This window comes from Pseudomonas sp. Sample_14, assembly GCF_004307515.1.
Taxonomy (GTDB): Bacteria; Pseudomonadota; Gammaproteobacteria; order Pseudomonadales; family Pseudomonadaceae; genus Aquipseudomonas; species Aquipseudomonas atacamensis.
This window is the reverse complement of the sequence record NZ_RCOC01000056.1, coordinates 1-56,853: the sequence shown is the minus strand read 5'-3', so window position 1 is coordinate 56,853 and position 56,853 is coordinate 1. Positions and strand designations below refer to the sequence as shown.

Below are 56,853 nucleotides of genomic sequence, written 5' to 3'. Positions count from 1 at the left end.
ATGATCGCGTTGACCCGGCTACCATCGGGCAGGCGCGCATCGACCATCGGCGAGGACTCATCGAGGCGGCGCCCGAGCGGCGCAAGGATGCGCTGCATGACCCGCTCGACGTGATGCGCATCGATAAAACGCAGATCGCTCTGATGCAAAACGCCGTCGCGCTCGATGAACACCCGGTGCGGGCCGTTGACCAGAATTTCCGTCACCGACGGGTCACGCAGCAGGACTTCCAGTGGGCCGAAACCGGTGAGCTCGTCGACGATTTCCTCGCCGAGGCGCTCCATTTCGTAGCGCGAGATCGCCAGATGCAAACGCGCGATGTATTCGGCGACCTTGTCGGTGACGAACTGCGCCAGTTGCTGGCGCGAACCTTCCAGCAGGTTTTTCCCCGACTCCTCAATGGCGTCGATGATGTAGCGGTGCAGGACCAGTTTCAGGCCTTCGTGATCGCTGTTACCGATCGCTCCGCGTGGCGTCGCGCCAAAGAGTTTTTCTGCGCTCATGAGTGACCTCGCAGACGATCAAACCAGGTGACTTTCGGTTTGCTCAGGCCTTCGGAACGCTTGGCCAGACGTTCGCCGAGGGCGCGCAGGCTCTGGGTGAGTTTCTCTCGCGGCGCCAGTTCGAACAGACTCACGCCCTGGTTTTTCGCGTTCAGGCGCACATCGGGACTGAACGCCAGCACGGCGATGACTTCCAGATTGAAGGTCTTGCCCAGGGTATCGGCATCCGGCGCAACGTTGCTCAGGTAGCGATCGATCAGCAAGCGCCCGTGCTCGAGTTTCATGCCTTTCTCGCGCCACTGGTTGAGCACGGCGAGGTTGCGTCGGCAGTTGAGTACGTTCTGGTCGGTGTACCACAGCAGTTTGTCGCAATGGCTGACGAAGGTGCGCAATGCCTCACTGTCGGCCTGCCCGGTGAGGTTCACGACAATGTGCTGAAAGTGCTGGCGCAGGGCGCTGAGGAGCATGTACAGCTCGGCGGCACTGGTGGTTTCCAGCGGCTCGTCAGTGTTGGCGTAGGCAAGAATGCGCAGGCCGTGGTCGGCGCTGGTGAAAGCGCTGTCGATCAGCGTAGCGTCGAGCCGGCGCAGATGGCGCAGGGCGTCGCCGAAGTGAAACGAGCTCTCCAGCCCCAACAGCGCGAGGCTGTCGCCACGGGGCAGGCCAAGGTCGAGCAGCAAGGTTTGCTGGCCGCTCTTCTGCACCACCATGGCCATGTGATTGGCGAGCAAGGCACCGTCGGAACTGCTCTGCACGCCGTACATCACGGTAAGCCCGCCCAGCTGCGTGTTGGGAGTGACGGCGGGCAGGCGTTTGCCCAGGCGCCGCACCAGCCCGGCGACTTCGCTTGAACGTGAGCCATAGGCGACGAAATCCCGCGCGCCGGCGCGCATCGCATTGAGCACCAGTTGATTGTCCATGCCGTCGCCGAGGGCGACGATTGCCAGCATCGGCTTGGCTTCCAGCGCACCTTCGATCAGCGCACTTTGCGCCACGACATGCTCGCGATCGAGACCGACGAAGACCAGATTGGCGAACGTCACATCGACCAGTGCGAGCAGTTCGTCGAGGCTGCCGGCACCGGCGCTGACCACCTGGCCCAGTGGCGCGAGTGCGCTTTGCAGCCATTCCAGATCGGTGCTGTTGCGGGTGATGGCGAGGAAGGTCTGACTGAGATTCTGGCTCATTGCGATAACCCGCTGCGCTTGTCGAAGTTACCGTTCTCGAGGAAGAACATGCGATAGAAATTCGGGTCGTAATTGCGCAGCTTCTCTCCCGGCAACGACGGCAAACGCGCGTCCGCCGCCAATGGCTGGACCAGGTGCGGGGTGACGATCATCAGCAGTTCGCGCTCTTCGCGTTTGATTTGCGAACCCTTGAAAAACGCGCCGAGGATGGGAATGTCGCCCAGGCCTGGAAACTTGTTCACTTGCGAGCTGTTGGTGGTGCTGATCAAACCGCTGATGACGAAACTTTCGCCATCACCCAGCGACACGCTGGTGTCGGTGCGGCGGATGGTCAGCGCCGGAACGGTGGTGCCGGCGATGTTCACCGCGTTGGCGAAATCCAGTTCGCTGACCTCCGGGGCGACTTTCAAGGCGATGCGGTCGCGGCCGATGATGGTTGGCGTCAGGGTCAGGCGGATGCCGAATTCCTTGTACTCGATCGACACGCTGTCGCTGCCGGAACTGGGCACCGGAATCGGGATTTCCCCGCCGGCCAGGAAGCTCGCACTCTGCCCGTTCAACGCCACCAGACTCGGCCGCGCCAGGGTGTAGGCGAAGCCGCTGGTTTCCAGGGCGTTGATGATCGCCATGGTCTTGCCGCCGACCCAGGAGAAATTGAACAGCGAGTTATCCACTGGCAGGCGCGGCTGCGGCACGCCGTCGATCGGTGGCAGCGTGCCGGGCGAACCGAACAGGAAATTGCCGCGCGTGCCGATCAGCGACGCCGTGGCTTCCTTGAGTTTGGTGCGGCTGACTTCGACGAAGCGGATGTCGGTCTGCACTTGCGATGGCAGGGTCGGATCGTCCGACGGCACGCTGTTGGTCAGCGCCGTGGTCGCCGCGCCCTGGACAAAGACCATGGCTTGTTGCGGCTGCGCCGAGCAGGCCGTCCAGACCATCAGGCTGGTCGCGCCGGGGCCGACGCCCGTGAGCAAAAAGGACGAACCGCCATTGGCATGCACGTCGGCAATTTTTGGGTCGCCCACTGCCAGCCGAGTGATTGCCACCGGTGACTGCATGTCCTGCTGGAAGCCTTCACCGATTTCGATCACCGAGGGCAGGCGCGGCAGTGCCGAGCAGTTGCCCACCGCCGCGAAGGCGCTGTCCATCGTCAATCCCAACAACAGCAAGGCCCGGAGCGCCGGTTTCAATGTCGGTCTGAGTCGACTCTGCATGCACGTGAATCCTTGCGCAGTCATGGGGTTTGTTGGCTGATCTGGTTGCCGCGAATGATTTCCACCGCAGGCCTGGGCGCCGCGCTGGCACTGGCGGTGGCAGGTGTTTTTTGGGCGCTGCCCAGGGCGAGTTGAGTGAACTGGAAGAGCTGGCTGTTGGCGCGATCCAGATGCGCGGGCGATTGCGCTTCGCCGGCCCAGTATTTGGCCAGCCGCTGTTCTTCGCTGCTGCGCACCGCGAGGCGCAAGGTGCCGACTTGAGTGGCGAGCATCAGGCGGCTGAGCAGTTGTTCCGGCACCGCCAGCACCGCAGTCCGCGCGGCGATGCGGCGCTGGTCCTGTTTGAGTTTTTCTTCGGCGCTGAGGCTCGGCGATGCCGGTTGGCCGTCGTTGGTCAGGCCGTACTGATCACCGATCCCGAGCACGCGCAGGGCCGGAACGGCGATCTGCGCCGACTGCTGCAGATTGCTCGCGTCCTCGCGCAGATACAGCAGCACATCAACGTAATCGCCCGGCAGCAACTGCCCGGCGGCACCGATCACTTCATCGACGGCCACGGTCAGTGCGCGCTCGTCGCGGCGAATCATCCGCGCCAGCGCACCGCCAGCCTGGAAGCTTTCGTCATTGAGCCAGGTGCCGGCGCTGAGGTGGCGCCAAGGTGTGCGGCCGACTGCTTGTTCAATGCTGGTCAGGCTGCCGGCCGGCGCGCTGCGCAGTTTTTCCACGGTCACATCGGCGGCGGTCAACGGCGTGAACGGCGCTACATCGTGGAGCAGCACTACTACCGGTTGGCGGGTCTGGTCTTCGGCAATCGCGACAGTCTGTTCAATGCTGACCGCTGGGGCGACGGGCGCCTCGGCGACCGGGGCCGGCTGACGACTGAGCACCAGCCCCCAGTAACCGACAAAAACCGCGCCGAGCAACAGCAACGCGGCTAGGCCCATGGTGACGCGACTGTTCATGACGGCTCTCCCTTTCCTGCTGCACAACCGATTGCATTTGCTTGCGAAAGGCGGACTGCTTCGGCAGCTATGAACATGCAACTATTTCGCTATTTCCAAGCTAGCTGATCCAAGCAAAAGCGCCATTAATGACAGGCGAAATAACCGTACCAAAGTATGACTCTGGCCAGTTAACAGCCGGAAACGGCGGAAAAACGATGGGATTAATGCTTTGTGATTAATGCGTTCTTACAGTTGTTGGGCGGGGGTTTGTTGACAATGCTCAGGTGGCACGGTGGAACCTTGCCGCGGTGGTGATGTCGGCGCCAGAGGCGCGAAGGAGTGGACCTATGTTTCGTATGACTTTTGATTATGTGATCGCCAAGGCTCGCGCGTTTGCCCGCAGTGAAGAGGGTGCTTCGGCGATCGAGTATGCGATTGTGGTGGCGATGGTGGCGGTGGTGGTTGTGGCGTTCATTACGCCGATTGGAGATCGGATCCTGGCGATATTCAACAGCATTTTGAATGCACTTCCGGCGGCACCGGCTCCTTAAGCACCCTTCTATTTTTATGAACTCTGCACCTGGCTGATATCGCACTACACTGGATTTACCTTTCAGTATTCAGGTATTGCCTATGAACGCGTCTTCGTCGTCCCGCCAACAACTGCTTCTGGTTGATGATGAAGAAGACGCGTTGCTGGAGTTGGCGGAGTTGCTGGAGGGGGAGGGGTTTGTCTGTCACACCGCGACGTCGGTGAAGCTCGCGCTGCATCATCTGACCCGGCATCCGGATATTGCTCTGGTGATTACTGATCTGCGTATGCCGGAGGAGTCCGGCATGTCGTTGATCAGGCGGTTGCGTGAGCATACGTCGCGGGCGCATTTGCCGGTGATTGTGATGTCGGGGCATGCGGATATGGAGGATGTCAGCGATATGTTGCGGTTGCAGGTGCTGGATCTGTTTCGCAAGCCGATTTATCACGTTAGGTTGTTGGAGACTCTCGATAATTTGTTTCCCAAGCCTCGGGTTGGGGCTGGGTGAACTCGGCGGCCTTTGGGCCGACCGTGTTCTTGGGGGGTGGGGGAATACCCGTTGCTGCGGGTGTTGCGGCTGGCGGTTTCGCCCTTACGGCGACTTACTTTTTTACAAGCGCCTAAAAAAGTAAGCAAAAAACGCTTGCTCCTACGTTCGGCCCTCGCAGGCTCGGGTTCCTTCGCTCCGGGATCGATCCGGGCGCAGCGGCTACGGTTTGCTTCGCTGCACCTCCTTCCGCTGTGTCTGGCTGCGCCAGACGGTCGCTGCGCTCCCACGCCCGGATCAATCCCTCCACTCAGCCTTCCGACGTCGCCGGTGGATCAAAAGCACTCGAGCTAACGCTCATTGTTGAATGGGGCGGCTTCGCCGCGGGCAGCTGCGCTGCTTTGCTTTTGCTTTTGTGGGAGCGAGCCTGCTCGCGAAGGCGGCCCGACAGCCGACCTGGTCTTGAGGTAACACTCGATCCAACTGTAGGAGCCGCCGAAGGCTGCGATCTTTTGATCTGGCTCTTGATCTGGCTTTTGCTTTGCTTCGGCTTTTGATCTTTTGCCCCTTCGGCAGGCTTCGTTACGGGATCGATCCGGGTGTGGGAGCGCAGCGACCGTACGACGCAGTCGTACACAGCGGAAGGAGGTGCAGCGAAGCAAACCGTAGCCGCTGCGCCCGGATCGGTCCCGTAACGAAGGTACCCCGAGCTTTAGCGAGCGGGCCGTACGCCGGGGCAAAGCCTTTTGGGTTACCTTTTTGGCGTCTGAAAAAGGTGACTCGCTGTAAGAGCGAAACCGCCAGCGGCAACACCCGCAGCAACGGATATACACCCAAAACCTCAAGAGCCCGGTCGGCCCAAAGGCCGCCAAGGCCGCCAAAAAACAAAACCCCCAACAAACCAGAAGTCTGTCGGGGGTTTTGTTTGCCACGAGATTCCAGGCGTCTCGCAACGCCTGAAATCAGCTCAGCTTATTGGCAAGCTTCGCAATCCGGCTCGTCAATCGCGCAGGCCTTTGGCACTGGCGCCGGACCTGCCGGAGCGGCCAGAACCGAATCGTCGCCGTGGTTGCCGCCGCTGGAAACAGCGTTCAGCTTACCGGTGTTGATGGTCGACTTCTCGGTGCTGGTCGCGGCCAGGGCACGGAGGTAGTAGGTGGTTTTCAGACCACGGTACCAGGCCATGCGGTAGGTCACGTCGAGCTTCTTGCCCGATGCGCCGGCGATGTACAGGTTCAGCGACTGGGCCTGGTCGATCCACTTCTGACGACGGCTGGCGGCGTCAACGATCCACTTGGTGTCCACTTCGAACGCGGTCGCGTAGAGCTCTTTGAGTTCTTGCGGGATGCGCTCGATCTGCTGCACCGAACCGTCGTAGTACTTCAGGTCGTTGATCATGACCGAGTCCCACAGACCGCGAGCCTTCAGGTCGCGAACCAGGTACGGGTTGATCACGGTGAATTCGCCCGACAGGTTCGATTTCACGTACAGGTTCTGGTAGGTCGGTTCGATCGACTGCGAAACGCCAGTGATGTTGGCGATGGTCGCGGTCGGTGCGATGGCCATGATGTTCGAGTTACGGATGCCTTTCTGCACACGGGCGCGAACCGGTGCCCAGTCGAGGGTTTCCTTCAGGTCGACGTCGATGTACTTCTCGCCACGCTGTTCGATCAGGATCTGTTGCGAATCCAGCGGCAGGATGCCCTTGGACCACAGCGAACCGTTGAACGTCTCGTAGGCGCCGCGCTCGTCGGCCAGGTCGCAGGAAGCCTGGATCGCGTAGTAGCTGACCGCTTCCATCGACTTGTCGGCGAACTCGACGGCAGCGTCGGAGCCGTAGGCGATGTGCTGCAGGTAAAGAGCGTCCTGGAAGCCCATGATGCCCAGACCGACCGGACGGTGGCGGAAGTTGGAGTTCTTCGCTTGCGGCACCGAGTAGTAGTTGATGTCGATCACGTTATCGAGCATGCGCACGGCGGTGTTCACGGTGCGTTGCAGCTTGGCGGTATCGAGCTTGCCGTCGACGATGTGGTTCGGCAGGTTGATCGAGCCCAGGTTGCAAACGGCGATTTCGTCCTTGTTGGTGTTCAAGGTGATCTCGGTGCACAGGTTCGAGCTGTGGACCACGCCGACGTGCTGCTGCGGGCTGCGCAGGTTGCACGGGTCTTTGAAAGTCAGCCATGGGTGGCCGGTTTCGAAGAGCATGGACAGCATCTTGCGCCACAGGTCTTTGGCCTGGATGGTCTTGAACAGCTTGACCTTGCCCGGGTACTCGGTCAGCGCTTCGTAGTACTCGTAGCGCTCTTCGAAGGCTTTACCGGTCAGGTCGTGCAGGTCCGGTACTTCGGATGGCGAGAACAGGGTCCACTTGCCGTCATCGAAGACGCGCTTCATGAACAGGTCAGGGATCCAGTTGGCGGTGTTCATGTCGTGGGTACGACGACGATCGTCACCGGTGTTCTTGCGCAGCTCGATGAACTCTTCGATGTCCATGTGCCAGGTTTCCAGGTAGGCACACACAGCGCCTTTGCGCTTGCCACCCTGGTTCACGGCCACAGCGGTGTCGTTCACCACTTTGAGGAACGGCACAACGCCTTGCGACTTGCCGTTGGTGCCCTTGATGTAAGAACCCAGCGCACGAACAGGCGTCCAGTCGTTGCCCAGGCCGCCAGCAAATTTCGACAGCATGGCGTTGTCGTGGATCGCGTGATAGATGCCCGACAGGTCATCCGGCACGGTAGTCAGGTAGCAGCTCGACAGCTGTGGACGCAGGGTACCGGCGTTGAACAGGGTCGGGGTCGAAGCCATGTAGTCGAACGAGGACAGCAGGTTGTAGAACTCGATCGCACGGTCTTCTTTCTGCTTCTCTTCGATCGCCAGGCCCATGGCCACGCGCATGAAGAAGATCTGCGGCAGTTCGAAACGCACGCCATCCTTGTGGATGAAGTAGCGGTCGTACAGGGTCTGCAGGCCCAGGTAGGTGAATTGCTGATCGCGCTCGTGGTTGATCGCCTTGCCCAGTTTTTCCAGGTCGAAGGTAGCCAGCACAGGGTTCAGCAGTTCGAACTCGATACCTTTGGCGATGTACGCCGGCAGGGCCTTGGCGTACAGGTCGGCCATTTCGTGATGGGTGGCGCTTTCGGCGACTTCGAGGAAGTTCAGGCCTTCGGCACGCAGGGTGTCCATCAGCAGGCGGGCGGTAACGAACGAGTAGTTCGGCTCGCGCTCAACCAGGGTACGGGCGGTCATCACCAGCGCGGTGTTGACGTCGGTCAGGGCCACGCCGTCGTACAGGTTTTTCAGGGTTTCGCGCTGGATCAGGTCGCCGTCGACTTCTTCCAGGCCTTCGCAGGCTTCGGTAACGATGGTGTTCAGGCGGCCCATATCCAGCGGCGCGAGGCTGCCGTCGGCGCGGGTGATGCGGATCGACGGGTGCGCGTTGACTGCTGCTTCGGCAGGAGCGTGAGCTGCGCGCTCTTTCGAACGGCCGTCACGGTAGATCACGTAGTCGCGTGCAACTTTCTGCTCACCGGCACGCATCAGGGCCAGTTCGACCTGGTCCTGGATTTCTTCGATGTGGATGGTGCCGCCCGATGGCATGCGACGCTTGAAGGTCGCGGTGACCTGTTCGGTCAGGCGCGCAACGGTGTCGTGGATTCGCGACGAGGCGGCAGCGGTGCCGCCTTCAACTGCGAGGAACGCTTTGGTGATAGCGACGGTGATCTTGTCATCGGTGTAAGGAACGACAGTGCCATTACGCTTGATCACGCGCAGCTGGCCAGGCGCGGTGGCTGCCAGATCCGAAGTCGAATCGGCGGCCTGCGGCAAGGTGCCCTGCGGGTTCTCGCGAGTTGTGTCGGTTTGCATGGGGGGTGGTCTCCACATTCTCTATGTTTGTTTGGCACCGTCATGGTGCTCACCGTTCTGTACCGAAGCACTGCAACCGACGGGCGTCGGCATTACAAACTTCGGAACAGTAGGAAAAAGGCTGCAACGCCGCATCCTTGCCGAAGTTTTGGTTACGAGCCGAAGCTCGCCACCGGATTCCTTCGCGGGTGGCAGTCATGACTGCAACACCCATACCGTTTTGTCCGTTTCGGACCAAATAAAACGGTGCCATCCGCCAGTGCGGTTTGGGCTTGAAAAAACTCGCTTGTTCTACCGGAAACTGGCCATAAAGCACTTGAGTTTCAGGTCTGAAATGTGGTTGGGCGTTTTAGGTGAAAACCCTATATGTAGGGTCTCTGTTTTCGCCGTGCTACAAGATAATGCGTTTCAGGGGGGGATTGCAACGTACTACCTGTGGATAAGCCTGTGCGTAATTTGTGTAAGAAACAGCGAAAACGCGTGTAGGCCGCGAACCTGCTGAGCCAGACCGTTTGTCACTGTTTTTTTGCCTGGAAAAACGCTTCAGCGGTTTTTTAAGGGCGCGAACCCTATCACAGAATTCCGCCTTGTCCGAACGCATTTACCGACTTGTTTTCCGGGTGACCGGCGTTTATACAATCGCTGGGTGCATGGGCATTTTTATCCTCCTGAAACATGACAGATGATCGGGAGGTATACGCAGGATTGTGGGAGCGAGCCTGCTCGCGAATCGGTTGACCACTGAGCATTCAGGTTGGAGCAACAGACGCTTTCGCGAGCAGGCTCGCTCCCACAGGTTTTGTCCGTGTCAGGCGATTGTCTTTCTTCTTTTAATAAAAACAGCAAGCAGAGGTCACCGGTGGAGCAACAAACCTGGCAGGTATTGATCGTCGAGGATGACCAGCGACTGGCCGAGCTCACCCGCGATTACCTGCAAGCCAATGGCCTGCGCGTGGAGATCGAAGGCAACGGTGCGCTGGCGGCGGCGCGGATCATCAAGGAGCAGCCGGATCTGGTGATCCTCGATCTGATGCTGCCCGGCGAGGACGGCCTGAGCATCTGCCGCAAGGTGCGCAGCCAGTATGACGGGCCGATCCTGATGCTCACCGCGCGCACCGATGACGCTGATCAGATCCACGGCCTCGACCTCGGTGCCGACGACTACGTATGCAAACCGGTGCGTCCGCGCTTGTTGCTGGCGCGGATCCAGGCGTTGCTGCGCCGCAGTGACACACCGGAACCGGTCGCGGAAAAATCCCGACGTTTGCAATTCGGTCCACTGGTGGTCGACAACGCGTTACGTGAAGCCTGGCTGAGCGACAACGGCATCGAGCTGACCAGCGCCGAGTTCGACCTGCTGTGGCTGCTGGTGTCCAACGCCGGGCGGATACTTTCCCGGGAAGAAATCTTCACTGCCCTGCGCGGCATCGGCTACGACGGCCAGGACCGCTCGATCGACGTGCGCATCTCGCGTATCCGCCCGAAAATCGGCGACGACCCCGACCATCCGCGCCTGATCAAGACCATCCGCAGCAAAGGCTACCTGTTCGTTCCGGAAGCCTGCGCAGACCTGGCGCTGTGAATTCGATCTTCCTGCGCATCTACGGCGGCATGTGCGCCGCGCTGATTCTGGTGGCGGTGCTCGGCGTGCTGGCGCTGAACCTGCTCAATCAGGTGCGCAGCGAGCAATACCGCGAGCGCCTGGCCCACGGCACCTTCTCGCTGATGGCCGACAACCTGCAACCGATGAATCAGACCGAACGCCATCGCGCGTTGCTGGTGTGGGAGCGGCTGCTTGGTATACCGCTGACACTGAAGAAATTCGCCGAAACCGACCTTGATCTGGCCCAGCGCACCCGTGTGCTGCGCGGTCAGGCGCTGGTCGAGCAGACCGGGCCTCACGCGGCCAAGGTCTATCGGCTGATCAGCGAAAAAGAGCAAATGATGCTGGTGGGCGAGGTGCAGCAGATCAGCGAGCAACTGGCCCGGGCGACCATTTACCTGCTGGCCGATGAACTGGTGCGGGTACCGGTCGGCGAACAGCCCAAGCGTCTGGCGCAGATAAAACAGGAAAAGGGCTTTGGCTTCGATCTGCGTCTGGTCACGGTAAATGACGCCGACATGGACGAAGACCAGAGCCGCCGCGTGGCCGAGGGCGATACGGTGATGGCGCTGGGCAAGGGCGGCGATTCGATCCGCGTCTTCGCCGGTATGGTCGGCACGCCGTGGGTGCTGGAAATCGGCCCGCTGTATCAGATGAATCCGTACCCGCCGGAATGGCTGGTATTGATTGCCGCGCTCGGTCTGACCCTGATCGGTCTTATCGTTTATCTGTTGGTGCGTCAGCTCGAGCGACGTTTGCGCGGCCTCGAAGCAGCGGCCACGCGCATCGCCAAGGGCAGCCTGGAAACCCGTGTGCCGGCGCGCGGTGCCGACTCGGTCGGGCGGCTGGCATCGGCGTTCAACGGCATGGCCGAGCACTTGCAACAGTTGCTGGCGATCCAGCGTGAACTGGTGCGCGCGGTTTCTCATGAACTGCGTACTCCAGTGGCGCGGCTGCGTTTCGGGCTGGAAATGATCGGCACGGCGACCACTCCGCAAGCGCTGGAAAAATACCGCGAAGGCATGGATCACGACATCGAAGACCTCGATAAACTGGTCGACGAGATGCTCACTTACGCACGGCTGGAGCAGGGCTCGCCGGCGCTGACCTTCCAGCGCATCGATCTGGATGCGCTGGTCAATCAGGTGATCGAAGAATTGGCGCCGCTGCGCGCCGAGGTCACGGTGCAGCGCGGTTTGTGTCTGTCATCGGCCGACAACGACGGCGCGTGGGTAGAGGCCGAGCCGCGCTATTTGCATCGGGCGCTGCAGAATCTGGTGGGCAACGCGATGCGCCATGCGCATTCACAAGTGACGGTAAGTTATCAGGTCGGCCAGTTGCGTTGCCGGATCGACGTCGAGGACGACGGACCGGGCGTGCCGGAAGTGGCGTGGGAGCGGATCTTCACGCCGTTTCTGCGCTTGGACGATAGCCGCACGCGGGCCTCGGGCGGGCATGGTCTGGGCTTGTCGATTGTGCGGCGGATCATTCACTGGCACGACGGGCGCGCGATCATTGGCAAGAGCAAGAGTCTGGGTGGGGCCTGTTTCAGTCTGAGCTGGCCGAGGAATCAGGAGCGCCGCTGAGATTCGGGATACCGCCTTCGCGAGCAGGCTCGCTCCCACATTTGAAATGCAATCCCCTGTGGGAGCGAGCCTGCTCGCGAAGGCGCCACAACAGGCAATGCAAAACTTCAGGCAGGAATGCTGACCAGACTCAACAACTGCCCATCCTGCACTGCAAACTGCGCCTCCAGCTCCGATCCGTTGCGCCATTCGCTCGACAAATCAGTCAGCAACCGCAGCCTGACCTGACCCGCCGCAGTCCATTCCAGCACTTCGGCATGCTCGAAATAAAAGCGCTGCTGCACGATCGGGTACAGCGCTTTGAATAAACTCTCTTTCACCGAAAACGTCAGGGTCACCCGCAGCGCCAGTTGCTCCTGAGAACCCGCCGCCATGCGCTGCAGTTCCGCTGGCGTGAGAATTTCCCCGGCCAGGCGTTCAGCGCGCTCGTGGCTCAACAGGTTTTCCAGATCCATGCCCAAGCCGCGCCAGTGCTGTTTGTTGGCGACAATCGCCGCCGCGCGGCCAGTGCTGTGGGTGATTGAGCCGCAGATGTGCGCCGGCCACACCGGCGCGCGGTCTTCGCCAATCGGCGGGACGATATTCAGGCCTTCGAGTTGTTGCAGCGCGGCCCGCGCGCAGATGCGTCCAGCGAGAAACTCGGCCTGGCGCTTGGCCACCGAGCGCTGAATGCTCGGCGGCGCCAGCACAGCGCTGCGCTGGAAGTCATCGCCAAGCAGGCGTGCCGGGTCGAAGTGGGTACTGAGCAGCACGGTATCGGCCAGGACCGTCGGCAACGGCCAATGGCTGTCGAGCGCAGTGCAGCAGGCGGGCAGGGTGGGGGTGGTATGCATGGCGGGCATTTTGCCGGTTAGTCGGGGCGAGGTCGAGATCGGCGGTGAAGCCTTCGCGAGCAGGCTCGCTCCCACAAGGGATCTTCTGGGCGACAGATATCCGGTGTGGGAGCGAGCCTGCTCGCGAAAGCCGCGCCTCGGTCGTTACTGACTCAACCGAAAATCTTCTTGAAGAACGCCTGCATATCCGCCCACGACTTCTCGTCCGCCGCCTTGTTGTAACCAATGTCCGGCCCGCCATGCTCGCCATGGCTCAGGCGATCGGCATCCGGATTGCTGAAACCATGCTTGGCGCCATCCAGACTGACGAACTGGTAGTCCGCCCCGGCCTTGTCCATCTCCGACTTGAACGCGGTGACGTGGTCCTGAGTGACCATGCTGTCCAGCGCACCGTGCTCGACGAGGATTTTCGCCTTCACACTGCCCGGAGTCGCCGGGGTCTTGGTTGCCAGCGCGCCATGGAAACTCACCACGCCGGCCAGCGGCACACCCTGACGCGCCGCATTCAGCACCACGGCGCCACCGAAGCAATAGCCGATGGCGGCGATCCTGTTCGGGTCGGTCTGCTTTTGCTTCTTCAACAGATCGAGCCCGGCGGCGAAGCGCTTGCTCGCCGCATCGGCGTCCTTGGTCGCTGCCTGCATGAAGGCCATGGCGTCTTTCGGGTGCTCGGTGTTCTTGCCTTCGCCGTACATATCGATGGCCAGCGCGCTGTAGCCAAGTCCGGCAAGATCCCGCGCGCGGCGCTTGGCGTAATCGTTCAGCCCCCACCATTCGTGGACCACGACAACGCCGGGGCGTGGGCCTTTGATCGCGTCGTCGTAGGCGTAGTAGCCGATCAGTTGGCTGCCGTCGGCGCTTTGGTAGGGGATTTCTTCAGTCTTGATCGCAGCCTGGGTGAAGCTGCTGACTGCCAGCAAAGTGAGGGCGAGGAACAGGCGCATGGTCGGGTCTCCTTATTGAAAGTGGTCAGAACAGCCTAGTCGATCCGGTTCAGGTCAGGTTCAGAGACGGTTCAGGGGCCGTACAGGGGCGGCTCAGTAACCTTGCGCCATACCCAAACAGCACTGTGAAAGAGGAAATACCCATGACTCGTTTAAACAAATTGCTGCTGGCTTTTACCCTGTTAGGCTCCAGCATCGCGGCCAACGCCGACGACACCAGCAACTTCGCCGGCCTGACGTTCGGCCAGACCAGCGACAAGATCGACAAGTCCCACGCGCTCAACAACAATCTCGGCAACCCCAACGTCACCGGGGCCATCGACGGCAACAACACCTACGGCATGCGCCTCGGTCAGCAAAACAGCCAGGGCCGCTACTACGCCACCTACGACAACGTTTCCGGCTCGCACAATGGCGTTAAACTGCGCCAGGAAAATCTGCTCGGCAGCTATGACCTGTTCTATCCGGTGGGCGGCAGCACCAAGTTGTTCGGTGGCGCCACGGCCGGTCTGACCAAGCTGACGCAGGATTCGCCAGGTTTCAGCCGTGACAGCGATATCGGTTACGCCATCGGTGGCCAGGTCGGTGTGTTGCAGCAAGTTTCGCAGAACACCTCGGTGGAACTCGGTTACCGTTACCTGCGCAGCAACGCCAGCACCGAAATGAAAGAGAGCGGCGGCAGCAAACAGGGCTCGCTGGACTTGACCAGCAGCGCGCAGACCTACCTGTCGGCCAACTACTATTTCTAAGCGGTTGTCGCAGTTTGACGTGTGGGAGCGAGCCTGCTCGAAAGGGGTGTATCAGCCGACACTTGCTTGGCTGATCCACCGGATTCGCGAGCAGGCTCGCTCCCACAGGTAGTTGCCTGGAGAGTTCAAGTGATAGGGAGAAAGGCATGAAACTGTTGGTCGTCGAAGACGAGGCGCTGTTGCGTCATCACCTGCAAACCCGCCTGACGGAAAGCGGTCATGTGGTCGAGTCCGTGGCCAATGCCGAGGAGGCGCTGTACCAGACCGGTCAGTACAACTTCGATCTGGCGGTGATCGATCTCGGCCTGCCGGGCATGGGCGGGCTCGACCTGATCCGCCAGTTGCGCTCGGGCGGCAAGACCTTCCCGATCCTGATCCTCACCGCGCGCGGCAACTGGCAGGACAAGGTTGAAGGACTCGCCGCCGGTGCCGACGATTACGTGGTCAAGCCGTTCCAGTTCGAAGAACTCGACGCACGCCTGAACGCATTGCTGCGCCGCTCCAGCGGTTTCACCCAGTCGACCATCGTTGCCGGGCCGTTGCTGCTCGACCTCAATCGCAAACAGGCCAGCCTCGATGAGCAACCGCTGGCGCTGACTGCTTACGAATACCGCATCCTCGAATACCTCATGCGCCATCACCAGCAAGTGGTGCCCAAGGATCGCTTGATGGAGCAGCTGTATCCGGATGACGACGAGCGCGATCCGAATGTCATCGAAGTGCTGGTCGGCCGTCTGCGCCGCAAACTCGAAGGCCCGGCCGGGTTCAAACCGATCGACACCGTGCGCGGCCTCGGTTACCTGTTCAATGAGCGCTGCACTTGATCCGTTCCCTTCGCGTTCGCTTGATGCTCGCCGCCACCACGCTGGCGGTGCTGTTCATGCTCGCATTGTTGCCGGCGATGCAGGGCGCCTTCAGCCTTGCCTTGCAGGACTCGATCGAACAACGCCTGGCCTCCGACGTCACCACATTGATCTCCGCCGCGCGGGTGGAAAACGGTCGGCTGGTGATGCCGTCGCAATTGCCCGACGAGCGTTTCAACCTTACCGATTTCCGCTTGCTCGGCTATATCTACGACCGCGACGGCAAACTGGTGTGGCGCTCGAAAGCCACCCAGGAAGAACAGATCAACTACAAACCGCGTTACGACGGCCTCGGCAACGAGTTCGCGCGGATTCGTGAAGCCAGCGGTCAGGAGTTCTTCGTCTACGACGTCGAAGTCAAACTGCTCGGCGGCAAAAGCGCAGCGTTCAGCATCGTCGCACTGCAACCGGTGCGTGAATACGAAACCACCCTCGAAGGCCTGCGCGAAAATCTCTATCTGGGCTTCGGCGCGGCATTGCTGGTGTTGCTGGCGCTGCTCTGGATCGGCCTGACCTGGGGCCTCAAGGCCTTACGCCGCTTGAGCCAGGAACTCGACGAAATCGAAGGCGGTACCCGCGAAAGCCTGACGGAAAAACACCCGCGTGAACTGCTGCGCCTGACCGGCTCGCTCAACCGCTTGCTGCTCAGCGAACGCCAGCAACGCAGCCGCTACCGCGACTCCCTCGACGACCTCGCCCACAGCCTGAAAACCCCGTTGGCGGTGCTGCAAGGCGTCAGCGAAGACATGGCCCAGCGTCCCGCAGACCGCGACCAGGCCTGGGTCCTGCAAAGCCAGATCGAACGCATGAGCCAGCAGATCAGCTACCAACTGCAACGGGCCAGCCTGCGCAAAAGCGGCCTGGTGCGTCATCAGGTGCGCCTGCAACCGGTGCTCAAAAGCCTCTGCGATACGCTGGACAAGGTCTACCGCGACAAACATGTGCGCGTGACCTTTGATCTGCCGGAGCATTGCTACGTGCCGATCGAGCAGGGCGCCCTGCTGGAAATGCTCGGCAACCTGCTGGAAAACGCCTATCGCCTGTGCCTCGGCGAAGTGCGGGTCAGCGTGCGCGAGTCCTTGGCCGGGATCGAATTGTGCGTCGAGGATGATGGCCCGGGCGTGCCACTCGATCAGCGTGCGCGGATTCTTGAGCGCGGCGAACGCCTGGATGCCCAGCATCCCGGGCAGGGCATCGGGCTGGCGGTGGTCAAGGACATCATCGAAAGCTACAACGCGCGTTTGGCTTTGGGTGATTCACCGATGGGCGGGGCGGCGTTCAGGATTCATTTTCCTGCGGTGTGAATGAAGCGGCCCTCACCCTAACCCTCTCCCAGTGGGAGAGGGAACTGACCTAAGTGTCTTGAGAAATTTATCGACCTGAGCAACTTGCAGTGGATATGGATTCACTGAATAACTGTCAGGCCGGTCCAGATCTTCAGCATCCCCAATCAATCCCCTCTCCCTCTGGGAGAGGGTTAGGGTGAGGGGCTTTTGATCTTTCACAATTCCTGCGCCCGATAAGCCCCCGGTGTCAGCCCCGTCCATTTCTTGAACGCCCGATGAAACGCCGAAGGCTCAGAGAACCCGAGCTGCTCGGCAATCTGTTGCAAAGACAGATCCGCCCGGCCCAGATGGTAGATGGCGATATCCCGCCGCAGCTGATCCTTGAGCTCCTGAAAACTGGTGCCTTCCTCGCGCAAGTGCCGGCGCAAGGTCTGCGGGCTGATATGCAGATGCGCCGCAACCGCTTCCAGATCCGGCCAACTCGCAGCGTCGCGGCTGAGCAAGCGGCGCAGGCGGCTGCTCAGGCTGTCGCCGTCGTCGGGGCGTGAGAGCAGGTCGGCGGGGGAGCGTTCGAGAAAATGCTTGAGCGTGCGTTCGTCCTGCAACAGCGGCATGGCCAGGTAGCGACTGTGAAACAGCAGGCTGCTTTGCTCGGCATCAAAGGTCAGCGGGCAGGGGAACAGCAGATCGTATTCGCCGCCGTGCTCGGGGCGCGGATAGCTGAAAGTCGCCTGCTCGAGGCGAATGCGCTGGCCGATCAGCCAACTGCCGAGGCGGTGCCAGATCACCAACAAACTCTCGCTGAGAAAATGATCCGGGTCCCACCACTGCGCGTCGTCCAGGCTCAAACGCACCCATTCGTCTTCGCGACGCAGGGTCAGGCGTGGGGCGTCGGGGAACAGGCTGTAGAACAACAAACCACGTTGCAGAGCCTTCTCCAGGTTGCGGCAGTGAATCGAGGCGTGGCACATCATGGCGAAGCTGCCGGGCTTGCTCGGCGCGCTGCCGAAACCCAGGTATTCGTCGTCCAGCGCCAGCCACAAACCCTGAATCAGCCGGGTGAACTGCTCCGGGGCAATGCGCGCGCGGGGCTCGTCGAGCAATTCCGCGCTGATCCCCAGTTGCTGCAACAGGCCTGAATAATCCAGGCCGCGCCGGCGCGCACCGCCAAGGGCGGCACGGGCGAAATGGCTGGCGATGGTGCGTTCGCGCATAAGCGGCAATCCTTGTTCAGGCACCGATCGTAACGGCGGGCCGGCAACGCAACAAGGCGGATTTCCGCCAAATTGCAGGACACTGAACGCTCAGTTGGCGGAAATCCGCCATGCCTCAAGTCACTGATTGGTGACAGGAAAATCCCGCAGCCCCTGATATCAAAAGGCTTGCTGCCATTCGCACCAATCTGGCACGACGTTTGCGATAAAAGCCACAGAAGCGTGCATTTCTCCGACCGGGAAAAATGCCGTTCCAACAACAAATCCCTCCAGTGCAGGAGGGTTCGCAATTAAGGTTCAGCGCTCGACAGATGGATGTTGCCGCTGGACGCTTGAGGAAACCTGCAATGACGACTCGTCAGCCACTGTACAAATCCCTGTATTTCCAGGTGATCGTTGCCATCGCCATCGGCATCCTGCTTGGTCACTTCTATCCGCAGACCGGTGTGGCCCTCAAGCCACTGGGTGACGGCTTCATCAAGCTGATCAAAATGGTCATCGCCCCGATCATCTTCTGTACTGTTGTCAGCGGCATCGCCGGCATGCAGAACATGAAGTCGGTAGGCAAGACCGGCGGCTACGCGCTGCTGTACTTCGAAATCGTTTCCACCATTGCCCTGCTGATCGGTCTGGTCGTGGTCAACGTTGTGCAACCGGGCGCCGGCATGCACATCGACGTCACCACCCTCGACGCCTCGAAAATCGCCACCTACGTGACGGCCAGTAAAGACCAGAGCATTGTCGGTTTCCTCCTCAATGTGATCCCGAACACCATCGTTGGCGCGTTCGCCACCGGTGACATCCTGCAAGTGCTGATGTTCTCGGTGATCTTCGGCTACGCCCTGCACCGCCTCGGCTCGTACGGTCGTCCGCTGCTGGACATGATCGATCGCTTCGCTCACGTGATGTTCAACATCATCAACATGATCATGAAACTGGCGCCACTGGGTGCGTTCGGTGCCATGGCGTTCACCATCGGTGCCTACGGTGTCGGCTCGCTGGTGCAACTGGGCCAGTTGATGATCTGCTTCTACATCACCTGCGTTCTGTTCGTCGTGCTGGTGCTGGGTGCGATCTGCCGGGCTCACGGTTTCAGCGTGTTCAAGCTGGTGCGCTACATCCGTGAAGAACTGTTGATCGTACTGGGCACGTCCTCGTCGGAATCGGCACTGCCACGCATGCTGATCAAGATGGAGCGTCTGGGCGCGAAGAAATCCGTCGTGGGTCTGGTGATCCCGACCGGTTACTCGTTCAACCTCGACGGTACTTCGATCTACCTGACCATGGCGGCCGTGTTCATCGCCCAGGCGACTGACACGCACATGGACATCACCCACCAGATCACTCTGCTGCTGGTGCTGCTGCTGTCCTCCAAAGGCGCGGCGGGTGTGACCGGTTCGGGCTTCATCGTCCTGGCCGCAACGCTGTCGGCGGTAGGTCACCTGCCGGTTGCCGGTCTGGCGCTGATCCTCGGTATCGACCGCTTCATGTCCGAAGCCCGCGCCCTGACCAACCTGGTCGGTAACGCTGTAGCGACCATCGTCGTCGCCAAGTGGGTCAAGGAGCTGGACACCGATCAACTGCAGACCGAGCTGGCCTCCGGCGGTCGCGGTATCTCCGACGAGCGTGAAGAAGACGACCTGGGTGTGGCTGAAGGCCCAACCCCGAGTAATGTGAAGTAAATACAAGAACTGCGCATCAGTACGATGTGAGGTTGTAAAAAATCCCTTGTGGTGAGGGATTTACCCCCGATGGACTGCACAGCGGGCCTCTTCTTCCAATTCCAGAGAAGGGGCCGCTTCGCGACCCATCGGGGATAAATCCCCTCGCCACAGGGGTTTTTTCTTGCCCGGAATTTGAGCGCAACGGTCACACCTGCTGACATTTGCGGTGATTGCCGCATCGACGATGGCTGCCTAGGCTGAGTACATCGCCCAAGGAGTTCGCCCATGTCTGCACCGCTGGCCTCACTGAAGATTCTCGATTTCTCGACCTTGCTGCCGGGGCCGTTCGCCTCGTTGCTGCTGGCGGACATGGGCGCCGAGGTGCTGCGCATCGAATCGCCAACCCGTATGGATCTGCTGCGGGTGCTGCCGCCGCATGATGGCGGTGTCTCGGCCAGTCACGCTTATCTGAACCGCAACAAGCGCAGTCTGGCGCTTGATCTGAAACAGCCCGAAGCGCTGCAGATCATCAAGCAACTGCTGGGCGAGTACGACATCGTCCTTGAGCAGTTTCGCCCCGGGGTGATGGAGCGTCTGGGCCTGGGTTACGAAGCGTTGAAAGCGATCAATCCAAAGCTGATTTATGTGTCGATCAGCGGTTACGGCCAGACCGGGCCGTACAAGGAACGCGCCGGGCATGACATCAACTATCTCGCGCTGGCCGGGCTTGCCAGCTATACCGGGCGCGCCGACAGCGGGCCGTTGCCGCTTGGCATGCAGGTGGCGGACGTGGCGGGCGGCTCGCTACACGGCGTGATCGGCTTGCTGGCAGCGGTGATTGCCCGTCAGCAAACCGGGCAGGGCACCCATCTGGATGTGAGCATGACCGACTGCGCGTTCAGCCTGAACGCCATGGCCGGCGCTGGCTATCTGGCCTGCGGCGTGGAACCGGGCCGGGAAGACCAGATGCTTAATGGCGGCAGCTTTTACGATTATTACCGTACCCGGGATGGGCGCTGGATGTCGGTGGGCAGTCTGGAGCCGGCCTTCATGCAGCAATTGTGCACGGCGCTGGGCCGGCCGGAACTGGCGGCGCACGGGTTGTCGCCCAGGCCTGAGCAACAACAGGCCTTGAAAGAGGCGTTGCGGATCGAATTCGAGCGGCATGATTTTGCAGAACTGTGTGAGTTGTTCGCCGGGGTCGATGCCTGTGTCGAGCCGGTATTGAGTCTGGGCGAGGCGCTGCGCCATCCGCAAATGCAGGCGCGGAAGCTGGTGACGCAGGTGCCGCGCGGAGATGGCACGACGCAGGCGCAGATGGCCTGTCCGTTGAAATTTTCTGAGGCGTTGCCGGCGCCAAGGCATGTTGGCGCCGGGTTGGGGCAGCATACGGATGAGGTGTTGGGGGAGCTGGGCTTGAGTGCTGGGCGGATCGCCGAGTTGCGTTCGGCCAAGGTGATTCTGTAGCGCCCATGCCGCCGCCTTCGCGAGCAGGCTCGCTCCCACATTGAAATGCATTCCCCTGTGGGAGCGAGCCTGCTCGCGAAGGGGCCAGTCAGGGCACCGCAGAAAGCAACTATTCCACCCGCATCTCACCACTGAACACCAGCGTACTGCGGCAGCGCCGGCACAGATACCGCCGCCCTTGCCGCACCAGACCATGGCGCTGGGCGGTAAACGGGAAATCACTGTCGGGGCACGGGCATTTGTAGATATAGCGGGTCACGCTGCGCCGCTTGATTTCATAGGTGTGGCAGCGATCCGGCGGCAATTCGTAGACGCCGCGCATGATCAGTTGCCACTCCTCGCCATGGGGCTGGATGCGGTCGCCGAACAGTTGATGAGCGATCAGGTGAGCGACTTCGTGTGCCACGGTCTGCTTGAGGAAGTGCTCGGTGTTTTCCCGGTACAGCTGCGGGTTGAAGCGCAGCAGGTTCTCGTGCAGATGCGCGACACCGGCTTTCTGCCCGCGCAGCTTGAGGCTGACGACGGGGCGTTTGAAGGAGCGTTTGAAAAAGGATTCAGCGAGTTGGTAACAATCTTCGACGCGGGTATTGAGTTGCTCGGGCATGCTTGATGGATCTCCAGAGACGCCGAGTATGCCGCAACCCCGGCGACTTGCGAATCGCCGACCTGCCGAATGGTCGTCGCCCAACGAGAAGGCCGCCTTGCGGCGGCCTGTATTGGCAGATGTTGTTTTTCTCAGGGAGGAAACAGGTCAGTTGGTATAGACCGGGCCGACACCCAGGCCCCAGACAATCACGGTGAACGCCATGATCGCCACCAGCACCACCAGCCCAACCGCGAGCACCGAGCTGGAAAACAGGAAACCTTCATCCGAAGGGATGTTCATGAACGTCGGCAAGCCGACATACAACAGATAGACCGTGTAGCAGATGGCCGCCGTACCGACGATCATCCCCAGCCACATGTGCGGATACAGCGCCGCCAGACCGCCGACAAACAACGGTGTCGCGGTGTATGTGGCAAAGGCCACGCAACGGGCCAGGCTTGGATTGGCGTCATAGGTTCGTGCCATCCAGTGCACGAAGGCGCCCATCACCGCGACCCCGCCGAGCATCGCCAGGTACGACATGATGGTCATCCACAGAGCGCTTTCAAACGTGAGCATCACCGGCGCGCGATTGCCGATCACCCAACCGACCTGGGTCGTGCCGATGAACGCCGAGACAGCGGGGATCGCTGCCAGGATCAGCGTATGCGTCAGGTACATGTGGCTGATGCTTTCCTCTTGGTCGCCACGGATCTCCTTCCATTCCTGATCGGGGTGGGTAAACAGTCCCACTACGTGATGGATCATGCCATTCACTCCTCTTGTCATTGCCATCGCCCCCCAACGGAGCGCCTACGGGCCAAGATGGCCGAGCAAATACAGGTCTTCAGATGTGTGCGACCTTATGTCGCAGTATAGAAAGGACTCCAACGCACCGGTATGCCGGGCTTAGAGCAAATCGCGCTGTAAACGGGATGGATAATCGCCTCGGGGTCTTGCGGGGACGGCATTTTTGGGGTTGAAACACTTTTGTGGCGAGGGGATTTATCCCCGTTCGGCTGCACAACAGTCGCCAAGCCATTCACCGAGCAGTGTCAGGCGATACGAGTTCTCGGGTTTCAGGGCTGCTTCGCAACCCAGCGGGGATAAATCCCCTCGCCACAGATGCTTCGCGCTACTGGGGTTTTTGCGTAAAATGCCGGCCTTTCGTCACACCTCACGGATTTCGCGTCATGGGCACTCTTACGGTCAACCAGAACAAACTGCAAAAGCGCCTGCGCCGCCTGGCCGGCGAAGCGGTCGCCGATTTCAATATGATCGAAGACGGCGACAAGGTCATGGTCTGCCTGTCCGGGGGCAAGGACAGCTACACCATGCTTGACGTGCTGATGCACCTGCAGAAGGTTGCACCGATCAAGTTCGACATCGTCGCGGTGAACATGGACCAGAAACAGCCGGGCTTTCCCGAGCACGTGCTGCCGGCCTACCTGAAAGAACTGGGCATCGAGTACCACATCGTCGAGAAAGACACTTACTCGGTGGTCAAGGAACTGGTGCCGGAAGGCAAGACCACCTGTTCGCTGTGCTCGCGCCTGCGTCGCGGCACGCTGTACACCTTTGCTGACGAAATCGGCGCGACGAAAATGGCCCTCGGTCATCACCGCGACGACATCGTCGAAACGTTCTTCCTCAACATGTTCTTCAACGGCACTCTGAAAGCGATGCCGCCGAAGCTGCGCGCCGACGATGGCCGCAACGTGGTGATTCGTCCGCTGGCTTACTGCAACGAGAAGGACATTCAGGCCTACTCGGACCTCAAGCAATTCCCGATCATCCCGTGCAACCTTTGCGGCTCGCAGGAAAACCTGCAGCGCCAGGTGGTCAAGGAAATGCTCCAGGACTGGGATCGCAAGACCCCGGGCCGCACCGAATCGATTTTCCGCAGCCTGCAGAACGTGGTGCCGTCGCAACTGGCCGACCGCAACCTGTTCGATTTCACCAGCCTGAAGATCGACGAAACCGCGGCTTCGCGTTTCGTCAATGTCGTCAATCTGTAAACACAACCTGTAGAAGCTAGCCCTGTGGCGAGGGGATTCATCCCCGCTGGGGCGCGAAGCGGCCCCAAAATCTCGGGGTCTGCTGCGCAGCCCAGCGGGGATGAATCCCCTCGCCACAGGGGCGTGCTTCTCCAGGTGTTATTCATTTCCAAACCTCAGGAGAGGGCATGCGCGATTACAAGTGGCTGCACGAATACTGTCTGAACCGTTTCGGTTCGGCGGCTGAACTGGAAGCCCATCTGCCCGTTCCCAAGACCCCCGCACAACTGCGCAAGATCCGCGACGACCGCTACCTCTCGACCATGGCCCTGCGGGTTTTTCGCGCCGGGCTCAAGCACAGCCTGGTCGACGCCAAGTGGCCGGCGTTCGAAGAAGTGTTCTTCAAGTTCGATCCGGAAAAAGTCGTGCTGATGAGCGCCGAACACCTTGAGCGGCTGATGCAGGACGCGCGGATCATCCGCCACCTCGGCAAGCTGAAAAGCGTGCCGCGCAATGCGCAGTTCATTCTCGATGTGGAAAAGGACAAGGGCAGCTTCGGCGCGCTGATCGCCGACTGGCCGGTGACCGATATCGTCGGCCTGTGGACCTACCTGAAAAAGCACGGCCACCAACTCGGCGGGCTGTCGGCGCCACGCTTTTTGCGCATGGTCGGCAAGGACACGTTCGTGCCGAGCTACGACGTGGTCGCAGCGTTGAATGCACAGAAGATCGTCGACAAAGTGCCGACCAGCCAGCGTGATCTGGCAACGGTGCAAAACGCCTTCAACCAATGGCACGAACAGAGCGGCGGACGGCCGATGAGCCAGATTTCGATGATGCTCGCCTATACCGTCAACCATTGAGTCCATCCGATCGTTCCCATGCTCCGCGTGGGAACGCCGCCCGGGACGCTCCGCGTCCCTGAGACGCAGAGCGTCTCTGGATGCATTCCCACGCAGAGCGTGGGAACGATCGGTGTAGCAACTGATGGCGATCGGTCAGGCGACGCTGATCTCGCCTTCACCCGCCAATTTGCGATTCAACTGATAGCGCCAGCGCACATACAACAGCGCCGAGCAGAACACCGCCAGGCTCGCGGCCATTTCCAGCAGGCCGAACAGCTGCCGGTTGGGGTCGTACGCCGCCAGTGCGCCTTTGATGAAATACAGGTTCACCACAAAACACATCCACGAATGGCCACGGGCGCTGCCCATGATCATCGCCGGGGCGAGGACCAGCCACGGGATCAGCTCGACCAGCAGAATCACCCACGGCCGCGCGCCATGCAGGTCGGCGAACACCAGGTAATAAGCCGCCAGCAAGCCGGCGAGGGCGAAAAAGCTCAGCAGGCTGAGCACGCGCATCGCCTTGACCCGTGGCTCAAGCCACTCTATCGAGGGCAGGACTTTCGGCTTCTTCGCCATCAGCCCACCAGTTTCTGCGCGGTTTTCGCCAGGCGCAGACCGAGTGCGCGACACAGCGCCACTTCGTGCTGATCGAGACCGTTCTTGCCGTCGGCACCGGCGTGATGGCTGGCCCCGTAAGGCGTGCCGCCACCTTCGGTTTCGAGCAGGGCCGATTCGCTGTAGGGCAGGCCGGTGATCAACATGCCGTGATGCAACAGCGGCAACATCATCGACAGCAGCGTGGTTTCCTGACCGCCGTGCAGGCTGGCGGTGGAGGTGAACACGCCGGCCGGTTTGCCGACCAGCGCGCCGGTCAGCCAGAGGTTGCTGGTGCCGTCGAGGAAGTACTTGAGCGGCGCGGCCATGTTGCCGAAACGCGTCGGACTGCCCAAGGCGAGGCCGGCGCAGTTCTTGAGATCATCGAGGCTGGCGTAGAGCGCGCCCTCAGCGGGAATCTCCGCCGCCACCGCTTCGCACTCGGTGGAAATCGCCGGCACTGTGCGCAGACGCGCTTCCATTCCGGCCTGCTCGATGCCACGGGCGATCTGCCGGGCCATCTCGTTGGTCGAACCGTTGCGGCTGTAATAGAGAACCAGAATGTACGGCGTGCTCATGGCAACAACTCCAGCACGTTTTCCGGTGGGCGACCGATGACGGCCTTGTCGCCGACTTCCAGAATCGGCCGCTCCATGAGTTTCGGGTGCGCGGCGATGGCGTCGATCAGCTGCTGCTCGCTGAGGCTGGCGTCGGCCAGGTTCAGGGTTTTGTATTCCTCTTCACCGCTGCGCAGCAGCTGCCGCGCGCTGATCCCGAGCTTGCCGAGCAGGGCCTTGATCTGCGTGGCGCTGAGCGGCGTTTCCAGGTAGCGCACGACAGTCGGAGTCAAGCCGCGGGCTTCGAGCAGTTCCAGCGCGCCGCGGGATTTCGAGCAGCGCGGATTGTGATAAAGCGTCAGATCGGTCATGGCGGGTCGCTTCTGGCGTAAAGTGGCGGCTATTCTAACTGTGCGGCGCGCAATCCAGAACCGTCAGAGGCGATGGGTCGCAGGCGCTTTCGAATTTTCACAAGGAACACGACATGACACGGCGATTGGCAGCGGCATTGACGATTCTCGGGGCGTTGATGCTGGGGGGCTGCGGCAATGACTACGGCATCGATCAGAACGGCCAGAAGGTAGCGTCCGAACGTCTGGACAAGCAGTGGGTGGTGCTCAATTACTGGGCTGAATGGTGCGGCCCGTGCCGCACGGAAATTCCTGAGCTGAATCATTTGGCTGATGAGCTCAAGAGCAAGAATGTCGGGGTGTTCGGGGTCAACTTCGACAATGTGCAGGGCGCGGAATTGAAAGAGGCGAGTGAAAAGCTCGGCATCAAGTTCACCGTGCTGGCGCAGGATCCGGCCGAGCTGTTCGACCTGCCGCGCAGTGAGGCGCTGCCGGTGACCTTCATCATTGATGACAAGGGCAAGGTGCGTGAACAGTTGCTCGGTGAGCAGACGGCCGCGGGGGTAATGGCGAAGCTGGAGGCGTTGCGGAACAAGTAACCTGTGGCGAGGGGATTTATCCCCGTTGGGCTGCGTAGCAGCCCTGAGTTTGCAGTTCGCCTGGAACTGCGCAGGGGGCCGCTTCGCGACCCAACGGGGATGAATCCCCTCGCCACAGGTCACCCCAGTGGGCAACAGAAGGGGCTCAGCCCTCTTCCAGCCACCAGCGCAACGGTTTGCCTTCAGCCGGCCAAAAGCGAACCTGCTCGATGGGCGAAATGTCCCAGCGCTCGACTTTTTCCAGCGCCTGCAAGAAGCGTTGTTCCTGCTCCATCAACGCCGGGGCGCAGAGCTTGCGGGTCTTGCCGATCTTGCCGAAGCTCAGCTTGTCGCCGTCCTGCGTGTACGGCGCGAACCAATGGTTGCAGCCGCCGTTGCCGTAGGCGCGGCCGTCATCGCCAAGGGTCACGGTCAGATGGCTGTAATCCATCAGTGGCCGCTCGCCGATCCATTCCAGAATGTAGCTGCGGTTGTGCTGCAGTTGCACCGGCTCTGCGGCGCAACCAGCCAGGCCGACACCGATCAGTGCGGTCAGGGCGAGGCGTTTCATCACGCAGGCTCCTGGCATTTCGGGCACAGGTGCTTGTCGCCGACGGCTTTCCAGCCCAGCTCGGCGATGCGCGCGGTGGCGGCGGGTTTCTCAGCGGACTTGCCGAGTTTGGCATCCACGGCGAATTCGAAGCTCAGCTCTTTCGCGCAGCTGTCGCAGTTGACCTGCCAGGTGTGAATGGCCAGTTCGCCGAACACCGGGCCTGTGGTCATCGCGGTCCATTGGCCTGGCGGATTGATCAGGTGGCGCACCGTGTCGACGGTCAGGCGCATGGACAAATCCTTGCTGCCTTTGAGCGTGACCAACAGGGCATCGCCGATACGGATCGAGCCACCGTTGCCGGTCACTTGATAGCGGCCTGGAACCAGGGCGCGGCATTCGGTGAGGGTGTGTTGCGGGTTCATCAGGGTGTAGCGGAAATCGTGTTCGACCATGGGTCCTCCAAATATGCGCGACATGCTAGCACGGGCTCGATTGCAGAATGATGCACGCGTGCGACCTTCGATCCGGTTCAAATGCGCCGACAGTCATGGCAAACTGCCGGCCCCCGAATCTGAAGGAACGGAACATGGCGCTGATCGAATGTTATGAATGCAAGCGGAGCATCAGTTCCGAAGCGCTGGTGTGCATTCACTGCGGCGCGCCGATGGCCGAGCACGCCGCCATGCAGGCGCAATCGACGGCGGCACCGGTGCAAGCCTCGACGATTTCCTTCGGCAGCCTGCCACGCAACAACGCAGTGCCCGAGGCGGTTGCGCCGCCAGTGTCCGAGCCTTTACCCAAAGTGATGCCGGCAGCAGCAGGGCGTCGCCGTCGTCAGCAGGCCGCAGAACAGGCCCGCGAGGAGCAGCAACCGCTCAATCCCGATGGCAGTCGCCCGGTGGAAGGCTGGCTGAAAATCATGGTGTTTCTGCTACCGGCGTTTTTCGTCTGGTTCCTGCTGCGCAACGGCCATTCCAGCAAGCAGCGCCTGCTCGGCTTCGGCTGGCTGGGCTTGCTGATCCTGGCGTCTTCGCTGTCCAAGTAAAACCGTTCAACCCTCGACCTGGTTCTGCGGCGCACCTGCCGCCCAGGTCGCGATGTTGTGCAGGGTGGTCGCGGCAATCGCGCCCAGCGCCTCGCGGGTCAGAAACGCCTGATGCGCGGTGATGATCACGTTGGGAAACGTCAGCAGACGCGCCAGCACATCGTCCTGCAGCGGCAGGTCGGAGCGATCCTCGAAAAACAGCTGCGCCTCTTCCTCATAAACATCCAGCCCCAGATAACCGAGTTGGCCGTCCTTCAGCGCGTCGATCAGCGCTGGCGTGTCCACCAGCCCGCCACGCCCGGTGTTGATCAGCATCGCCCCCGCCTGCATGTGCGCCAGTGAGTCGCGATTGATCAGGTGCTTGCTCTGTTCGTTGAGCGGGCAATGCAGGCTGATGATCCGCGACTGCGCGAGCAATTCCGGCAGGCTCAGATAACGTGCGCCCAACGCCTGCACCTCGGGATTGGGATACGGATCGTAGGCCAGCAATTCACAGCCGAAGCCGTGCATGATTTTCGCGAACGTTGCACCAATCTGCCCGGTGCCGACGATGCCGACGGTTTTGCCGACCAGATCGAAACCGGTCAGGCCATGCAGGCTGAAATCGCCTTCGCGGGTGCGGTTGTAGGCGCGATGCAAGCGACGATTGAGGGCGAGGATCAGCGCCACCGCATGTTCGGCCACGGCGTGGGGCGAGTAGGCCGGCACACGAACCACGGCCAGGCCAAGGCGTTTCGCCGCTGGCAGGTCGACATGGTTGTAACCCGCCGAACGCAGGGCAATCAGCCGCGTGCCGCCAGCCGCGAGGCGTTCCAGCACCGGGGCGCTGAGATCGTCATTGATGAACGCGCAGACCACTTCGTGCTGCTCGGCCAACGCCGCCGTATCGAGGCTCAGTCGCGCTGCTTGAAAGTGCAGTTCGAGCCCGGCCGGGCAGTCGGCGCCGAGGAAGCTGTCGCGATCGTAGGTCTGACTGCTGAAAAAGATTGTGCGCATGAATCCTCCTGGAACATCGACGCGGGCCGCAATGGCCCGCGACAACTGTAGCGCTTTGCGCGCGCCGAGCCTTGCCGTGGATCAGGCGCTGATGCGCGCCTGCGCCGCGAGTCGATTGATCGAGCGCTCCAGTTCATCCAGTGCGGCGGCGGCTTTCGGATCGTCCTGCTTGAGCAGGGTTTCGCTGCGCTGGCAGGCGGCGCGCAGTTGCGGCACGCCGCAATAACGGGTCGCGCCGTGCAAGCGGTGCACGCGTTCGAGCAGGGCATTCTGGTCGTGGCTGTCACGCGCGGCGCGTATCGCTTCGCGGTCGGCTTCCAGCGAGGCCAGCAGCATAGCGAGCATGTCCGCCGCCAGATCCGCTTTGCCCGCCGCCAGACGCAAGCCTTCTTCGTGATCGAGCACTGGCAGTTCCTGCTGACTCGCTGCGCTGTCGCCGCTGCGCTCCGGCGCCTGATTGCGCAGGGCCAGTCCGGTCCACTTCAACACCACCTGCGCCAGTTGCCGCTCGCTGATCGGTTTGGTCAGGTAGTCGTCCATGCCGCTTTGCAGCAGCGCGCGTTTTTCATTGGCCATGGCGTGGGCCGTGAGCGCAACGATCGGCAGCGGCGTGCAATGCCGCTCGCTTTCCCACTGGCGAATGGTTTCGGTGGTCTGGCGACCGTCCATGCCCGGCATCTGCACGTCCATCAGCACCAGATCGAAAGATTCGCTCTGCACGGCTTTGACTGCTGCGTAACCGCTTTCGACCGCGAGCACGCGGGCGCCCATGTCTTCGAGCAGGGTCTGCACCAGCAACAGATTCGCCGGGTTGTCGTCGACACACAGCACGCGCGGCGCACGGCTGGACAGCGGCTCGCCCGGTTCGCTGCGGGTCTGGCGCGGATTGACCAGATCGGACAGCGCCCGGCGCAATTTGCGCGTACACGCCGGTTTGGCCTGAAGCTGGCTGTGCGGATTGGGCACCGACAGATGAAACAGCGTCTGCTCAGTGGTCGGGCACAGCACCAGCACTTTGCAGCCCAGATGTTCGAGGTCCCAGATGTGCTGGTTCAAGCGTTCCGGGAGCATGTCGTTGCTGGTGATGCCGATCACTGCCAGATCGATCGCCTGATCGGTCTGATGCGCGCCGGTGACGCCATTGCTCAGGCTCTCCAGAGTATTGAACGGCGTAACTTGCAGTCCGCAGTCTTCCAGCTGATGTTGCAAGGCCTGACGCGCCAGTTCGTGATTTTCCAGCACCGCCACACGGCGTCCGAGCAATGGCGCGGCGGGCAGGTCTTCGGCGTCGTCGCGGGTCTTGGGCAGGCTCAGGCTGATCCAGAATTCCGAACCTTCGCCCGGCGTGCTGTCGACGCCGATCTCGCCGCCCATCTGCTCGATCAGGCGCTTGGAAATCACCAGCCCCAGCCCGGTGCCGCCGGGTTGGCGCGACAGCGAATTGTCGGCCTGACTGAAAGCCTGGAACAGCGCGCGCACATCCTGACTGGACAAACCGATGCCGGTGTCCTGAATACTGATGCGCAGTTGCACGCTGTCTTCGTGTTCGTCTTCGAGCATCGCCCGGGCGACGATGGTGCCTTCGCGGGTGAACTTGATCGCGTTGCTGACCAGATTGGTGAGGATCTGCTTCAGGCGCAGCGGATCGCCGACCAGCGACAGCGGCGTATCGCGATAGACCAGGCTGACCAGCTCAAGCTGCTTGGCGTGCGCCGCCGGGGCGAGGATGGTCAGGGTGTCCTGCAACAGATCACGCAGGTTGAACGGAATGTGATCGAGTACCAGTTTGCCGGCCTCGATCTTCGAGAAGTCGAGAATCTCGTTGATGATTCCCAACAGGCTGTCGGCGGACTTTTCGATGGTGCCCAGATAGTCGAGCTGGCGCGGGGTCAGTTCGCTTTTCTGCAACAGGTGAGTGAAACCGAGGATGCCGTTGAGCGGCGTGCGGATCTCGTGGCTCATGTTGGCGAGGAATTCGGATTTGATCCGGCTGGCTTCCAGCGCTTCTTTGCGCGCCAGGTCCAGCTCGATGTTCTGGATCTCGATGGTTTCCAGGTTCTGCCGCACGTCCTCGGTGGCCTGATCGACGCTGTGCTGCAATTCTTCACGAGCGTTCTGCAGGGTGCCGGCCATGCGGTTGATACCCGAGGCCAGTTCATCCAGTTCCTGACTGCCGAGGGGAGGCAAGCGGGTTTCCAGATGACCGTCCTTGAGCTGCGCAACTGCTTGTTTGATCTGGCTCAGCGGACGATTGATGGTGCGGCCCATGCGCAATGCGAGGAGGGCGGCGCCGGCAAGTCCGGCGGCGATCAGCAGCAGGCTGGCGAACAGGCTGCGATAACCGCGCAGCAACATGCCGTTGTGCGACAGCTCCAGCTCGACCCAGCCGAGCAGGCGTTCGGATTCTTCGGGAATGATTTCACCGGCGAGGTTGCGGTGCTTGCCGAACACCGGCATCAGGTAGCGCGTCGCGTCATTGCCGCTGCGTCGTTGCAACAGCGCGCTGTCACCGCTCGGGGCCTGATTGAGCATGGTCGGGCCGGCGTGGGCCAGTGGCGAGCGGTCCGCCGCGAGGAAAGTCACCGCACGCACGTCGGGTTGTTCAAGGGACTGGGTGGCGATGCGTTCAAGCAGATCGGCGTCGCCGTGACCCATCGCCGGCGCCACCAGCGGCGCCAGTTGCTCGGCGATCATTTCGCCGCGCTGCATCAATTGGCTGTGCAGGTCGGTCTGCTGCGTCCAGGTGAAATAGCCACCCAGCACCAGCGCCATCAGGCTGGTCGGCAACAAGGTCAGCAACAGCACGCGACCTTTGATTCCCAGTTTCTTGAGCACGCCTATCTCCCGCATCCCGCTGATCTGTTGACACATGCGTGCATCCGGCACGCGACATGGGCGCAGTGTAGCGATTTGCAGGCGGGCAATCTTGCGGAAAATGCAGCGCCGCCCACGCACTCGTTCGTCCGACAGGCCAAGCTTGTGTTGCCCGCTGTCGGACAATCTTGAATAATCCGCCAACTGAGAATTACTTGCAGATACTCATGACTCCTGTTTCCGTTGGCCAGCCACGCATCCTTTCCATTGAAGACGATCCGGTCCTCGGCGCGTATGTGCACGAGCATCTGGGCCGCAGCGGTTTTCAGGTGACCTGGTGCCAGAACGGCCAGGAAGGTCTGAACATCGCCCAGCGTCAGCCTTTCGACGTGGTGCTGATGGATATTCTGCTGCCGGGGCTCGATGGTCTGCAGTTGTTGACGCAATTGCGGCAGAGCCATTCGACGCCGGTGCTGCTGATGTCGGCGCTGGGTGCCGAGGCCGATCGCATCAGCGGTTTCCGCCTCGGTGCCGATGACTATTTGCCCAAGCCGTTCAGCATGGCCGAGTTGCATGTGCGCATCGAAGCGATCCTGCGCCGCGTGGCCCTGGATCGGCGCCCGCCTGCGGTTACCGCTGCGGTGGTCAGCGGCGCCCTGCGTTTCGATGACGAACAGTGCGACGTGTTTTTCCGCGAGCAAGCGGCCGGGCTGACCCGCAGCGAATTCCGTCTGCTGGAAACCCTGCACCGCAACAACGAGGAAGTGCTGAGCAAGGCCTTCCTTTATCAGCACGTCCTGCAACGCGGCTTTGCGGCGCACGACCGCAGCCTCGACATGCACATCAGCCAGATCCGCCGCAAACTCAAAGCCATCGGTTACACCGAGCGTGAAGTGCGCACGGTGTGGGGCAAGGGCTATGTCTTGAGTGGCGCTGATGAAACTGTCTGAGCTGCCGGGGCGGCATTCGCTGTTCTGGAAACTGGCGTGCCTGCTGGTGGCGTTCTGTCTCCTGATGATCTGGCTGAGCTGGTCGTGGGGCCGCTACATGGAGGAGCGCAATCAGTTTCTCTCCAGTGACGCCCGCAGCACCCTCAGCCGTTATGCCGCGCAAGCCGAACAGGCGTGGCAGCGCGGCGGGCGCAATGGCGTCGATGACTGGTTGCAGAGCATGGAATTGCGCGAGGCCAGTTGGGTCGGGGTGATCGGCGCTGATTTGCAGTCGCTGAGCAGCCAGCCGTTGAACGCGGCAGAGGTGCAGCACCTGACCTTTTTGCGCGGCCTCGACTGGCCGATCCACAAGAAGGGCCGACCTTGGCTGCGGGTGCCGTTCCCGCAGGATCCGGCCGTCGGCATTCTCGTCATTGAATTGCCCGAGCGTTTTGTCCCGGGCAAGTACCGGGTGTTCTGGCGCGTCATTACCAACGGCGTGATTCCCGGGCTGTTCACCCTGTTGCTCTGTGTCGGCCTGTATCGCCTGCTGGTGGTGCCGCTGAACAACCTGCGCGAACAGGCCAACGCCTGGCGCGCCGACCAGTTGAATGTGCGCCTGTCGAGCGGCATCACCCAGCGCCCGGATGAACTCGGTGAGCTGGCGCGGGCCTTCGATTCCATGTCCGAACGCCTGCAAACCACCGTCGCCTTGCAGCAGCAGTTACTGCGCGACTTGTCCCACGAACTGCGCACGCCGCTGAGCCGCCTGCGCGTGGCCAGTGAAAGCGAACAGGGCCTGGCGCAATTGCGCGAGCGCATCGGCCGCGAGGTCGACGGCATGCAACGTTTGGTCGAAGACACCCTGCAACTGGCCTGGCTCGACACCGACCGCTCGCCGTTGCCGGATGAAGCGATCCAGATTCAGGCGCTGTGGGAAATGCTCACCGACAACGCCTGCTATGAAAGCGGCTGGCCGAGCCTGCAACTGCAATGCTCGGTCGAAGCATCGTGTTGGGTGCGGGGCAACCTCAATACCCTGGCGCAAGCGCTGGAAAACATCCTGCGCAACGCCATTCGTCACTCGCCCGAGGGCGGGATTGTGCGTCTCGATGCACGGCGCGATGGCGAGTATTGGCATTTATGGCTGGAGGATCAGGGCGGCGGCGTGGCTGACGAAGATCTGCAGCGGATCTTTTCGCCGTTCATTCGATTGGACGGATCAAGACCCGGGGATGGTGGCTTTGGCTTGGGATTGAGCATTGCCCGCAACGCGGTGCAACGGCAGGGCGGGTTGCTCTGGGCGGAAAACACCGGGGCGGGGCTGCGGTTGAATTTGCGCTTGTTGGCGGATGATGGTGTTGCGCCGACTGACGCTATCGCGAGCAGGCTCGCTCCCACAATGGCTGTGCATTCACCGCAGATCGCATAAGCAACATTCATCCCCGTGGGAGCGAGCCTGCTCGCGAATTCCAAGCAGCACCACGAGAACTGAGTGTTGCGCAAATAAAAGTCTCACCACTGGTGAGACTTTTGTGCCTTATTCCCATAAACCATAAGCACCGCACTTTGCGTGATATGGCCTGCGCGGGTTTGCCGGTATGATAGGCGCCCCCGCACGTCTGGATTGCGAATACGCCATGACCTTGCAGTACCCAACCATCGCCGATTGCGTCGGCAACACGCCGCTGGTGCGTTTGCAGCGCCTGCCCGGCGCCACCAGCAACACCCTTTTGCTCAAGCTCGAAGGGAACAACCCGGCGGGTTCGGTCAAGGACCGCCCGGCGTTGTCGATGATCACTCGCGCCGAGTTGCGCGGGCAGATCAATCCCGGCGATACGCTGATCGAGGCGACCTCCGGGAATACCGGTATCGCGCTGGCGATGGCCGCTGCGATCAAGGGTTACAAGATGATCCTGATCATGCCGGACAACTCCAGCGCCGAGCGCAAGGCGGCGATGACCGCTTATGGCGCCGAGCTGATCCTGGTGACTCAGGAAGAGGGCATGGAAGGCGCCCGCGATCTGGCCCAGCGTATGGAAGCCGAAGGCCGTGGCAAGGTGCTCGACCAGTTCGCCAATGGCGACAACCCCGAAGCGCACTACACCACCACCGGTCCGGAAATCTGGCGTCAGACCCAGGGCAGCATCACCCATTTCGTCAGTTCGATGGGCACCACCGGCACCATCATGGGCGTGTCGCGCTACCTCAAAGAACAGAGCGACAGCGTACAGATCGTCGGCCTGCAACCGATGGAAGGCTCGGCCATTCCGGGCATCCGCCGCTGGCCGCAGGAATACCTGCCGAAGATCTATCAGGCTGACCGTGTCGACCGCATCGTCGACATGGCGCAAAGCGAAGCCGAAGACGTCACCCGGCGCCTGGCCCGCGAAGAAGGCATCTTCTGCGGCGTGTCCTCGGGCGGTGCGGTGGCAGCGATGCTGCGCTTGTCCAAAGAAGTTGAAAACGCGGTGATCGTCGCGATCATCTGCGACCGTGGCGACCGTTACCTGTCGACCGGCATTTTCGACGCGCCGAACTGATGGCCAAACACGCGAGAGGCCTGCGCTTCCAGCCCACCGGCGGCAGCAAGGCGCCACAGATCCCGACCGGCAAAAAGCAGCGCTTGAGTATCGAGCGCCTGGCCAATGACGGTCGCGGTATCGCGTTTTTCGAAGGCAAAACCTGGTTCGTACTCGGCGCCCTTGCCGGTGAAGAGGTCGAAGCACGGGTGCTCGGCGCCCACGGCAAAGTGGTCGAGGCGCGCACCGAACGGGTATTCACTGCCAGCGAATTGCGTCGTCCGGCAGCGTGCGCGCACTTCGGCCGCTGTGGCGGTTGCAGCGTTCAGCACTTGCCCCACGACGAACAACTCGCCCTGAAACAGCGCATGCTCGCCGAGCAATTGTCGCGGGTGGCTGGTGTCGAATCTGAAGAGTGGGCAGCGCCGCTCACCGGCCCGGAATTCGGTTACCGTCGGCGCGCGCGGATCGCCGTGCGCTGGGACATGAAGGCAAAGAAACTCGAAGTAGGTTTCCGCGCCGCCGGCAGTCAGGACATCGTCGCGATCAGCGAATGCCCGGTGCTGGTACAGCCCTTGCAACCGATCATGACCCGCTTGCCGGAGATGCTGCGGCGTTTGAGCAAACCGCAAGCGCTGGGCCATGTCGAGTTGTTCAGCGGCTCATCACTGGCGGTATTGCTGCGGCACATGGCGCCGTTGTCCGAAGCGGATCTGAGCATCCTCAAGGATTTCTGCCAGTTCCACGAGGCGCAGTTGTGGCTGCATGGCGAAGGTGAACCGCAACCGGTCGAGGCCGGTCAGAGCCTCGGTTATCGCTTGGAACAGTGGAATCTCGAGCTGGCTTATCGGCCGGGTGACTTCGTTCAGGTCAACGCCGGGGTCAACGAAGCGATGATCGCCCAGGCGCTGGACTGGCTGAAACCGACGGCTGAAGAACGCGTGCTCGACCTGTTTTGCGGGTTGGGAAATTTTGCGCTACCGCTGGCCAAAAGCGTCTGCGAAGTGGTGGCTGTGGAGGGCGTGCAGACCATGGTCGAGCGGGCCGCTGCCAACGCCGTCAGTAACAATTTGCATAACACAAAGTTTTTTCAAGCCGATTTATCCCAGCCTTTGAGCGATGCCCAGTGGATCGGAAACGGCTTTTCTGCGGTACTCTTGGACCCACCGCGTGACGGTGCTTTCGAGGTGGTGCGCAAGCTCGCGACCCTGGGTGCCAAACGGTTGGTATACGTGTCGTGCAACCCGGCCACGCTGGCGCGCGACACGCAGGAATTGATCAAGCAGGGCTACCGGTTAAAACGTGCCGGGATTCTCGATATGTTTCCTCAGACGGCACATGTCGAGGCCATGGCGTTATTTGAAGCGAGCCAGGACGGCTCGTCTGAATCCGTCTGATCTGTCCGCGCAGCGCTCGCCTGAGCCCCGCGAGCGCGAACGGACACTGAGGATCAGCGATTTGACGCATTGAATCTGCGTCGTAGGGAAGGTAAAGCAGCATGGTACAGGTGAGAGCACACCAGCCGATCAACACCGACGGCAGTATCAATCTCGAGGCCTGGCTCGATCACGCGGTCAGTGTCGATCTGGCACTGGATCGCGAGGCCTTGAAAGAAGCCTGCGAGTTCGCTCGCGAGGCCGAACAGCAGTCCAATGCGAAGAAGAACCTGTGGGCCGAAGGCTCCGGCAGTTTCAGCACGGGCCTTGAGATCGCCGAGATCCTCGCCGACCTCAAGCTCGATCAGGATTCACTGGTCGCCGCCGTTTTGTATCGCGGCGTGCGTGAAGGCCAGATAGAGCTGGCGGCCATCGGCCAGCGCTTCGGTCCGGTGGTGGCCAAGCTGATCGACGGGGTGCAGCGCATGGCGGCCATCAGCGCCAGCCTCAGCCCACGGCAATCGATGGTCATGGGCACCCAAGGGCAGGTGGAGAACCTGCGCAAGATGCTCGTGGCCATGGTCGATGATGTGCGCGTTGCGCTGATCAAACTGGCCGAACGCACCTGCGCCATCCGTGCGGTGAAAGCCGCCGACGATGAAAAGCGCAACCGCGTCGCTCGCGAAGTCTTCGACATCTATGCGCCGCTGGCCCATCGCCTCGGCATCGGTCACATCAAATGGGAGCTGGAGGACCTGTCCTTCCGCTATCTCGAACCCGATCAATACAAGCAGATCGCCAAGTTGCTCCACGAGCGGCGGCTGGACCGCGAGCGCTTCATCAGCGACGTGATGACCCAGCTCAAGGACGAACTGCAGGCCACTGGTGTCGATGCCGACATCAGCGGCCGGGCCAAACACATCTACTCGATCTGGCGCAAAATGCAGCGCAAGGGTCTGGAATTCAGCCAGATCTATGACGTTCGCGCGGTGCGCGTGCTGGTGCCGGAAATGCGCGACTGCTACACCGCGCTCGGCATCGTCCACACCCTGTGGCGGCACATCCCGAAAGAATTCGACGACTACATCGCCAACCCGAAAGAGAACGGCTACCGCTCGCTGCACACGGCGGTGATCGGTCCGGAAGGCAAGGTCCTCGAGGTGCAGATCCGCACCCATTCGATGCACGAAGAAGCCGAACTCGGCGTCTGCGCGCACTGGCGCTACAAGGGCACCGACGTCAAATCCGGCTCGAATCATTACGAAGAGAAAATCTCCTGGCTGCGTCAGGTGCTTGAATGGCACGAAGAGCTGGGTGACATCGGCGGTCTGGCCGAGCAGTTGCGCGTCGACATCGAGCCCGATCGGGTTTACATCTTCACTCCCGACGGGCACGCCATCGACTTGCCGAAAGGCGCGACGCCGCTGGATTTCGCCTATCGGGTGCACACCGAAATCGGCCACAACTGCCGGGGCGCGAAGATCAACGGCCGTATCGTGCCGTTGAACTACAGCCTGCAGACCGGCGAGCAGGTCGAGATCATCACCAGCAAGCACGGCACGCCGAGCCGCGACTGGCTGAACCCGAACCTCGGTTACGTCACCACCTCGCGCGCGCGGGCGAAGATCGTTCACTGGTTCAAATTGCAGGCTCGCGATCAGAACGTTGCGGCCGGTAAAACCCTGATCGAGCGCGAACTCAATCGCCTCGGCCTGCCGGCGGTGGATTTCGACAAGCTGGCCGAAAAGGCCAACATGAAAACCGCCGAAGACATGTTCGCCGCCCTCGGTGCCGGCGACCTGCGTCAGGCGCATCTGGTCAACCTTGCGCAGCAACTGGTCGAACCGGAGCGCGGCAACGAACAGTTGGAGCTGATCCCGCGCAAGGCCACCGGTTACAAACCGGGCAAGCGCGGCGATATCCAGATCCAGGGCGTCGGCAACCTGATGACGCAGATGGCCGGCTGCTGCCAGCCACTGCCGGGCGATGCAATTGTCGGTTACATCACCCAGGGCCGGGGCGTGAGCATTCACCGCCAGGACTGCGCCTCGGTGCTGCAACTGGGCGGGCGCGAGCCGGAGCGGATCATTCAGGTCAGCTGGGGCCCGGTGCCGGTGCTCACCTATCCGGTGGACATCATCATCCGCGCCTACGACCGTTCCGGGCTGCTGCGTGACGTCTCGCAGGTGCTGCTCAACGAGCGCATCAACGTGCTGGCGGTCAACACCCGCTCGAACAAGGAAGACAACACCGCGCTGATGTCGCTGACCATCGAGATCCCCGGTCTGGATGCGCTGGGACGGCTGCTGGGGCGGATTTCGCAATTGCCGAACATCATCGAAACCCGGCGTAACCGTACCCCGTGATGCAATTGATTGTTCCCTGTGGGAGCGAGCCTGCTCGCGAAGAGGGCGTGTCAGTCGACATCTTTGTTGCAGACACAGCGCTTTCGCGAGCAGGCTCGCTCCCACAATGGTTTTGTGGTGAGACAGAAAAATGATGTACAGCCTCGAAGACCTGCTCCACCTGATGTCCCGCCTGCGCGATCCGCAGTTCGGTTGCCCGTGGGACATCAAGCAAACCTACGCGACCATCGTCCCGCACACCCTCGAAGAAGCCTATGAAGTGGCGGATGCCATCGAGCGTGGCGATCTCGACCATTTGCAAGGCGAGTTGGGCGATCTGTTGTTTCAGGTGGTGTATTACAGCCAGTTGGCCAAGGAAGAGGGGCGGTTCGAATTTGCGGGGGTGATCGACAGCATCACGCGCAAACTGATCCGCCGTCATCCGCATGTGTTTCCGACGGGCGACCTGTACGCGCCGCTCGACGTGCCGTGCTTGAGCGAAGAACAGGTCAAGCAGCGCTGGGAAGAGATCAAGGCCGAAGAGCGCGCCGAGAAAGCCTCTGCGCCCGAGCAGTTGTCCTTGCTTGATGATGTGCCGGCCACCTTGCCGGCACTGTCGCGCTCAGCCAAGTTGCAGAAGCGCGCCGGGCAGGTCGGTTTCGACTGGCCGGATGCCTTGCCGGTCCTCGACAAGGTCCGCGAAGAGCTCGATGAAGTGCTCGAAGCCATGTCGGAAAATGATCCGGTGGCGGTGGCCGACGAGATCGGCGATCTGCTGTTTTCCGTGGTCAATCTGGCCCGGCATTTGAAGGTCGATCCGGAAACCGCCCTGCGCGGCGCCAATGGCAAGTTTGAAAGACGTTTCCGTTTTATCGAACAGGCATTGCGCGACACCCATCGTCCCATGGAAGATTGCACCCTCGAAGAGTTGGACGCCCTGTGGGGCGAAGCCAAACGCCAGGAAAAGAATGAGCCCAGCTGCGGCTGAGCCGTTGCCCAAGTGAGTAAGCATTGATGAGCCTTTCCCTTCGCGACCAGTTGCTCAAAGCAGGCCTGGTCAACCAAAAGCAGGCCAAGCAGGTCAGCAAAGACAAGCAGAAGCAACAACGCCTGGCCCACAAAGGCCAGGCCGAGCTGGACGATTCGCAGCAGCGCGCCGCCCAGGAAGCCATGGCCGAGAAGGTCAAGCGCGACCAGGAGCTGAACCGTCAGCAGCAGGAGAAGGCCGAGGCCAAGGCCCGCGCTGCGCAGGTCAAGCAGTTGATCGAAGTCTCCCGTCTGCCCAAGCTGACCACCGAGGACTACTACAACTTCGTCGACGACAAGAAGGTCAAGCGCATCTCGGTCAACACGCTGATGCGCAACAAGCTCAGCAGCGGTTCGCTGGCGATCGTGCACCACAACGGCGGCTATGAAGTGATTCCCCGTGAAGCGGCGCTGAAGATCCAGGAGCGCGACCCGCAGCGCATCGTTCAGCTCAACGTGCAGACCGAAGAGGTCAACGCTGAGGACGATCCGTACGCGGCGTACCAGATCCCTGACGATCTGATGTGGTAAATCCACGGCTGTAACAACGACGAACCCCGCTCATGGCGGGGTTTGTCGTTTTCAAATGCTGTGTTGTTTCAGGCGGACTTCAGTTCTCTTTGCTGTTCCTGCACTTCCAGTTCGGCCTTGTAGTTATGGGCATCTATTTCGTTGTGGAACATGCCGACCAGCAAGTCTTGTTGATGCACATCCCAGATACGGATGCCGGCGGCCAGGCCTTCGTGGGACATGTGTGAATCGTCGCGTTCAGTTACTTTTACAGTCATCTGCTAGCTCCAAATCTCAAGTTACTGCACCAAGGCGTGTGCAGGACTCTGTTATAGGATTTGTTAGTCAGCTAAGTAAACCGCCAATTGGCGCAAGGTGTTGTTGCGGATTTCGCAACAAAGCTGGAGGCCGCGTAAACCGCGACATTCGGTCGCAGGGCGGTAAGTTTCATGACAGAAGTTTCATCTCCAGAACGCTCTGGATCCCTGTCTTTGATCGTTCCCACGCTCCGCGTGGGAATGCCTCTGGGGACGCTCCGCGTCCAGTGACGCGGAGCGTCACGGGCTGCATTCCCACGCAGAGCGTGGGAACGATCAATATCGCATTCGCGAGCAGGCTCGCTCCCACAGGGTTTTGCGGTGTACCTGCTATTTTCTGCAGGCCAAAAAAAAAACGCCCCGAACCAGTCGGGGCGTTTTCATGTGCGGCTCAGCGGTGGGGAATTACTTGCCTTCCCAGCGCTTCAGTACCAGCGTGGCGTTGGTGCCGCCAAAGCCGAAGCTGTTGCTCATCACGGTGTTGACGGTGGCGTTCTCGCGGGTCTTGGTCAGCACCGGCAGATCGGCCACTTCCGGGTCGAGCTCGTCGATGTTGGCGGAGCCGGCGATGAAGTTGCCTTCCATCATCAGCATGCAGTAGATCGCTTCGTGCACGCCGGCGGCGCCCAGGGAGTGACCGGACAGGCTCTTGGTCGAGCTGATCGCTGGAGCCTTGTCGCCGAACACTTCACGCACACCTTTCATTTCCGCGACGTCGCCGACCGGAGTCGAAGTGCCGTGGGTGTTCAGGTAGTCGATCGGGGTGTCGACGGTGGACAGCGCCTGCTGCATGCAGCGGATCGCGCCTTCGCCGCTCGGGGCGACCATGTCGTAGCCATCGGACGTTGCGCCGTAGCCAACGATCTCGGCGTAGATCTTCGCGCCACGGGCCAGAGCGTGTTCCAGCTCTTCGACGACAACCATGCCGCCGCCGCCAGCGATGACGAAACCGTCGCGGTCCTTGTCGTAGGCGCGGGAAGCTTGTTCCGGGGTGTCGTTGCGCTTGCTGGACAGAGCGCCCATCGCGTCGAACAGGAACGACTGGCTCCAGTGCTCTTCTTCACCGCCACCGGCGAAGACGATGTCCTGCTTGCCCATCTGGATCTGTTCCATGGCGGTACCGATGCAGTGAGCACTGGTGGCGCAGGCAGAAGCGATGGAGTAGTTCAGGCCCTTGATCTTGAACGGCGTGGCCAGGCAAGCGGAAACGGTGCTGCTCATGGTCCGCGTTACACGGTACGGGCCAACGCGCTTCACGCCTTTCTCACGGAGGATGTCCAGCGCTTCCATCTGGTTCAGCGTGGAGGCACCGCCGGAACCGGCGATCAGGCCGGTACGCGGGTTGGACACCTGCTCTTCGGTCAGGCCGGAGTCAGTGATGGCGTCTTTCATGGCCAGGTAGGCGTAAGCCGCTGCATGGCCGACGAAGCGATAGATCTTGCGATCGATCAGCTCTTCAAGGTTGAGGTCGATGGAGCCGGAAACCTGGCTACGCAGACCCATTTCAGCATATTCCGGGTTGAACCGGATGCCAGGGCGGCTTGCACGCAGGTTAGCGGAGACGGTCTCTTTGTCATTGCCCAGGCACGAAACGATGCCCAGACCAGTGATAACGACGCGGCGCATGCGAATAACCCTTAGAAGTTGTCAGTGGAGGTGAACACGCCGACGCGCAGGCCTTCGGCGGTGTAGATTTCGCGTCCGTCGACACTGACCGAACCATCGGCGATGGCCATGTTCAGCTTGCCCTTGAGGACGCGTTTGATATGAATGTTGTAAGTGACTTTCTTCGCGGTCGGCAGCACCTGACCGAAGAATTTCACTTCGCCCGAACCCAGCGCACGGCCGCGGCCCGGCAGGCCTTGCCAGCCCAGGAAGAAGCCGACCAGTTGCCACATGGCATCCAGACCCAGGCAGCCCGGCATCACCGGATCGCCTTCGAAATGGCAGGCGAAGAACCACAGGTCAGGGTTGATATCCAGCTCGGCGACCAATTCACCTTTGCCGTACTTGCCGCCTTCTTCGCTGATATGGGTGATGCGATCCACCATCAGCATGTTCGGGGCGGGCAGTTGCGCGTTACCTGGGCCGAACAGCTCACCGCGACTGCAGCGCAGCAGGTCTTCCCGAGTAAAGGCGTTTTGTTTGGTCATGCGAGCTCCTCAATAATCCCATGCGGCAGGTGGGGCAGATCTTCCCGACCGTTCAAGGCGTTCATGCCTCGAACCGGCAGCCTACTCATAGACTATTGCGTTGTGGTGAAAGTCACAGCACCAAGGACATGAATGTACACTTGTGCACTGAAATTTTTAATCAAGCCCCTTTTGGGGCTCGTTCGGGTGCCTAAGACTGCCGCACTTTCGCTTTTCACGCCAGTCGCAGATGGTCGAAAGGCCCACACTACGACACCCAGCGCTGCAAAATCTGCTGCAGGTCATTGCGTTTGAACGGCTTGGCCAGGTAATCGTTCATCCCCGCCGCCAGACAGGTTTCGCGATCGCCCTGCAAGGCGTTGGCGGTCAGCGCGATGATCGGCACATCGCGGCGTCCGGGCAGGTCGCGGATCTGCCGCGTGGCCTCGTAGCCGTCGATGATCGGCAGCCGGCAATCCATCAGAATCACTTCGAATTCGCCACCCTCGGCACTGCGCACCGCTTGCGCGCCATCGGTCGCCACGCTGACCGCAAAGCCGAGGCTGCGCAGCATCGCTTCGATCACGGTCTGGTTGACCGGGTTGTCTTCGACCAGCAACACATGGCGTCCTTCGCCCTGACCACTACCGTTCAGGGTGCGCGGCGCGGCCAGCGCCGGCATTGCCTGCTTATAGAGCGCCAATGGAATTTCCAGAGTGAACACCGAACCGCGTCCTTCCTCACTCTGCGCGCGCAAGGTGCCGCCCATACGTTCGGCCAAAGTCCGCGCGATCGGCAGACCAAGACCGGTGCCACCGTAACGACGGGAGATCGAACTGTCGGCCTGCTGGAAGGCATTGAACATCAGCTCCAGACTCTCCGAAGAAATGCCGATGCCGCTGTCGCGCACCGAGCAGGTGAACCACAGCAGGTCATGGTCCAGCGACTGCCATTGCGCCTCGATGCTCACTCGGCCCTGCTCGGTGAACTTCAAGGCATTGCCGACCAGATTGACCAGAATCTGCCGGATCCGCGTCGGATCGCCCTGCACCTGCAAGCCGCGCATGTCGTCGGGAATGCGCAGATTCAGCGCCAGGCCTCGCTGCACCGCGCTGTGCTGGAACGACTGCGCGCAGGCGCCGATCAGCTCGGCGAGGTTGAACGGGATGTGCTCAAGCTCCAGCTCCGAACGTTCGATCCGCGAGAAGTCGAGAATGTCATTGATGACCTTGAGCAAGTGCTCGGTCGACTCCGAAGCGAGTGCGGCGTATTCGACCTGCTCCTCGGTCATCTCGGTGGTTTCGAGCAATTGCAACATGCCCAGCACACCGTTCATGGGGGTGCGCAGTTCATGGCTCATCATCGCCAGAAAATCCGATTTGGCGTTGTTGGCCTTTTCCGCTTCTTCGCGGGTCTGGATCAGTTGCGCCATCGCCTGCTGCTGTTCGCGGCTGGCCTGTTCCAGCGCCTGAGCAAGGTTATTGATGTGTTGCGACAGCGCACCCAGTTCAGTGTCATCGACAATCGGCAGCGGGGTTTTGTAATCGCCTTCCTGAATCGCCTTGACCGCATCGCCGATGTCGCGGATCGGCTGCGACAGACTGCCGGCCAAACGGCGGGCGACGACGAAGGTGAAGAGCAGGGCGAACAGCGCGAGAATCCCGGCCTTGAACAGGATCTCCTGCTGGCGCTGACTGAAAGCGTCATTGGACAGCCCGACGATCACTCGCCCCAGATAATCCTCGCCGGCGGTGCTGTTGCTGACCTTGCCGTCCTGGAAGAAGTCGTTATGTAAGGCGATCCGCTGCAAACGCACTGGCGCCTGGAACACTTCAACCTGATGCGGGCGGCTGTGGCTGTCGGCCGGTTGTTCGACATACACCAGAATCCGGTTGGCGCTGTCCTGCACTTCGAGAAAACGCACGTTGGGCGTGGCCAGTGTCGCCTTGAGCAGGCTTTCCAGCACTTCGTTGTTGCCGGAGATCACCCCGTATTCCGTGGCAGGCGCCAGTTGGTTGGCAATCAACTGGCCAGTGTGGTTCAGCTCCTGACGCAAGTCCTGGATGCGCACGAAGGTAAAGAAGCTGATCAACAGCAACGTCAGCAACAGCGCCGGCCCGAGGCTGATCAGCTGCGTGCGGGTGTTGATGTCCCAACGACGACGAAAACTCATGGGCGGCGCTCTCCTTCGGCCAAGGCACTGGCGACAGATGCTTCATTCTGCGGTTCGATGCCTAAAGAACGAGCCACCTGCGCATTACTTGAGACTTTGAAACGAGCGGGGTAAAGCGTTCGCGGCCATGCGCTGGTGGGCTGATCGAGCAAATGGTCGAGAATCGCCAGCCAGTCGCTCTGGTCGCTGTAGGTACTGGCGAGGCTGCCAGCGCGAACGAATGCAATGTTGGGGCCGATCAGCGCAACCTGACGCGAGTAGCTGCTGAGCAAGAGGTTTTTCGCCGTTTGCGAGTTGTACAGATCGGGGTCGTCGAGGCCGAGCAGCACATCGCTGCGTTTCAGCACCGCTTGCAGCGGACGGCTGTCGTGGATGTTGTCCCAGCGCTGGCTGACAATCTCCAGGTTCAGCGGCCGCGCAGCCGCGCGCAATTCGTCAATGAGGAATTCGCCGTGCTCATCGAACAGCACGCCGACCCGCCGCGCCTGCGGCAAGATCCGCCGGATCAGTTGCAATTGCCGGCTCAGCGGCGGGTCGCTCCAGAGCAGGCTCAGGCGCGCCGGTTGGGCATCGGCGAAACGCTGGCGCGCCTGCAAGCGGCTGATGCGCAACACCAGCGTCGACGGGCCTTGTGAGTCTTGCAGACGCCAGTCGAGGCTGGGCAGATCGAGCAGGATCAAGCGCAGACTGGTCGGTAATTTGCCCGGTGCCGGCAAACTCGCCAGCGGCTGGAACCGCACGTTGTCGGTCGGGCGCAGTTCACTCAGCGCTTGCACGAAGGCCTGCACGCCGGGGCTTTCCTCGGCGCCGGTCAATAGAATGTCCGCCGCTTGCACCGCGACGCCGTGCAGCCACGCAGTCATGAACAGGCAGAGCCCGGCCAGCCAGTGGCCCAGGGTGGGCGTCTTCCGTGACGGGCCGGTGCGCATCCTAGAACTCCAGCTCGGCACTGAAATACATCACCCGGCGTTCATCGTAATTATTGTCGACGAAGGTGTTCGGCTGATGATCGAGGCGCTGTTGCAGCACGCCGGCCAATTGCAGCTGAGCTTTGCCAATGGCGATGCGTTTGGCGATGCGCGTGTCGACGCGTTCGAAGCGATAGCCGTTGAGCGCGTTGTCGCCGTAATAGAAGAGGGCGCTGTTCCAGCCATGGCCCCAATTGCGCAGCCAACCGGCGGAACCGCTGTTGCGCGAGGTCAACTGCTGGTCCAGCGGATTGCTCGCCTCGGCGTCGACGAAGGCGTAGGTCAAACGCAAACGGTCGGCGCTGCTGAGGCGCCAGTCGAGTTGCGTTTCGGTGCCGCGAAAGCGCGAGCTGTTGGCGTTGCTGGCGATGTACTGATTGTTGCGCAGCGGTTCGCTGATCATCCCGGTGATTTCGTCGTAGAACAGCTTCACGTCGACGGCCAGTCCGAGTTCGGCGAAGTAACCGTTGTAGCCCAACTCGCGCGAGCGCATGTGTTCCTGATCGAGATCACCGGGGCCACGGGTCTTGACGAAATAGCGCGCCGACGACTGGCCGTAGGCCGAGGGTCGCAGGTTGCTGACCTGATAGCTCCAGTTGACGTTGTTCTCGAACATGTCCGGCGAGCGGATCGCTTCCGAGTACACCGCGCGCAGGCCATGACGCGGGTTGATCAGGTAGTTGACCGCGAAGCGCGGGGTCAGCGAACTGCCGATCAGTTGCGTGTCTTCGAACATCGCTCCGCCCTGCACCAGCCAGTGCTCGGTGGCGCGCCATTCCAGTTGGCCGAAGGCGCGCCAGGTGGTGTCGTCGAGGGTGCCGTTGAAATAGGTCTCGGAATCGGCGCGGTCGTAGCGGTAGTTGAGGCCGCTGACCAGTCGCAGGCTGTCGGACAGGCTGAGGGTGTCCTGCAGTTCGAGGTCGTAGCGCGATTCGCGGGCGCTCTGGTCGATATCGCCGCACAAGGTCCGGCTGGCGCCGTTGCGCCATTGCTCGAGCACTTGATTGGCCAGCGCCATTTCCTGCGGCGTGCCGGGTGCCGCGCCGGGGCCGGTGAACTGGTTGATGTTGCGCGCCAGCCGTTCGGTGTAATTCGGGTTGAGCTGCCACAGCTGCGCCAGCTCGGGGCTGAACGACACCTCGGCATCGCAGGCGCGCCAGACTTGCTGTCGATCCCAGTGCTGCGCCGAACCTTGCACATAAAGGCTGTGTTCGGGGTTGATATCGAGGTTCCAGCGCACCGAACCGGCGTAATCCTTGGCCACCACGTCGGAATTGTTCCCGGCGTCGGTAATCCCCGAGAACACCGGGCGGTAGGTATAAGGTCGCTGATTGCTGCCGTCCTTGGCGTTGAGCTGCCAGTCGAGGCTTTGCCCTTCATTGAGGTCGTGGCTGACCGCCAGGCTCAGACGATTCAAGCGTCGACTGTCGCGATAATCGGCGCCGTTGCGGTCGCTGTCGAAACCGTCGTCTTCCTGGCCGGACAGCGACAGGCGCAGATCACCGCCGTCCCAACCGGTGCCCTGACTGGCATAAAAGTCGTTGATGCCACGCTGGCCGCGCGTGATCTTCAAACGCGTGCCATGGCTGTCGGCCGGGTGGCGGGTGATGATGTTGATCACCGCCATCAGCGCGTTGGCGCCGTAGCTGACCGTGTTCGGGCCGCGAAACACCTCGATCCGGTCAATGTCTTCCATCGCTACCGGGATATCGCTCCAGTCCACCGTCGCCAGGCCGGCGCGGTACACCGAACGGCCATCGATCAACACCTGCATGCGCCGCGCTTCGCTGGCGTTGGTGCCGTGGTAGTTCACCGCCGGCTGATTGCCGTTGATGCTGCCAACCATCATTCCCGGCACCAGCCGCAGCAGCTCGCTGATGTCGCGGGCACCGCTGGCGCTGATCAGTTCGCTGTCGAGAACGGTCATGCTCCCGGGCACTTCCGCCGGCGTCTGCTTCAGCCGCGTGGCGGTAAGCACCTGCGGCAGCGTCTGGCTGTCGACGAACAGATCGTCCGCCAGCACCAGCGGGCTGAACAGCAGCGCCAGGAGCAGCGGCGAGCGCGGGGGAGGAGGGCCAGAAAACACGACACAGCCTGCAGAGAGAAGAATTGGCGCGCATGTTAACCGAGGGCGGCGACTTTTCCAGTGACGTTGCAGGCATTTTCCTAGGTTTTATTGGTCTTCTTCCTACAAATGTCGGTAATTGTTGCTGGGGCTGGCCGCCATCGGGTCGCCCCGTATAATGCCCGGCATCGCCACTGGTATGGATTAACGGATTGCATATGACTGATCAGCGCCCGATTGCGGTCCTGGGAGGCGGAAGTTTTGGTACCGCCGTGGCCAATCTGCTGGCCGAGAACGGCCATCAAGTCCTTCAGTGGATGCGTGACCCCGAGCAGGCCGAGGCCATCCGGGTCAACCGCGAAAACCCGCGTTATCTCAAAGGCATCAAGATTCTCCCGGGCGTGACTGCTGTCACCGACCTGCAAGCCACTCTCGATGCCTGCGATCTGTGCTTTGTCGCGCTGCCATCCAGCGCGTTGCGCACGGTACTTGCCGCCCACGCCGAGCGTTTGAGCGGCAAGATGCTGGTCAGCCTGACCAAAGGCATCGAAGCGCAGACCTTCAAGCTGATGAGCCAGATTCTCGAAGAGATCGCCCCGCAGGCGCGCATCGGCGTGTTGTCCGGTCCGAACCTGGCGCGGGAAATCGCCGAGCACGCACTGACCGCCACGGTGGTCGCCAGTGAAGACGAAGAACTGTGCAAAGCGGTGCAAGCCGCCCTGCACGGGCGCACCTTCCGCGTCTACGCCAGCGCCGACCGTTTCGGTGTCGAGCTGGGCGGGGCGTTGAAAAACGTTTACGCGATCATCGCCGGCATGGCGGTGGCGCTGGAGATGGGCGAGAACACCAAGAGCATGCTGATCACTCGCGCCTTGGCCGAGATGACCCGCTTTGCGGTGAATCAGGGCGCCAACCCGATGACCTTCCTTGGTCTGGCCGGGGTCGGCGATCTGATCGTCACCTGTTCGTCACCCAAGAGCCGCAACTACCAGGTCGGCTTCGCCCTCGGTCAGGGCTTGAGCCTCGACGAAGCGGTGTCGCGTCTTGGCGAGGTCGCCGAAGGGGTCAACACCCTCAAGGTGCTCAAGGCCAAGTCCCAGGAAGTCGGCGTGTACATGCCGCTGGTCGCCGGGCTGCACGCGATCCTGTTCGAAGGACGCACGCTGGAGCAGGTGATCGGTCTACTGATGCGTGCCGAGCCGAAAACCGACGTCGACTTTATTTCCACCAGCGGTTTCAACTGATACAGCTGTTACACGGACAGGAAGCAAGCCATGAACGATCCGAAAAGCGAAACCCAGTACGAATCCATCCTCCTGCGGGTGTTGTGGATGATCGTTTATCTGCTGGTCTGGCAAGTCGCGCAGTTCATCCTCGGCGCGGTGGTCTTGGTGCAACTGATCTACCGCCTGATCTACGGCGCACCGAGCGCCAGCCTGATGAATTTTGGCGACAGCCTCAGCCAGTTCCTCGCGCAGATCGGCCGCTTCGGCACGTTCCACAGTGACCAGAAGCCTTGGCCGTTCGCCGACTGGCCAGCGCCGCGCACCCCGGAAGGGGAAGCGCCGCACACCGTCGCCCCGGCCGCGCATCCGGTGCGCGATGAGGAGCCCAAACTATGAAACTGTGGGTATTGCGTCATGGTGAGGCGGTGCCTCACGGCTCGAAAATCGATTCCGAGCGCGAGCTGACCGAGCATGGTCGTAAAGAAGTCCTGCGCAGCGCGGCGCATCTGATGGGCCAGCCGCTGACGGCGATCTACGCCAGCCCTTATCTGCGCGCGCAGCAAACCGCGCAGATCGTGCGCGAGGCGCTGGGGTTCGAGCCGGAGATCCGTACGGTCGAGTGGCTGACGCCGGAGAGCGATCCGGACAAGGTGGCCGAGCAATTGGTCGCGGTGAGCAATGTGCTGCTGGTCAGCCACAACCCGTTGGTGGGCGATCTGCTCAGCTATCTGCAGCACGGCGCCGGGCATCCGTCGGAGAAGGTCAGTACAGCGGGCCTGGCGGAGCTTGAGCACAGTGAGCTGCTGATTGGCTCGATGAAGCTCAACAGCCTCAAGCACCCTTAACGCCATATCCCTGTGGGAGCGAGCCTGCTCGCGAAGGCGGCGTGTCATTCACCCTTTTTGGGGCTGACATACTGCATTCGCGAGCAGGCTCGCTCCCACATTGATTTCTGCCAATCCGTGAAATTATTTGTTTGAAAATTCCAACCAAGCACTTGCTTGGTTGACTACTCTTGCTCCAGACCAAAAAAACAGGAGCGAGTCGCATGTCTGCCGCCTTCCGTTTGCCGCTGGACGTGTTCTACGAACGGGAAGCCCGGCACCCGCGCCAGCGCTTTCTGGTGCAGCCCATCGGTGGCGGTCAGGTCGAGACGCTGACATGGGCCGATGTCGGCCATCAGGCCCGCTGCGCCGCGCACTGGTTGCGCGCACGGGAGCTGCCGCCCGGCAGCCACATTGCGCTGATCTCGAAAAACTGCGCGCACTGGATCATCGCCGATCTGGCGATCTGGATGGCCGGGCATGTGTCGGTGCCGCTGTACCCCAATCTCACCGCCGAGTCCGTGGCGCAGGTGCTGACTCACTCGGAAAGTGCGCTGGCGTTCATCGGCAAGCTCGATGACTGGGCGGGCATGGCGCAAGGCGTGCCGACGGGTTTGCCGACCATCAGCCTGCCGCTGCATCCGCCAGGCGAGTTCGATTACAGCTGGGCGGATCTGCAGAGCTGTTCGCCAATCCAGGACGATCCGCGTCCCGCCGCCGAGCAATTGGCGACGATCATTTACACCTCCGGCACCACCGGCCTGCCCAAAGGCGTGATGCACAGTTTCGCCAATCTTGGTTTCGCCACCAGTCGCGGCACGCAGCTGTTCGGGCTCAACGAGAACGATCGGCTGCTGTCGTATCTACCGCTGTGCCACGTTGCCGAGCGCATGTTTGTCGAATTGGCCTCGATCTATACCGGGCAGACCGTGTTCTTCGCCGAAAGCCTCGAGACTTTCATCACCGATCTGCAGCGCGCGCGGCCTACGGCAATGTTCGGCGTGCCGCGTATCTGGACCAAATTCCAGATGGGTGTTTACGGCAAGATCCCGGCGCAGCGCCTGGATTTTCTCCTCGGGCTGCCCTTCATCGGCAAGCGGGTCGGGCACAAAGTGCTGGCCGGGCTCGGCCTGGATGCCTTGCGCGTGGCGTTGTCCGGCGCCGCGCCGGTACCGCAGACCTTGCTCGCCTGGTATCAGAAACTCGGCCTCGATGTGCTGGAGGTGTACGGCATGACCGAGGGCTGCGGCTATTCGCATATCTGCCTGCCGGGGCGATACAAACAGGGCTGGATCGGCCAGCCGTGCCCGGAAGTCGAGGTGCGCATCGATGAGTCCGGCGAAGTGCAGGTGCGCAGCCAGGCCAACATGCTCGGCTATTTCAAGGAACCGCAGAAAACCGCCGAGACGCTGACCGCAGACGGCTTTCTGCGCACCGGCGACAAGGGTGAGCAGGACAGCGAAGGGCGCCTGCGCCTGACCGGGCGACTCAAGGAAATCTTCAAGACCAGCAAAGGCAAATACGTCGCGCCGGCACCGATCGAAAACCGTCTGGCCGTGCATTCACGCATCGAACAAGTGTGCGTGGTGGGCGATGGCCTGAGTGCACCGCTGGGGTTGTGCGTGCTGTCGACGGTCAATCAGCAAGAGCCTCGTGCCAGTCTGCACGCGAGCCTGGAAAAGCTGCTGGAAGAGGTCAACGCCGCCCTCGACAAGCACGAACGCCTGCGCCGGCTGGTGGTGGTCAAGGACAACTGGGCGGTGGATAACGGCTTCCTCACGCCAACCCTGAAAATCAAACGCAACGTCATCGAAGACCGCTACGGCGCACGCTTCGAAGAATGGAGCGCGCGCAGCGAGGCGGTGCTGTGGCAGGATTGAGCATCGATTACAACAACAAAGGAAGTCTGCGATGAGCTTGTGGCGTACTACTCCCGACATCGAACAGTTGAACGCAATCCAGAAGAACACCATTGGCGAAGTGCTGGATATTCGCTTCGAAGCCTTCGACGAACAGTCGCTGACCGCGAGCATGGTCATCGACCATCGCACCCACCAGCCTTACGGCCTGCTGCATGGCGGCGCATCGGTGGTGCTGGCGGAAACCGTGGGTTCGATGGCCAGTTATCTGTGCATCGATGCCAGTAAATTCTATTGCGTCGGCCTGGAGATCAACGCCAATCACTTGCGCGGTTTGCGCAGTGGGCGGGTGACGGCGGTGGCCACGCCGATCCATATCGGGCGCACCACGCATGTCTGGGACATCCGTTTGACCAGCGACGAAGGCAAGGCCAGTTGCGTATCGCGCCTGACCATGGCGGTGGTGCCGCTGGGGGAACAGCCGCCGCTGCGTTGACATCTGTCGGGTTCCGTCAGGTCGAGCCCTCACCCCAGCCCTCTCCCAGAGGGAGAGGGGGCCTGCCGTGTGGTTTTCGCGATCCTCGTCGACCTGATAATTCGAGTCGAGCTCAGGTCCCGGACACTCCCCCGATCTGCTCCCTTTCCCCCTCGCCCCCTTGGGGGAGAGGGCTGGGGTGAGGGGGCAGCGGTCTCGCTGATGCACATCACCCTGACCGGACTGTCATCATTCCTGGCACTTACAGTCATTGCTGCGACGCCGGCTCTTGCGGACAATCAACGCCACGATTCCCGCTCATGGATTTGCCCGCATGTCGCAACCGATCTTTTTCGCCCACGCCAACGGCTTCCCTTCGGGGACCTATGGCAAGTTGTTCGCGGCGCTGGCGCCGGAGTATCGGGTCGTGCATCTGGAGCAGCACGCCCATGACCCGCGTTTTCCGGCGGACGACAACTGGTACAACCTGGTCGATGAACTGATCCATCACCTCGAGCTGCAGGAACAGCCGGTGTGGGGCGTTGGCCATTCCTTTGGCGGTCTGCTGCACTTGCACGCGGCGTTGCGCTGTCCCGAGCTGTATCGCGGCGTGGTGATGCTCGACTCGCCGGTGCTGACCCGCACCGATCAGTGGGTGATTCGCGCGGCCAAGCGTTTTGGTTTCATCGACCGGCTGACCCCGGCCGGGCGCACCCTCGGACGCCGTGAAGAGTTCGCCGATCTCGACAGTGCACGCAGTTACTTTTCCGGCAAAACCCTGTTTCGCGGCTTCGATCCGGAATGCTTCGATGCCTACCTGCAACACGGTTTGCATCAGGTCGACGACAAGCTGCGTCTGCGTTTTGACCCAGCCACGGAAATCAGCATTTATCGCGGCGTGCCGCACACCAGTCCGGGGCGCACCCGCCAGTTGCAGGTGCCACTGGCCATCGTGCGCGGGCACAAGAGCCGGGTGGTCATGCGCCATCACACACGTTTCGTCTCGCGCCTGCCCCAGGGCGAGGCGCTGAGCATGCCCGGCGGGCACATGTTTCCGCTGGAGCGCCCGCAGGACACGGCTCGGCTGCTCAAGAATCTGTTCATGCGCTGGGAACAGCGGCAGAACAAGGATTGCGCATGAGCCCGACCTGCGAAGAAGTGCGCCTGAACCTGCCGCATATCGAGTTGGCCGCGCATCTGTTCGGCCCCGAGGACGGCTTGCCGGTGATCGCGTTGCACGGTTGGCTCGACAACGCCAACAGCTTCGCGCGGCTGGCGCCGAAGCTCCACGGTTTGCGTATCGTCGCGCTGGACATGGCCGGCCACGGTCATTCCGCTCATCGGCCAAGCGGCGCCGGTTATGCCCTGTGGGACTACGCCCATGATGTGCTGCAAGTCGCCGAGCAGTTGGGCTGGAAGCGTTTCGGCCTGCTCGGGCATTCGATGGGTGCGATTGTCTCGATGGTGCTGGCCGGTTCGCTGCCTGAACGCATCAGCCATCTGGCGCTCATCGATGGCGTGATTCCTCCGACAGACAAAGGCGAAAACGCCGCCGAGCGCATGGGCATGGCCCTGCAGGCGCAACTTGATCTGCGCGAAAAGCGCAAACCGGTCTATACCACCCTTGAGCGTGCCATCGAGGCGCGGATGAAAGGCTTGGTGGCAGTCAGTCGCGAGGCCGCCGAACTGTTGGCCCAGCGCGGTTTGATGCCGGTGCCCGGCGGTTACACCTGGCGCACCGACAATCGCCTGACCCTGCCATCGCCGCTGCGCCTGACGGAAGAACAGGCAATGGCGTTTGCCGCGCGCGTCAGTTGCCCGGCGCATCTGGTGGTCGCGGCGGATGGCATGCTGGCCAGGCATCCTGAGTTGCTGCAGCGTCTACCCTTCAGTCACGAACAGTTGCCGGGCGGGCATCATCTGCACCTGAATGACGAGGCTGGTGCAGGTCTTGTAGCAGACTGTTTCAATCGCTTCTTCGCCATGCCTTGACTTGCTACCGGCAACTGCCGAGGCTGGGCGGGTTGAAACAGGAGACAAACTGATGGATTTCTATACCGCTGCGACCCCGACCCGCCCAGCCATGACCGTCCGGTGAGCCTGACTATGCGGCCACTCAGTCTTTTCGCGCTGTGCTGCTTCAGCTCCTTGTCCTTCGCTGCCGATGTGCCGGGCAGCCAGGATCTGCAAATCGTGCCGCGTCTGGCCGACGCACAGATCGTCGACTATCGCCCTGCGGCCGAGCTGGAGCGCATCTACCCGCTGGGCTCGATCCGCAAGATCAGCGGCCAGTTGCGCTTCGACGGCCAGGTCACCGCCCGCGGCCAGACCACCTCGGTAACCTACGAGTTGCCGCCGGAACATTCCGCCACCGAAGCCTTTACCGCCGCCCGCGAAGCCCTGCAACAGCAGGACGCCGAGTTGCTGTTCTGGTGCCAGGCCCGCGATTGCGGCGAAAGCAGCCTGTGGGCCAACGAAGTGTTCGGCAACGCCAAGCTGTATGGCTCTGACGAGCAACAGGCTTATCTGTTGCTCCGGCTGGCGGCGCCAAAGGACAACACGCTGGTGGCGCTTTACAGCATCACTCGCGGCAATCGCAAAGCCTATCTGCATGTCGAACAGTTCGAGGCGACTGCGCCGTTGGGCGAACTGCTGCCGACCTCGGCGACCCTGCTGCGCCAGTTGAAAAGCACCGGCGAGCTGGATTTCCCGAAACTCGCTGATGAGCCGGATGCCACCTGGTTGCGCCTGATTTCCCGTGGCCTGAATCTCGACACGACCTTGCGGGTCACGGTTTCCGGGCCCAAGGCCGAAGCCTGGCGCCAGGCGTTGATCACTCAGGGTGTGCGGGCGGCCCGGATGGAAACCGGCAATCTCGAAGGCTCTGGCCTGCGCATCGACCTGTTGCGATAAGCTGTGCCGGGCGAGCACGCACGCGGTGTTCGCCTACTCTTTCGCTGACTGACTTTGCCGGGACTTTCCATGCTCAATAACGATCGCCTGCTGGTGCAGATTCTGCTGCTGGTGTTATTCGGTGCCAGCCTGTGGGTGATGGCGCCGTTCTGGTCGGCGCTGTTCTGGGGCGCGGTGCTGGCGTTCGCCAGTTGGCCGCTGATGCGTTTGTTGACCCGCGCGCTCAATGGCCGCGAATCGCTGGCCGCGTTGATCCTGACACTGGGCTGGATGTTGCTGGTGGCGGCGCCGCTGGTGTGGCTGGGCTTCAATCTTGCCGATCATGTGCGCGATGCCACGGCATTGATCAAGGATGTGCAGGTCGACGGCTTGCCGGAAGCGCCCACCTGGCTTGGCAGCGTGCCTTTGGTTGGTGAGCGACTGGTGGCGATGTGGGACAGCATCGATCAGCAGGGCGCGGCGTTGATGGTCTCGATCAAGCCGTATCTGGGCCAGGTCGGTAACTGGCTGCTGGCGCGCAGTGCGCAGATCGGCGGCGGGATTCTCGAGCTGACGCTGAGCCTGGTGTTCGTGTTCTTTTTCTACCGTGACGGGCCACGACTGGCGGCGTTTGTGCACAGTCTGCTGCAGCGCTTGATTGGCGATCGTGCCGGTTATTACATCGAATTGGTGGCGGGCACGGTGCAGCGGGTGGTCAACGGCGTGATTGGTACGGCGGCGGCGCAGGCGGTGCTGGCGTTGATCGGCTTTTTCATTGCCGGGGTCCCTGGGGCGCTGGTGCTGGGGATCGTCACGTTTATGCTGAGTCTGATTCCGATGGGGCCACCGCTGGTGTGGGTGCCGGCTACGGCTTGGCTGGTGTGGAAGGGGGAGTACGGGATGGCGATCTTTCTCGGGATCTGGGGGACGTTCATCATCAGTGGCGTGGACAATGTGCTCAAGCCGTATCTGATCAGCCGTGGCGGTAATCTGCCGTTGGTGATTGTGTTGCTCGGGGTGTTTGGCGGGTTGATTGCGTTTGGCTTTATCGGGTTGTTTATTGGGCCTACGTTGTTGGCGGTGGCTTATAGTCTTTTGACGGATTGGAGTAAGAGTCAGGCTCGGGTCTAGGGGGGCTTGGCGGCCTTTGGGCCGACCATGCTCTTGGGGTTTTGGGTGTATATCCGTTTCTGCGGGTGTTGCGGATTACGGTTCCGCCCTTACGGCGGGTCACCTTTTTCAAACGCCAAAAAGGTAACCCAAAAGGCTTGCTCCTGCGTTCGGCCCTCGCAGGCTCGGGTTCCTTCGCTCCGGGATCGATCCGGGCGCAGCGGCTACGGTTTGCTTCGCTG

52 protein-coding genes (1 of these 52 only partly in view) are annotated in these 56,853 nt (G+C 61.5%); 29 read left to right on the top strand and 23 right to left on the bottom strand.

From position 1 onward, the window contains the following. The 4 genes in view from D8U61_RS12565 to cpaB are tightly spaced (at most 20 nt apart) and all read right to left on the bottom strand, a layout consistent with a single transcriptional unit that may run on beyond the window. Positions 1-503: the 5' portion of a CpaF family protein gene (locus tag D8U61_RS12565; RefSeq protein WP_039763729.1), read on the bottom strand. Its footprint begins 766 nt before the window's first position; the window shows 503 of its 1,269 coding nt (coding positions 1-503); the start codon lies at positions 501-503; the stop codon falls past the left edge of the window. Beyond that, positions 500-1,690 (bottom strand): pilus assembly protein, encoded by a 1,191-nt coding sequence (locus tag D8U61_RS12560; protein ID WP_130927034.1) that lies wholly within the window; start codon positions 1,688-1,690, stop codon positions 500-502. Before D8U61_RS12560 ends, D8U61_RS12565 begins: the two co-directional genes overlap by 4 nt. Beyond that, the gene (locus tag D8U61_RS12555; protein WP_130927033.1) at positions 1,687-2,904 is read right to left on the bottom strand and encodes a type II and III secretion system protein family protein; all 1,218 of its coding nucleotides are present in this window, start codon (positions 2,902-2,904) and stop codon (positions 1,687-1,689) included. The genes D8U61_RS12560 and D8U61_RS12555 overlap by 4 nt, the downstream gene beginning before the upstream one ends. 20 nt (positions 2,905-2,924) lie before the next feature. Beyond that, on the bottom strand, positions 2,925-3,866 hold the full coding sequence (gene cpaB, locus D8U61_RS12550; RefSeq protein WP_130927032.1) for a Flp pilus assembly protein CpaB: 942 nt from the start codon (positions 3,864-3,866) through the stop codon (positions 2,925-2,927). Between the two features lie 338 nt (positions 3,867-4,204). On the opposite strand from cpaB, the gene D8U61_RS12545 reads away from it, so the two are divergent. Together D8U61_RS12545 and D8U61_RS12540 are read left to right on the top strand one after the other, a co-directional pair. After that, positions 4,205-4,399: a Flp family type IVb pilin gene (locus D8U61_RS12545; RefSeq protein WP_051600590.1), complete on the top strand. Its 195-nt coding sequence runs from the start codon at positions 4,205-4,207 to the stop codon at positions 4,397-4,399. Positions 4,400-4,481: 82 nt separating this feature from the next. Further along, complete coding sequence (locus D8U61_RS12540; RefSeq protein ID WP_130927031.1) at positions 4,482-4,889, top strand: response regulator; 408 nt, start codon at positions 4,482-4,484, stop codon at positions 4,887-4,889. A 951-nt stretch (positions 4,890-5,840) separates the two neighbouring features. On the opposite strand, the gene D8U61_RS12535 is transcribed toward D8U61_RS12540, so the two are convergent. Next, complete coding sequence (locus tag D8U61_RS12535; protein ID WP_024013986.1) at positions 5,841-8,735, bottom strand: ribonucleoside-diphosphate reductase subunit alpha; 2,895 nt, start codon at positions 8,733-8,735, stop codon at positions 5,841-5,843. Between the two features lie 859 nt (positions 8,736-9,594). Between D8U61_RS12535 and D8U61_RS12530 the strand changes: the two genes are divergently transcribed. After that, positions 9,595-10,317, top strand: a complete 723-nt coding sequence (locus D8U61_RS12530) for a response regulator (RefSeq protein WP_056788095.1) — start codon at positions 9,595-9,597, stop codon at positions 10,315-10,317. Next, complete coding sequence (locus D8U61_RS12525; RefSeq protein WP_130927030.1) at positions 10,314-11,924, top strand: ATP-binding protein; 1,611 nt, start codon at positions 10,314-10,316, stop codon at positions 11,922-11,924. Before D8U61_RS12530 ends, D8U61_RS12525 begins: the two co-directional genes overlap by 4 nt. A gap of 107 nt (positions 11,925-12,031) precedes the next feature. On the opposite strand, the gene D8U61_RS12520 is transcribed toward D8U61_RS12525, so the two are convergent. After that, positions 12,032-12,757: a 4'-phosphopantetheinyl transferase superfamily protein gene (locus tag D8U61_RS12520; protein ID WP_130927029.1), complete on the bottom strand. Its 726-nt coding sequence runs from the start codon at positions 12,755-12,757 to the stop codon at positions 12,032-12,034. Positions 12,758-12,909: 152 nt separating this feature from the next. Further along, entirely contained in the window at positions 12,910-13,701 is a 792-nt protein-coding gene (locus D8U61_RS12515; RefSeq protein ID WP_122611656.1) for a dienelactone hydrolase family protein, read from the bottom strand. A 143-nt stretch (positions 13,702-13,844) separates the two neighbouring features. Here D8U61_RS12515 and D8U61_RS12510 point away from each other — a divergent pair, with 143 nt between their 5' ends. The 3 genes from D8U61_RS12510 to D8U61_RS12500 all read left to right on the top strand — a co-directional run bounded on the left by D8U61_RS12510 (position 13,845) and on the right by D8U61_RS12500 (position 16,617). Continuing rightward, on the top strand, positions 13,845-14,450 hold the full coding sequence (locus tag D8U61_RS12510) for a membrane protein (RefSeq protein WP_041479569.1): 606 nt from the start codon (positions 13,845-13,847) through the stop codon (positions 14,448-14,450). A 146-nt stretch (positions 14,451-14,596) separates the two neighbouring features. Beyond that, a complete protein-coding gene (locus D8U61_RS12505) occupies positions 14,597-15,274 on the top strand; it encodes a response regulator transcription factor (protein WP_016773623.1) in 678 nt (225 codons plus the stop codon). Further along, entirely contained in the window at positions 15,271-16,617 is a 1,347-nt protein-coding gene (locus D8U61_RS12500) for an ATP-binding protein (RefSeq protein ID WP_073472181.1), read from the top strand. The genes D8U61_RS12505 and D8U61_RS12500 overlap by 4 nt, the downstream gene beginning before the upstream one ends. A gap of 197 nt (positions 16,618-16,814) precedes the next feature. Here D8U61_RS12500 and D8U61_RS12495 read toward each other — a convergent pair whose 3' ends face one another. Further along, positions 16,815-17,813 carry an AraC family transcriptional regulator gene (locus D8U61_RS12495; RefSeq protein ID WP_130927028.1) on the bottom strand — a complete coding sequence of 333 codons (999 nt, stop codon included), beginning with the start codon at positions 17,811-17,813 and terminating at the stop codon, positions 16,815-16,817. A gap of 347 nt (positions 17,814-18,160) precedes the next feature. On the opposite strand from D8U61_RS12495, the gene D8U61_RS12490 reads away from it, so the two are divergent. Both D8U61_RS12490 and D8U61_RS12485 read left to right on the top strand, forming a co-directional pair. Beyond that, positions 18,161-19,495: a dicarboxylate/amino acid:cation symporter gene (locus tag D8U61_RS12490; protein WP_024013978.1), complete on the top strand. Its 1,335-nt coding sequence runs from the start codon at positions 18,161-18,163 to the stop codon at positions 19,493-19,495. A gap of 267 nt (positions 19,496-19,762) precedes the next feature. Next, positions 19,763-20,944, top strand: coding sequence for a CaiB/BaiF CoA-transferase family protein (locus D8U61_RS12485; RefSeq protein WP_130902448.1), 1,182 nt, complete (start codon positions 19,763-19,765; stop codon positions 20,942-20,944). 109 nt (positions 20,945-21,053) lie between these two features. Here the strand turns inward: D8U61_RS12485 and D8U61_RS12480 are convergent, their stop codons facing one another. Next, positions 21,054-21,548, bottom strand: a complete 495-nt coding sequence (locus D8U61_RS12480) for a SprT family zinc-dependent metalloprotease (RefSeq protein ID WP_024013976.1) — start codon at positions 21,546-21,548, stop codon at positions 21,054-21,056. A gap of 147 nt (positions 21,549-21,695) precedes the next feature. Next, a complete protein-coding gene (locus D8U61_RS12475; protein ID WP_016773629.1) occupies positions 21,696-22,298 on the bottom strand; it encodes a Yip1 family protein in 603 nt (200 codons plus the stop codon). 425 nt (positions 22,299-22,723) lie between these two features. Between D8U61_RS12475 and ttcA the strand changes: the two genes are divergently transcribed. After that, entirely contained in the window at positions 22,724-23,548 is an 825-nt protein-coding gene (gene ttcA / locus D8U61_RS12470) for a tRNA 2-thiocytidine(32) synthetase TtcA (RefSeq protein WP_024013975.1), read from the top strand. A gap of 167 nt (positions 23,549-23,715) precedes the next feature. Beyond that, positions 23,716-24,390, top strand: a complete 675-nt coding sequence (locus tag D8U61_RS12465) for a DNA-3-methyladenine glycosylase I (protein ID WP_016773632.1) — start codon at positions 23,716-23,718, stop codon at positions 24,388-24,390. A gap of 135 nt (positions 24,391-24,525) precedes the next feature. Here the strand turns inward: D8U61_RS12465 and D8U61_RS12460 are convergent, their stop codons facing one another. From D8U61_RS12460 to arsC, 3 genes are read right to left on the bottom strand one after another with little or no spacing between them, the layout of a single operon-like run. Beyond that, complete coding sequence (locus tag D8U61_RS12460; protein WP_024013974.1) at positions 24,526-24,951, bottom strand: DUF2069 domain-containing protein; 426 nt, start codon at positions 24,949-24,951, stop codon at positions 24,526-24,528. After that, positions 24,951-25,547, bottom strand: coding sequence for an NAD(P)H:quinone oxidoreductase (gene wrbA, locus D8U61_RS12455; protein ID WP_041479575.1), 597 nt, complete (start codon positions 25,545-25,547; stop codon positions 24,951-24,953). Before wrbA ends, D8U61_RS12460 begins: the two co-directional genes overlap by 1 nt. Further along, complete coding sequence (arsC, locus tag D8U61_RS12450; RefSeq protein WP_016773635.1) at positions 25,544-25,897, bottom strand: arsenate reductase (glutaredoxin); 354 nt, start codon at positions 25,895-25,897, stop codon at positions 25,544-25,546. Before arsC ends, wrbA begins: the two co-directional genes overlap by 4 nt. 113 nt (positions 25,898-26,010) lie before the next feature. Here arsC and D8U61_RS12445 point away from each other — a divergent pair, with 113 nt between their 5' ends. Next, positions 26,011-26,475: a TlpA disulfide reductase family protein gene (locus D8U61_RS12445; RefSeq protein ID WP_016773636.1), complete on the top strand. Its 465-nt coding sequence runs from the start codon at positions 26,011-26,013 to the stop codon at positions 26,473-26,475. A gap of 145 nt (positions 26,476-26,620) precedes the next feature. Here the strand turns inward: D8U61_RS12445 and D8U61_RS12440 are convergent, their stop codons facing one another. Together D8U61_RS12440 and D8U61_RS12435 are read right to left on the bottom strand one after the other, a co-directional pair. Beyond that, positions 26,621-27,025 carry an META domain-containing protein gene (locus tag D8U61_RS12440; protein WP_130887402.1) on the bottom strand — a complete coding sequence of 135 codons (405 nt, stop codon included), beginning with the start codon at positions 27,023-27,025 and terminating at the stop codon, positions 26,621-26,623. Further along, positions 27,025-27,459, bottom strand: a complete 435-nt coding sequence (locus D8U61_RS12435; RefSeq protein WP_016773638.1) for a hypothetical protein — start codon at positions 27,457-27,459, stop codon at positions 27,025-27,027. The genes D8U61_RS12440 and D8U61_RS12435 overlap by 1 nt, the downstream gene beginning before the upstream one ends. A 134-nt stretch (positions 27,460-27,593) precedes the next feature. Between D8U61_RS12435 and D8U61_RS12430 the strand changes: the two genes are divergently transcribed. Then, positions 27,594-28,052, top strand: coding sequence for a hypothetical protein (locus tag D8U61_RS12430; protein ID WP_130887403.1), 459 nt, complete (start codon positions 27,594-27,596; stop codon positions 28,050-28,052). Between the two features lie 6 nt (positions 28,053-28,058). Here D8U61_RS12430 and D8U61_RS12425 read toward each other — a convergent pair whose 3' ends face one another. Both D8U61_RS12425 and D8U61_RS12420 read right to left on the bottom strand, forming a co-directional pair. Beyond that, positions 28,059-29,048 carry a 2-hydroxyacid dehydrogenase gene (locus D8U61_RS12425; protein WP_122611646.1) on the bottom strand — a complete coding sequence of 330 codons (990 nt, stop codon included), beginning with the start codon at positions 29,046-29,048 and terminating at the stop codon, positions 28,059-28,061. An 81-nt stretch (positions 29,049-29,129) separates the two neighbouring features. Next, positions 29,130-31,883 carry a response regulator gene (locus D8U61_RS12420; RefSeq protein ID WP_073472548.1) on the bottom strand — a complete coding sequence of 918 codons (2,754 nt, stop codon included), beginning with the start codon at positions 31,881-31,883 and terminating at the stop codon, positions 29,130-29,132. A 206-nt stretch (positions 31,884-32,089) separates the two neighbouring features. Here D8U61_RS12420 and D8U61_RS12415 point away from each other — a divergent pair, with 206 nt between their 5' ends. The 7 genes from D8U61_RS12415 (at position 32,090) to D8U61_RS12385 (ending at position 40,591) form a co-directional block, all read left to right on the top strand. Then, on the top strand, positions 32,090-32,812 hold the full coding sequence (locus tag D8U61_RS12415; RefSeq protein ID WP_076563844.1) for a response regulator transcription factor: 723 nt from the start codon (positions 32,090-32,092) through the stop codon (positions 32,810-32,812). Beyond that, on the top strand, positions 32,799-34,223 hold the full coding sequence (locus tag D8U61_RS12410) for a sensor histidine kinase (RefSeq protein WP_130927027.1): 1,425 nt from the start codon (positions 32,799-32,801) through the stop codon (positions 34,221-34,223). The genes D8U61_RS12415 and D8U61_RS12410 overlap by 14 nt, the downstream gene beginning before the upstream one ends. Positions 34,224-34,431: 208 nt before the next feature. Then, the gene (cysM, locus tag D8U61_RS12405; RefSeq protein ID WP_039757833.1) at positions 34,432-35,334 is read left to right on the top strand and encodes a cysteine synthase CysM; all 903 of its coding nucleotides are present in this window, start codon (positions 34,432-34,434) and stop codon (positions 35,332-35,334) included. Beyond that, positions 35,334-36,710 (top strand): 23S rRNA (uracil(1939)-C(5))-methyltransferase RlmD, encoded by a 1,377-nt coding sequence (gene rlmD / locus D8U61_RS12400; protein WP_130927026.1) that lies wholly within the window; start codon positions 35,334-35,336, stop codon positions 36,708-36,710. Before cysM ends, rlmD begins: the two co-directional genes overlap by 1 nt. A gap of 101 nt (positions 36,711-36,811) precedes the next feature. Further along, positions 36,812-39,055, top strand: coding sequence for a GTP diphosphokinase (gene relA, locus D8U61_RS12395; protein WP_130927025.1), 2,244 nt, complete (start codon positions 36,812-36,814; stop codon positions 39,053-39,055). 133 nt (positions 39,056-39,188) lie between these two features. Next, complete coding sequence (gene mazG, locus D8U61_RS12390) at positions 39,189-40,022, top strand: nucleoside triphosphate pyrophosphohydrolase (protein WP_130887407.1); 834 nt, start codon at positions 39,189-39,191, stop codon at positions 40,020-40,022. A gap of 26 nt (positions 40,023-40,048) precedes the next feature. Further along, positions 40,049-40,591 carry a DUF2058 domain-containing protein gene (locus D8U61_RS12385; protein ID WP_016773645.1) on the top strand — a complete coding sequence of 181 codons (543 nt, stop codon included), beginning with the start codon at positions 40,049-40,051 and terminating at the stop codon, positions 40,589-40,591. A 68-nt stretch (positions 40,592-40,659) separates the two neighbouring features. Here the strand turns inward: D8U61_RS12385 and D8U61_RS12380 are convergent, their stop codons facing one another. The 6 genes from D8U61_RS12380 to D8U61_RS12355 all read right to left on the bottom strand — a co-directional run bounded on the left by D8U61_RS12380 (position 40,660) and on the right by D8U61_RS12355 (position 48,246). Then, the gene (locus D8U61_RS12380; RefSeq protein ID WP_016773646.1) at positions 40,660-40,848 is read right to left on the bottom strand and encodes a hypothetical protein; all 189 of its coding nucleotides are present in this window, start codon (positions 40,846-40,848) and stop codon (positions 40,660-40,662) included. A 444-nt stretch (positions 40,849-41,292) separates the two neighbouring features. Continuing rightward, positions 41,293-42,513, bottom strand: a complete 1,221-nt coding sequence (fabB, locus tag D8U61_RS12375; protein ID WP_130927024.1) for a beta-ketoacyl-ACP synthase I — start codon at positions 42,511-42,513, stop codon at positions 41,293-41,295. Between the two features lie 11 nt (positions 42,514-42,524). Further along, a complete protein-coding gene (fabA, locus tag D8U61_RS12370; protein WP_024013962.1) occupies positions 42,525-43,040 on the bottom strand; it encodes a 3-hydroxyacyl-[acyl-carrier-protein] dehydratase FabA in 516 nt (171 codons plus the stop codon). 247 nt (positions 43,041-43,287) lie between these two features. Then, positions 43,288-45,192 (bottom strand): ATP-binding protein, encoded by a 1,905-nt coding sequence (locus D8U61_RS12365; protein ID WP_130927023.1) that lies wholly within the window; start codon positions 45,190-45,192, stop codon positions 43,288-43,290. Then, the gene (locus D8U61_RS12360) at positions 45,189-46,121 is read right to left on the bottom strand and encodes an ABC transporter substrate-binding protein (RefSeq protein WP_130927022.1); all 933 of its coding nucleotides are present in this window, start codon (positions 46,119-46,121) and stop codon (positions 45,189-45,191) included. Before D8U61_RS12360 ends, D8U61_RS12365 begins: the two co-directional genes overlap by 4 nt. 1 nt (position 46,122) lies before the next feature. Further along, a complete protein-coding gene (locus tag D8U61_RS12355; protein WP_130927021.1) occupies positions 46,123-48,246 on the bottom strand; it encodes a TonB-dependent receptor in 2,124 nt (707 codons plus the stop codon). Positions 48,247-48,443: 197 nt separating this feature from the next. On the opposite strand from D8U61_RS12355, the gene D8U61_RS12350 reads away from it, so the two are divergent. From D8U61_RS12350 to D8U61_RS12310, 9 genes are all read left to right on the top strand, one after another. After that, positions 48,444-49,469: an NAD(P)H-dependent glycerol-3-phosphate dehydrogenase gene (locus tag D8U61_RS12350; protein ID WP_110602350.1), complete on the top strand. Its 1,026-nt coding sequence runs from the start codon at positions 48,444-48,446 to the stop codon at positions 49,467-49,469. 30 nt (positions 49,470-49,499) lie between these two features. Continuing rightward, positions 49,500-49,847, top strand: a complete 348-nt coding sequence (locus tag D8U61_RS12345; RefSeq protein WP_016773653.1) for a DUF4389 domain-containing protein — start codon at positions 49,500-49,502, stop codon at positions 49,845-49,847. Continuing rightward, complete coding sequence (gene sixA, locus D8U61_RS12340; protein WP_125926509.1) at positions 49,844-50,296, top strand: phosphohistidine phosphatase SixA; 453 nt, start codon at positions 49,844-49,846, stop codon at positions 50,294-50,296. The genes D8U61_RS12345 and sixA overlap by 4 nt, the downstream gene beginning before the upstream one ends. 203 nt (positions 50,297-50,499) lie before the next feature. Continuing rightward, complete coding sequence (locus D8U61_RS12335) at positions 50,500-52,155, top strand: AMP-binding protein (RefSeq protein WP_130927020.1); 1,656 nt, start codon at positions 50,500-50,502, stop codon at positions 52,153-52,155. Between the two features lie 31 nt (positions 52,156-52,186). After that, on the top strand, positions 52,187-52,630 hold the full coding sequence (locus D8U61_RS12330; RefSeq protein WP_016773655.1) for a hotdog fold thioesterase: 444 nt from the start codon (positions 52,187-52,189) through the stop codon (positions 52,628-52,630). Positions 52,631-52,943: 313 nt separating this feature from the next. Further along, on the top strand, positions 52,944-53,750 hold the full coding sequence (locus D8U61_RS12325) for an alpha/beta hydrolase (protein WP_110646675.1): 807 nt from the start codon (positions 52,944-52,946) through the stop codon (positions 53,748-53,750). Further along, positions 53,747-54,601: an alpha/beta hydrolase gene (locus D8U61_RS12320; RefSeq protein ID WP_130927019.1), complete on the top strand. Its 855-nt coding sequence runs from the start codon at positions 53,747-53,749 to the stop codon at positions 54,599-54,601. Before D8U61_RS12325 ends, D8U61_RS12320 begins: the two co-directional genes overlap by 4 nt. Positions 54,602-54,715: 114 nt before the next feature. Next, a complete protein-coding gene (locus D8U61_RS12315; protein WP_122603212.1) occupies positions 54,716-55,522 on the top strand; it encodes a DUF4892 domain-containing protein in 807 nt (268 codons plus the stop codon). Between the two features lie 69 nt (positions 55,523-55,591). Then, positions 55,592-56,632, top strand: coding sequence for an AI-2E family transporter (locus D8U61_RS12310; RefSeq protein ID WP_024013952.1), 1,041 nt, complete (start codon positions 55,592-55,594; stop codon positions 56,630-56,632). Positions 56,633-56,853: the final 221 nt, after the last annotated feature.

Coding starts and splice junctions, on each gene's coding strand:
- D8U61_RS12360 (WP_130927022.1), bottom strand. CDS start 46,121: ATGCGCACCGGCCCGTCACGGAAGACGCCCACCCTGGGCCACTGGCTG.
- cpaB (WP_130927032.1), bottom strand. CDS start 3,866: ATGAACAGTCGCGTCACCATGGGCCTAGCCGCGTTGCTGTTGCTCGGC.
- D8U61_RS12515 (WP_122611656.1), bottom strand. CDS start 13,701: ATGCGCCTGTTCCTCGCCCTCACTTTGCTGGCAGTCAGCAGCTTCACC.
- D8U61_RS12510 (WP_041479569.1), top strand. CDS start 13,845: ATGACTCGTTTAAACAAATTGCTGCTGGCTTTTACCCTGTTAGGCTCC.
- rlmD (WP_130927026.1), top strand. CDS start 35,334: ATGGCCAAACACGCGAGAGGCCTGCGCTTCCAGCCCACCGGCGGCAGC.
- D8U61_RS12335 (WP_130927020.1), top strand. CDS start 50,500: ATGTCTGCCGCCTTCCGTTTGCCGCTGGACGTGTTCTACGAACGGGAA.
- relA (WP_130927025.1), top strand. CDS start 36,812: ATGGTACAGGTGAGAGCACACCAGCCGATCAACACCGACGGCAGTATC.
- ttcA (WP_024013975.1), top strand. CDS start 22,724: ATGGGCACTCTTACGGTCAACCAGAACAAACTGCAAAAGCGCCTGCGC.
- D8U61_RS12330 (WP_016773655.1), top strand. CDS start 52,187: ATGAGCTTGTGGCGTACTACTCCCGACATCGAACAGTTGAACGCAATC.
- D8U61_RS12385 (WP_016773645.1), top strand. CDS start 40,049: ATGAGCCTTTCCCTTCGCGACCAGTTGCTCAAAGCAGGCCTGGTCAAC.
- D8U61_RS12490 (WP_024013978.1), top strand. CDS start 18,161: ATGACGACTCGTCAGCCACTGTACAAATCCCTGTATTTCCAGGTGATC.
- fabB (WP_130927024.1), bottom strand. CDS start 42,513: ATGCGCCGCGTCGTTATCACTGGTCTGGGCATCGTTTCGTGCCTGGGC.
- D8U61_RS12315 (WP_122603212.1), top strand. CDS start 54,716: ATGCGGCCACTCAGTCTTTTCGCGCTGTGCTGCTTCAGCTCCTTGTCC.
- D8U61_RS12345 (WP_016773653.1), top strand. CDS start 49,500: ATGAACGATCCGAAAAGCGAAACCCAGTACGAATCCATCCTCCTGCGG.
- D8U61_RS12555 (WP_130927033.1), bottom strand. CDS start 2,904: ATGCAGAGTCGACTCAGACCGACATTGAAACCGGCGCTCCGGGCCTTG.
- D8U61_RS12460 (WP_024013974.1), bottom strand. CDS start 24,951: ATGGCGAAGAAGCCGAAAGTCCTGCCCTCGATAGAGTGGCTTGAGCCA.
- D8U61_RS12440 (WP_130887402.1), bottom strand. CDS start 27,025: ATGAAACGCCTCGCCCTGACCGCACTGATCGGTGTCGGCCTGGCTGGT.
- D8U61_RS12520 (WP_130927029.1), bottom strand. CDS start 12,757: ATGCATACCACCCCCACCCTGCCCGCCTGCTGCACTGCGCTCGACAGC.
- D8U61_RS12545 (WP_051600590.1), top strand. CDS start 4,205: ATGACTTTTGATTATGTGATCGCCAAGGCTCGCGCGTTTGCCCGCAGT.
- D8U61_RS12505 (WP_016773623.1), top strand. CDS start 14,597: ATGAAACTGTTGGTCGTCGAAGACGAGGCGCTGTTGCGTCATCACCTG.
- D8U61_RS12430 (WP_130887403.1), top strand. CDS start 27,594: ATGGCGCTGATCGAATGTTATGAATGCAAGCGGAGCATCAGTTCCGAA.
- D8U61_RS12320 (WP_130927019.1), top strand. CDS start 53,747: ATGAGCCCGACCTGCGAAGAAGTGCGCCTGAACCTGCCGCATATCGAG.
- D8U61_RS12380 (WP_016773646.1), bottom strand. CDS start 40,848: ATGACTGTAAAAGTAACTGAACGCGACGATTCACACATGTCCCACGAA.
- D8U61_RS12535 (WP_024013986.1), bottom strand. CDS start 8,735: ATGCAAACCGACACAACTCGCGAGAACCCGCAGGGCACCTTGCCGCAG.
- D8U61_RS12410 (WP_130927027.1), top strand. CDS start 32,799: ATGAAACTGTCTGAGCTGCCGGGGCGGCATTCGCTGTTCTGGAAACTG.
- fabA (WP_024013962.1), bottom strand. CDS start 43,040: ATGACCAAACAAAACGCCTTTACTCGGGAAGACCTGCTGCGCTGCAGT.
- D8U61_RS12495 (WP_130927028.1), bottom strand. CDS start 17,813: ATGCGCGAACGCACCATCGCCAGCCATTTCGCCCGTGCCGCCCTTGGC.
- D8U61_RS12445 (WP_016773636.1), top strand. CDS start 26,011: ATGACACGGCGATTGGCAGCGGCATTGACGATTCTCGGGGCGTTGATG.
- D8U61_RS12485 (WP_130902448.1), top strand. CDS start 19,763: ATGTCTGCACCGCTGGCCTCACTGAAGATTCTCGATTTCTCGACCTTG.
- D8U61_RS12350 (WP_110602350.1), top strand. CDS start 48,444: ATGACTGATCAGCGCCCGATTGCGGTCCTGGGAGGCGGAAGTTTTGGT.
- wrbA (WP_041479575.1), bottom strand. CDS start 25,547: ATGAGCACGCCGTACATTCTGGTTCTCTATTACAGCCGCAACGGTTCG.
- sixA (WP_125926509.1), top strand. CDS start 49,844: ATGAAACTGTGGGTATTGCGTCATGGTGAGGCGGTGCCTCACGGCTCG.
- D8U61_RS12560 (WP_130927034.1), bottom strand. CDS start 1,690: ATGAGCCAGAATCTCAGTCAGACCTTCCTCGCCATCACCCGCAACAGC.
- D8U61_RS12475 (WP_016773629.1), bottom strand. CDS start 22,298: ATGATCCATCACGTAGTGGGACTGTTTACCCACCCCGATCAGGAATGG.
- D8U61_RS12325 (WP_110646675.1), top strand. CDS start 52,944: ATGTCGCAACCGATCTTTTTCGCCCACGCCAACGGCTTCCCTTCGGGG.
- D8U61_RS12415 (WP_076563844.1), top strand. CDS start 32,090: ATGACTCCTGTTTCCGTTGGCCAGCCACGCATCCTTTCCATTGAAGAC.
- arsC (WP_016773635.1), bottom strand. CDS start 25,897: ATGACCGATCTGACGCTTTATCACAATCCGCGCTGCTCGAAATCCCGC.
- D8U61_RS12480 (WP_024013976.1), bottom strand. CDS start 21,548: ATGCCCGAGCAACTCAATACCCGCGTCGAAGATTGTTACCAACTCGCT.
- cysM (WP_039757833.1), top strand. CDS start 34,432: ATGACCTTGCAGTACCCAACCATCGCCGATTGCGTCGGCAACACGCCG.
- D8U61_RS12425 (WP_122611646.1), bottom strand. CDS start 29,048: ATGCGCACAATCTTTTTCAGCAGTCAGACCTACGATCGCGACAGCTTC.
- D8U61_RS12465 (WP_016773632.1), top strand. CDS start 23,716: ATGCGCGATTACAAGTGGCTGCACGAATACTGTCTGAACCGTTTCGGT.
- D8U61_RS12365 (WP_130927023.1), bottom strand. CDS start 45,192: ATGAGTTTTCGTCGTCGTTGGGACATCAACACCCGCACGCAGCTGATC.
- mazG (WP_130887407.1), top strand. CDS start 39,189: ATGTACAGCCTCGAAGACCTGCTCCACCTGATGTCCCGCCTGCGCGAT.
- D8U61_RS12435 (WP_016773638.1), bottom strand. CDS start 27,459: ATGGTCGAACACGATTTCCGCTACACCCTGATGAACCCGCAACACACC.
- D8U61_RS12540 (WP_130927031.1), top strand. CDS start 4,482: ATGAACGCGTCTTCGTCGTCCCGCCAACAACTGCTTCTGGTTGATGAT.
- D8U61_RS12310 (WP_024013952.1), top strand. CDS start 55,592: ATGCTCAATAACGATCGCCTGCTGGTGCAGATTCTGCTGCTGGTGTTA.